We start from the raw sequence: 56,568 nt of genomic DNA on the forward strand, positions 1-56,568 counted from the left end.
GCTGGTCCGGCGTCTGGCAGAGGGAGTAACCGCGCGTACTAGCCTCGGCGTACATGACGCGACTTCACCTCTTCGATCTCGACGGAACGCTGATGCGAGGCTCGGCGGCGGCTGTCGAGATCTCCCGTCAGCTGGGTGTGAGCACCGAGATCGCCGAGCTGGAACGGGATTTTCTGCTGTACGGCCTGGCACCCGACGAGTTCGCCGTACGGGCCAGAGAGCTGTGGGCGCAGCTCACGCAGGCGCAGGTGACGGCGGCCTTCGAGGGTGCGCCGTGGCTGTCGGGCATCGAGGAGGTGTGGGCGGACATCCGCTCGCGTGGTGAGTACTGCGCCGTCATCTCCCTTTCGCCGGACTTCTTCGTGGAGCGGCTGCTGGCCTGGGGCGCGCATGCCGCGCACGGTTCCCGCTGGCCCGCGGTGCCCTTTCTGGAGCCGGTGGAACGGGCGGGCATCCTGAACGCGTCTGCGAAGGTGAACATCGCAGACCGGCTCTGCGAAAAATTCGGGCTGGGGCGGAGTGACTGTGTCGCTTACGGGGATTCGATGTCGGACGCGGAGATCTTCGCGGCGGTTCCGCTTTCCGTGGCCGTCAACGCGGATCACCACGTTTCGGATCTTGCCGTACTCACCTACCGGGGTGGCGATCTGCGCGAGGCGTACGCACTGGTAACTGAGGCGGTCCTGCCGGTAATTCCGGAATAGCCGCGGGGACAACGCGAATTGGAGGGTACGAGCAGCAGGGCAGGGGGCTTGTGTGCCGGGCTACCGCCGGTAGGGTCGACTCCGGTTTGCTCCCTGTGCCCTGGTGTCATAAGGCATGGGGGCAAAGCAGCCTAACCGGAGAACGGGCTCGGATGCCCGGACTTCCTGGTCCTTGTCCGATGCGAGAGCGGTGCCTGCCATGCTGCAACAACGGGAACTGCGGTCAATGTCACATTTTTGCCCGACTCACCCCGAATGGTGGCAGCGGCGTGATTAATGTGGGCTGTCGACATCGGCAGAACTGAAGCACAGGCCAGTAGCAGAGCGGGGAATTGCGAGCACGTTCCGGTCCCGGAAGTGCAAAGACCGACCGAGAGATGTTCGAGGCGAGGCACATCTATGGACGCTCCGACCACCACGTCGGCCGACAGCGGCACCTCCAGTGACGACGGCGGCGGCTGGTTCAAGCCGCGCAAGAAGCCGGACGCGGGGCTTCGGCAGCCGCCCGGCCAGGGATCCGAGACCGGCCAGGACCGGATACCGGGCCCCAGCCGTCCGGTGTCCGCGATACGCCCGGTGGGCACCGGCGCATCGCGCCCCCAGCCCGCCCACGTCTCCGCCCCGGCCTCCGACGCCCCGGCCGCGGCGCCGGTAGCCTCCGCGGCGGCGGCCCCCGAAGCGCCCACCGCGCCCACCGTGCCCGCGGCGCCCGCCGCCCCCGTTTCTCCCGACGCCGCCCTCATCCGCCGCACCCTCGCCGACATCGGCCCCGACGCCGGCAAGGTCACGTCGTACTTCTACGCACTCCTCTTCACCCGCCACCCCGATCTGCGCGTGCTCTTCCCCGCCGCCATGGACACCCAGCGCGACCGCCTCCTCAAGGCGCTGCTCACCGCCGCCGAGCACATCGACAACAAGCCCGTGCTCACCGAGTACCTCAGCAACCTGGGACGCGGTCACCGCAAGTACGGCACCCAGGCCACCCATTACCCGGCGGTCGGCGAGGCCCTCCTCGGCGCGCTGGCCCGTTACGCGACGACCACCTGGGACGACGAGTCCGAGGCCGCGTGGATCCGTACGTACACGGCGATCTCCCAGATCATGATCGACGCGGCCGCCGAGAACGAGCTCCGCGCGCCCGCCTGGTGGCAGGCCGAAGTCGTCTCGCACGATCTGCGCACCCCCGACATAGCGGTCATCACCCTGCGTCCCGACCAGCCCTACCCGTTCCTGGCCGGCCAGTACACGAGCCTGGAGACCCCCTGGTGGCCGCGGATCTGGCGGAACTACTCCTTCGCCGCGGCCCCCCGCCCCGACGGCCTGCTGTCCTTCCACGTCAAGGCGGTCCCGGCCGGCTGGGTCTCCAACGCCCTGGTCCACCGCGCCCGCCCCGGTGACACCGTGCGCCTCGGCCCCCCGGCCGGTTCGATGACCGTCGACCACACCACCGACAACGGTCTGCTCTGCCTCGGCGGAGGCACCGGCATCGCGCCCATCAAGGCGCTCGTCGAGGACGTGGCCGAGCACGGTGCGCGCCGCCCCGTCGACGTCTTCTACGGTGCGCGCAGCGACGACGACCTGTACGACATCGACACCATGCTGCGTCTCCAGCAGTCGCACCCGTGGCTGTCCGTGCGCCCGGTGGTCGACGGCAGGACGCAGTTCCCGGACGCGGTGATCGAGCACGGCCCGTGGAACTCCTACGACGCCTACCTCTCCGGCCCGCCCGGCATGATCCGCAGCGGCATCGACGCCCTCAGGAACCTCGGGATCCCCGGCGACCGCATCCGCCACGACTCCCTCGAAGAGCTGGTGGCGGCGGGCGACTAGCCCGGACCCGGACCGGGCTCTCAAGCCCCCGGGTCCTCAAGCCCCGGGGTCCTCAAGCCCCGGGCCCGTCACCCCAGGTCGTGGGCGTGCATCGCCCGTACGCCCTCGATGTTGCCGTCCAGGTAGTGCCGCAGCGACAGCGGTACGAGGTGCACCGCCGCGATCCCGACCCGGCTGAAGGGCACCCGCACGATCTCGTACTCTCCGCGCGGTTCGTCGACTTCGGGCCCGTGTCTGCGCGCGGGGTCCATGGACTCCAGCCGGCAGACGAAGAAGTGCTGCACTTTCACACCCGTCACCCCGCCGTCCGCGATGTGCTCGACGGTGTCGACGAAGCAGGGCACCACGTCGGAGATCTTCGCGCCGAGCTCCTCGTCGACCTCGCGGTGCAGGGCGTCGACGACAGTGGCGTCCTCCGGTTCGACGCCGCCGCCCGGCGTGAGCCAGTACGGGTCGACGCCTGGCTTGGTGCGCTTGATGAGGATCAGGTCGTCACCGTCGAGCAGGATGGCGCGTGCGGTGCGCTTGACCACGGGCCTCGGCGGCGCGGGGGTGGTTCCCTCGGGAAAAGAGGTGCCGGTCATGGCAGTACAGTGGCCCGCTCCGCCTGTTCTGAAACTCCCGCACCGCTGTTGTCCGCCGGGTACGGGCCGGCTCAGCACCAGTCGGTGGCGGCGCGCAGCAGCCACTCGTGCGCCCGCGCGATGTGCGCAAGGGTGAGCGTGCCGGTGCGTACGGCCAGGAAGTAGGTCCGCAGCGGCGGCACAGGCGGGTCGAGGAGCGCCACCACTTCTCCCCGCTCCAGGGCCTCCTCGCACAGATACCTCGGCAGTACGGCGAGCCCGGCGCCCGCGGCCGTGGCGTGCAGCACCGCCCGCAGGTCCGGCGCGATGACGGTGCCCGCCGCGGCCGGCCGGGTGTCGAAGACGGTGGTCCAGTAGCGGGTGACCAGCGGCAGCGACTCGTGGACCTCCACCACCGGCAGGTGCTCCAGCACCTGCGGCCCCTTGCGGCGCAGCAGCCCCGGGCCGATCCTTCCGGCCCAGCGCGGAGCGGCCACCAGGACGTGCTCCTCGTCGCAGAGCGGGCTTCCGGTGAGCAGGGTGCCGCGCGGCCGGTCCGTCGAGATGGCCAGGTCGTGGTGGCCGGCGGCGAGGCCCTCCAGGGTCTCCTGGGCGTTGCCGAAGGAGATGCGCAGCGTGAGGCCCTGGGCGATGAGCGGGGAGAGCGTGGGCAGGACGCGTACGGACGTGAACTCCGGCGGCCCCGCGAGGTGCAGGGTCCGTACGCCGGACTGTTCGTCGAGTCCGGCCTCGGTGATCTCGACGAGCGCGTCCAGGTGCGGCGCCGCCCGGTGCGCCAGCTCGTCGCCGACGGTCGTGGGCGTGACGCCGCGGGCCTGGCGCAGGAACAGCGGACGTCCCAACTGGCGTTCCAGGGTGCGTATCTGGCTGGTCACCGCGGGCTGCGACAGCCCGAGGAGGGCGGCGGCGCGGGTGAAGGAGCCGGCCCGGTGCACCGTGACGAACGTGCGGAGCAGAGCCAGGTCCACGGCGTGCCCTCCCGTCCCGGCGAAGTCGCCGACGGTCACAACTATAAATATGTCGATAGGTCTCTGTCGCTACAGTGATTGGACACTGACGCAGAGTCAACTAGCCTTTATTGCGCGGTTCTTCACGTATGGAACCGGGACGGTCCGAGTCATGAGGGGGGAGACTCGGACCGTCCGCCGTACGCAGGGGACGCGTCAGGGGGCGGCCGCGTCGAGTGCGCGCAGTACGTCCGCCACCAGGTCCTCGGGGTCCTCGGCCCCGACGGAGAACCGGACGAAGCCCTCCGGCACGGCGTCGCCGCCCCACCGTGCGCGCCGCTCGGCGGTGGACCGTACCCCGCCGAAGCTGGTCGCGTCCTCGGCCAGCCGCAGCCCGTCCAGGAAGCGCTCCGCGTACCCGCGGTCGGGCAGCGTGAAGGACACGACGGAGCCGAAGCGGCGCATCTGGCGCGAGGCGACGGTGTACGACGGGTCGCCGGGCAGCCCGGGATGGCGCAGCCCGCTCACGGCGGGGTGCTCGCGCAGCGCCTCGGCGAGGGCCAGCGCGTTCGCGCCCTGCTTGTCGGCGCGCAGCTGGAGGGTGGCCAGGGAACGGTGCGCCAGCCAGGCCTCCATCGGCCCGGGGATCGCCCCGACGACCTTGCGCCAGCGCCGTACCCGCGCCGCGAGTTCCGCGTCGCGGCAGGTCACGTAGCCGAGCAGGACATCGCCGTGGCCGGTGAGGCCCTTGGTGCCGCTGGCCACGGAGAAGTCCGCGCCGAGCTCCAGGGGGCGCTGGCCGAGCGGGGTGGCGAGGGTGTTGTCGACGGCGACCAGGGCCCCTGCGGCGTGCGCCGCGTCCGCGAGTCTGCGGACGTCGCACACGTCGAGCCCGGGGTTGGACGGCGTCTCGATCCACAGCAGCCGGGCCCCGTCGAGTACGCCGAGCTGCGCGTCACCGCCGGTCGGCGCGGTGCGCACCCGCACGTCGTACGCCTCCAGCTGTTCGCGTACGAGCGCGAGTGCCTGGTAGCCGTCGGAGGGCAGGACCACCGTGTCGCCGGCCCGCGTCTGCGAGAGGAGCACCGCGGAGACGGCGGCCATGCCGGAGGCGAAGACGACCGTCTCGACGCCCGTCTCCTCCGGTGCCTCCAGCTCGCCGATGGCCCGTTCCAGGTGCGTCCAGGTGGGGTTCTCGTCGCGTCCGTAGGTGTACGGTCCGGTCGGCTCGCCGGGCAGGTGGTAGTGCGCGGCGAAGACCGGCCCCGGGAGGGTCGGTTCGTACGCGACGGGGGCGGGCAGTCCGGCCCGTACCGCACGGGTGCCGTCGCCGGTGGGGCTGTTCATGGTGCTCATGGTTCAGTCCTTGTCGGGCAGGATGACGTTCATCGCCCACGAGACGACGCTGATGACGAGGGCGCCGAGCAGAGCCGTCCAGAACCCCTCGACGCGGAAGGCGAGGTCGAACGTGTCGGCCAGCCAGGAGGTCAGCAGCAGCATCAGCGCGTTGACCACCAGCGTGATCAGGCCGAGCGTGAGGATGAAGAGCGGCAGTGTCAGCAGCTCCACGACGGGCTTGACGAGGAAGTTCACCAGGCCGAAGAGGAGCGCGACGACGATCAGCGTCAGCACCTTGTCGCCGGTGCTGTCGCCGGTCAGCGTGATGTCCTGGAAGAGCCAGACGGCTACCGCCAGGGCCGCCGCGTTGGCGATCGTCTTGACTACGAAATTCATCATGTGTCTGATCGTGGCAGACATGATCGGCGCCGGGCACCGGCGTACGAAGGGCCGAGGGGCGGACGGACGATGAAGGCATTCCGGCTGGACGAACTGGAGGCGGAGCGCGCCGCCAACGAGGGTGCGTATCTGCAGTTCCTGAGGGAAAGGAACATGTCGGTCGGGCTGTACGCCCTGGACGCGGGCGAGAGCGACCCGCAGCAGCCGCACCGTGAGGACGAGGTCTACTTCGTCGTCAGCGGGCGCGCGTCGATCACCGTCGGCATGGAGACGACGCAGGTGGGGCGGGGCAGTGTGGTGTACGTGCCGGCCGGGGTACCGCACAAGTTCCACCACGTCAGCGAGGACCTGCGGGTGATGGTCGTCTTCTCCCCGCCCGAGAGCTGATCCGGAAGTCGGGGTTCCCTAGGGGGCCGGTCAGGGGTCTTCAAGGGCTCCGGAGCCTCCGTGGGCCGTCCTTCCGCCCCTAGCATCGAGGTCAGGAAGAAAGCTTCGAGGGAGAAGAGGCAGGACGATGGCCGTGCGGGAGATATTCGCGGGGATGCCGTGGTGGGTGAAGTGGGTCGCGGTGCCCGTCATCGCTCTGGTGGTGTTCGGCGGCGCGATCCTGAGCGCGCTCGGTCTGCTGATCGGTCTTCTCTTCAAGGTGCTGGTCTTCGTCGCCCTGGTCGGCGGCCTGATCTACGTCGTGCGGAAGTTCATGGCGTCGTCCTCGTCGGGCGGCGACTGGTAGACCGAACGCGCCGTACGTACGCCTCCCGAACGTGCCGTACGTATGCCGCCCGGACGCCGTGCGTACGCCGTTCGGGCGCCCTCCACAGGGCCGTTAGCCCACTCGGGGGACCCGGATGGCAAACATCCCGCGCGCCCGGGGCGGGCGGTTAGGGTAACGATTCTCCGCCGCCCCTGGGACCCGTGGCCCGGCAACCGCGCCGGCCAAGGGCGATCCCCACTCCATCGGCCCAGGCCGGCGGCGAGCTCGCGGGGGCGGCCCCCGCAGGCGGGCGCACAGCCCGTCACCACGCCTGGGGGTGAGTCCTGTGGCCACGGCACACACCGCCGCTGCCCCGACCCTGATCGGTTCGGTGCAGCGCGCCCTTCGTCTGCTGGAGGCGGTGGGCGCCCATACCGACGGGGCCCCGGCCAAGCAGCTCGCCAGGGAGGCCGGCCTTCCCCTCCCGACCGCCTACCACCTGCTGCGCACGCTGGCGCACGAGGGCTATCTGCGCCGTCAGCAGGGAGTGTTCGTCCTCGGCGAGGCGGTCGGGCGGCTGACGTGCTCGGGCGCGCGGCAGAATCGTCGCGGCATGATCACGGACTCGCTGGAGCACTGGCGGGACGCGATCGGCGTCGCCGTCTACTTCGCCCTCTACCGCGAAGGCGAGATCGAACTCGTCGCGGTCGCGGAGGACCCGTCGTCACCCGCCGTGGAGGAGTGGGCCGACTTCCGTGCGACCTGTCACGCCCACGCGCTGGGCCAGTGCCTGCTGAGCCAGCTCGACGAGAGCTCCCGCAGGGACCACCTGGCCCGTCATCCGGTCGAGCCGCTCACACCGTATTCGGTGCGTGACCAGGAGACCCTGCTCGACCGCCTGGCAGCGACGGAACGGATGCGTCCGGTCGTGGAACGCCAGGAGTACGCGGTCGGATCCGTCTGCGCGGCCATTCCGATCACCGTCGGTTCCACCGCCGCCACGATGGCCATTTCCCTCCCCGTCGACCAGGAGCACCGGTTGCTCCCCGCGATCACACAACTACGCAGCGCGGCGGAAGTGTTGCTCGGCTCGTTCGCATTCTCTATCAGTATCTGAAATATCACTCCTTGTGATCTGCTACTGCTTCGATCACCATGGCGTCAAGAGGGCCAGGGGGAACGATTCCTGGCCAGTCTCACTAGTGCGGGGTTGAGCATGCGCGAGTCGGTTCAGGCAGACGTCATGATGAGCTTCCTTGTCTCGGAGGAGCTCTCCTTCCGGATCCCGGTGGAGCTCCGGTACGTGACCAGGGATCCGTACGCGGTGCGGATGACGTTCCACCTGCCCGGCGACGCCCCCGTCACCTGGGCGTTCGGCCGGGAGCTGCTTCTCGACGGTCTCAACATGCCGTGCGGCGAAGGCGATGTGCACATCGAGCCGACCGGTCCCGACGGGCTCATGGACGTGCACATCCGGCTCCAGGTCGCCGGGGACCGCGCGCTGTTCCGGGCGAGCGCGGCCCCGCTGGTGGCGTTCCTCGACCGTACGGACCGGCTCGTGCCGCTGGGACAGGAGTGCACCCGCGGGGATTTCGACGGGGACCTGGAGGACGCGCTCGACCGGATCCTCGCCGAGGAGCAGAGCGCCGGCTGAAGGCGCCGGCCGCAGGTTCCGGCCGCAAGGGCCGCAAGGGCCGCAGGGCTGCTTCAGCGCTTGCGGCGCCGGCCCCTGCCGCCGCCGCGTGCGGGGAGAGCCGCAGCGGCCCCGCCGGACCCCGGCCGGTCGGCCGAGACGACCAGCGCCGCGAGCACGGTGGTCACCGGAACCGACGCGACCAGGCCGATCGAGCCGATCAGTGTCCGTACGATCTCCTCCGCGACCAGCTCGCTGTTGGCGACCGTGCCGACACTGCTCTGTGCGATCGAGAAGAGCAGCAGCAGGGGCAGTGCGGCGCCCGCGTACGCCAGTACGAGCGTGTTGACGACGGACGCGATGTGGTCGCGGCCGATGCGGATGCCGGCCCGGTACAGGGCGCGCGGGCCCATCGACGGGTCCGCCTGGTGGAGTTCCCAGACCGCCGACGTCTGGGTGACCGTCACGTCGTCGAGCACACCGAGCGAGCCGATGATGACGCCCGCGAGCAGCAGGCCGCTCATGTCGATGTCCGGGTAGAGGCCGTGGATCAGCCCGGTGTTGTCGTCCGTGTTGCCGCTCAGGAACGCCCATCCGATGAAGAGCGAGCCCAGCAGTCCGATCAGCAGCAGTGAGATGAGCGTGCCGACGACGGCGACGGACGTACGGGCCGTCAGGCCGTGGCAGGCGTAGAGCGCGATGAGCATGATGGCGCTCGCCCCGACGACCGCGACGATCAGCGGATTCGACCCCTGGAGGATCGCGGGGAGGATGAACAGCGTCAGCACCGCGAAGGACACGGCGAGCGCGATCAGCGCCATCAGGCCCTTCATCCGGCCGACGACGATCACCGCGAGCGCGAAGATCCCGGCCAGCAGAGCCATCGGAATTCCGCGGTCCACATCGGTCACCGAGTACTGGAGGTCGCGGGGCGCGTCGGGCGCGTACGCCACCACCACGCCCTGACCCTCGTTCAGCTGTCTCGGCGCGTCGGGCTGGACGATCTCGGTGAACGTGCGGCCTTTGTCCTTGCCGGACGTGACCTCGATCGTGGCCCGCTCGCAGGTGCCCTGCTGGGCCTGCTGGGCCTCGCGGCCGGACGGCGTGGACGTGTCGCCGGTGGGAGGCACCTCGGCGGCGTTCACGTCCTTGCAGTCGACCTGCTGCACATCCGTCACCTTGCCCGACACGGTCTGCCGGTCGAAACCGACACCCGTGCGCTCGTGCTCGGGCGCGCCGCCCGGCCAGAGCACGACGAGGCCGACGAAGACGGCCGTGGCGAAGGGGATCAGCACGGCCGCGATGACCTTGCGCAGGTGCTGGGAGACGGGCGCGGCGGGCCCGTGGCTGTGGGTGTGGCCATGGATTTCGGGCGTTGGCTGGGGGGACGTCACCGACCGATCATCGCAAGAACGGAGGGGGCCCTCTGGCCAGCGCGCCAGAAATGACGCTAGCGTGGGGGCACCTTTGCACACGCGGGAGCTCGGAGCACCGGGCTGAGAGGGTGCTGACCTCCGTACGGACATACGTACGGAAGCCGCTGCGCCGACCGCCGAACCTGTTACCGGGTAATGCCGGCGTAGGGAGTAGGTCTCATGACCACAGCGGATGCACACACGCCTGCCACCAGCCAGGACGGCCGCAAGCCGGGCTGGCACAAGGGATACGTCACGGGCCCCGAGGGCTCGCGCACGGACCTCCGCGTGCCGGTCCGTCAGGTGCACCTCACCAACGGGAAGGACGTGACGCTGTACGACACGTCCGGCCCGTACACCGACCCCACCGTCGAGACGGACGTACGCCGCGGACTCGCGCCGCTGCGCGAGAACTGGATCATCGGCCGCGGCGACACCGAGGAGTACGCGGGCCGCCCGGTCCGCCCCGAGGACGACGGGATCAAGCACACTTCGCCGCGCGGGGGCCTGCGCAACCTCGACGCGGTCTTCCCGGGCCGTCCGCGCCAGCCCCGCCGGGGACGCGACGGCCAGGCGGTCACGCAGCTCGCGTACGCGCGCCGCGGGGACATCACGCCCGAGATGGAGTTCGTGGCGATCCGGGAGAACGTGGCGCCCGAGGTCGTACGGGAGGAGATCGCGGCGGGCCGCGCGGTCCTGCCGGCGAACGTGAACCACCCGGAGATCGAGCCGATGATCATCGGCAAGCGGTTCCTGGTGAAGGTCAACGCCAACATCGGCAACTCGGCGGTCACCTCCTCCATCGAGGAGGAGGTGGACAAGATGACCTGGGCGACCAAGTGGGGCGCCGACACGGTCATGGACCTGTCGACCGGCCGCAACATCCACACCACCCGCGAGTGGGTGCTGCGCAACTCCCCCGTGCCGATCGGCACCGTCCCGCTCTACCAGGCCCTCGAGAAGGTCGACGGCCGGGCGGAGGAGCTGACCTGGGAGATCTACAAGGACACGGTCATCGAGCAGGCCGAGCAGGGCGTCGACTACATGACGGTCCACGCCGGCGTGCGCCTGCCGTACGTCCCGCTGACCGCCCGCCGCAAGACCGGCATCGTCTCGCGCGGTGGTTCGATCATGGCCGCGTGGTGCCTGGCGCACCACAAGGAGAGCTTCCTGTACGAGAACTTCGAGGAGCTCTGCGACATCCTCGCGGCGTACGACGTGACGTACTCGCTCGGCGACGGCCTGCGGCCCGGTTCGATCGCGGACGCCAACGACGAGGCGCAGTTCGCCGAGCTGAAGACGCTCGGGGAACTCAACACGATCGCCAAGCGGCACAACGTGCAGACGATGATCGAGGGCCCGGGCCACGTCCCGATGCACAAGATCAAGGAGAACATCGACCTCCAGCAGGAGATCTGCGAGGAGGCCCCCTTCTACACGCTCGGCCCGCTCACGACGGACGTGGCCCCGGCGTACGACCACATCACGTCCGGCATCGGGGCGGCGATGATCGCGTGGTGGGGCACGGCGATGCTCTGCTACGTCACGCCCAAGGAGCACCTGGGTCTGCCCAACCGGGACGACGTGAAGACCGGTGTCATCACGTACAAGATCGCGGCCCATGCCGCGGATCTCGCCAAGGGGCACCCGGGGGCGCAGGAGTGGGACGACGCGCTGTCGGACGCCCGCTTCGAGTTCCGCTGGGAGGACCAGTTCAACCTGGCCCTGGACCCGGACACGGCGCGGGAGTTCCACGACGAGACGCTGCCCGCCGAGCCGGCGAAGACCGCGCACTTCTGCTCCATGTGCGGGCCGAAGTTCTGCTCGATGAAGATCAGCCAGGACATCCGGCGTGAGCACGGCGGCACGCAGGACGAGATCGAGGCGGGCATGGCGGAGAAGTCCAAGGAGTTCGCCGCCGCCGGCAACCGGGTGTACCTGCCGATCGCCGACTGAGCGCCCGGCGGGCCCCTGTCGGGGGGCGGGGCCCGCCGGCCGGCCGGTAACAGAACAGGCAGGAGCGTTCCGCCACTTGATCGTTTCTGCCTGCGCCCCCCGGCACGGGCGGAATCGATGTGGCCCATGGAGTGGTGGGCGCCGCCGGCCCCGGCGCTGTTCCACCTGGCGCCGGTCCACGTCCACGGCCGTGCGTCGGTGGAACGCGCGGAGGCGCAGGCGGTGCGCCGGCTGAAGGGGTCACTCGGGTGTGTGGTCCGGGCTGCCGAAGTCGGGACCGGAGAAGTCAGGGCTGGAGAAGCTCGGGCGCGGCCCCGGCGTGGTGCCGCCGTCCGGGCCCGGACTGCTGTAGTCGGGCCGTGAGTACCCCAGGTCGGGGATGCGGCCGGTGGACCGGTGCGGCCCCGGGCCGGGCGGGTCCGGCGCCGCACAGGCCAGGGCTTCGCGCAGGAACGGTACGACGCCCCGTTCCAGCAGGGCGTGCCGCCAGGCTTCCCTGGCCCGGGCGACCTCTTCCGGGAGCCCGCTTCCCCGGTCTTCGGAGAACGCCGACGAGCCGTTGCGCAGAGCTGTCAGCAGCAGTCCGGCCGCGGCGACCAGGATGCCCACCGCCGTGAGCGCTCCGAAGAGCCAGCCCACCGTCAGCAGCGTCTGGGCGAAAACGGGTTCGGGCGTGAGCAGCGTGAGCAGGTAGCCGACGATCAGGAAGATCGCCGCGGCGGTCCCCGCGAGCAGCGGCGTCAGGACGGCGACGACGGCGACGACGCCCGCGCCCGTCGTCTCGGCGCTCTCCCCCATGGTGAGGACGGGGCCGGCGCGGCCGGCCGCCGCCGGAGGTGTGCGTACCTCCTCGCGGACCTTCACGTAGTGGTCGTACTCGGCGGCCGCGGCGGCGGCGATGAGCGCGCTGGCGTCCAACGCCATGGTGCGCAGCTGTGCGGTGGTGAGCCGCTGCCCGGCAGCGGCCGGATCCGGACGGTGACGAGCGGTGCGCAGTGCCTCGTCGAGAACGCCTTCGAATGCCGGGCGGTCCTCGGCCAGCAGGTGCGGAGCGCTGCTGTTCATGTGCATCCCCCGATGCTCCGTAGGGCCGGACAGCCCGCTCCGGGCGGGCGGTTGGGCGGAAACGGAGGAGAGCCTGCTACGGATAAGCCGATGGTAGAGCGCTCAGAGCACGGGGTGACAGGGGGTTTCCGGAAATTGGCGCAGTGGTAAGTGCGGCGTGTATATGGCCGCGTCCTCCCCGGCGGGGTTCAGTCGCGCAGGGGGAGCTGGACCACCAGCAGCTTTCCGGCCATGGTCACGCCGCCGTCCATGGCGATGGCGAGCCCGTCGGCGTACACGTGAGGTCCTTCCACGATCGGCCCCGCGTTCTCGTCGCCGTTGTCCGCGCTCTCGTTGCCCACCTCTCCCAGCAGGTAGGGAATGGGGCTGTGACCGTGGACGATGCGTTCGCCGCCGTACGCGCCGAGCAGCTCGCGCACCGCCTGGGCGCCGCCCTCGTCACGGAAGGCGAAGCGCTTGGTGAGCTTGCGGAAGACGTCCCAGCACTCGTCGGCGTCGTTGCGCGTGAGGATGTCGTGGACGGTGTCGTTCACGTCCTCGATGGTGTGGCCGTAGTCGAGGTAGGCCGTCGTGTCGGAGTGCGTCAGCAGGTGCGCGTCCTCCAGTGCGACCGCGTCGAGGCGGGACATCCACTGGAGGTGTACGTCCTGGAGGCGGTCCATGTCGGACTTCTGGCCGCCGTTGAGCAGCCAGGCGGCCTGGAAGGTCGCCGTGCCCGCACCGGAGTTGACGGGGGTGTCGCCGAACCGCTTGGCACCGATGAGCAGCAGCTCGTGGTTGCCCATGAGGGCCTTGCAGTAGCCGCCGGCGGCCGCGGCCTCGGCGGACAGCCGCATCACGAGGTCGATGACGCCGATGCCGTCGGGCCCGCGGTCGGTGAAGTCGCCGAGGAACCAGAGCCGGGCGTTGCCGGCGGCCCAGCGGCCTTCTGCGTCGATGAGCCCCTGTTCCGCGAGGGCGGCGAGCAGTTCGGCGAGGTAGCCGTGCACATCGCCCACGACGAAGAGCGGCCCGAGTCCTTCGCCGGCGGCGGGCCGCGGCTCGGGCCCGGTCTGTCCGGCCACCTGGACCGTGTCGCCCGGGCCGCCGCGGCTGATCACCGGCAGGTCGCGCTGCGTGGGGGTGTACCCCTCCGGCTCCTCGTCGGGGGCGTAGGCGCTCCCGAAGGCGTGCGGGTGCGGCGTGTGCGCGGGAATGGGGGCCTGTGCGTACGGCGGTACGCGGAAGTCCCGCAATGTAGCCGTCCGCACTGCGGGTCCCTGACCGGCCCCCTGTGTCATCGACCCCTCCACCACCGTCGCGCGCCGCCGTACACCTTCCGGCCTCACCTGGTCGTGGTGGGTCCGCAGTGTCGTGCGCCCATCATAGGAATGCGGCTCGTGCTCTGTGACGCACCAGGGGTGGTGAATCCGGACGCGTACGCGGTTCGCCGGTGGTTTCGTCCGAATTGGGGAGGTCAGTCCCCGGCGGGTGAGCGCGGTGGGCTCACCTTGGTGCGGTGCGCCCGGCGCTGTGAGGACGTCCGGACGATGAGTTCGGTCGGTATGACCTGCTCGACGGGACCGTCGGTGTTGATGCCCTCGATGGCGTCGATGAGGAGCTGGACGACGGCCGTGCCGATCCTGCGCGGCTTCAGCGAGAGCGTGGTGACGGGCGGTTCGGTGGCGGCGTACACGGTGGACTCGCTGCAGCAGACGAGCAGCAGGTCCTCGGGTACGCGCAGTCCGTAGCGGCGGGCGGCGGCGAGCAGGTCGGTGCCGTTGGGGTCGAAGAGCCCGTAGACGGCGTCGGGCCGGTCCGGGCGGGCGAGCAGCCGGTCGGCGGCGACGGCGCCCGCGCACGGGTCGTGGGCCGGGTAGGACTCGTACACCGGGTCCTGGCCGACGCGCTCGCACCAGCGCAGGTACGCGTCGGTGGACAGACGGGTGTAGGTGTCGGTGGTGTTGCCGGTGAGCAGCCCGATGCGGCGGGCTCCGGCGTCGGCGAGGTGGTCGAGCAGGCCGAGGACGGCTGCTTCGTGGTCGTTGTCGACCCAGGCGGTCACGGGCAGGGTGCCGGCGGGCCGGCCGTCGGAGACGACGGGAAGGCCCTGGCGTACGAGTTCGGTGACGACCGCGTCCTGGTCGGACGGGTCGATGACGACGGTGCCGTCGAGGGCGACGTTCGACCAGACGTCGTGCCGGGAGGTGGCGGGGAGGATGACGAGGGCGTATCCGCGGGCGAGCGCGGCGGATGTCGCGGCTCTGGCCATCTCGGCGAAGTAGGCGAACTCGGTGAAGGCGAAAGGTTCATCCCCGTAGGTGGTCACGGTCAGGCCGATGAGGCCCGACTTGCCGGTACGGAGGGTCCGGGCCGCCGCGGAGGGGCGGTAGCCGAGTCTCTCGGCGACCTCGCGGACGTGGCTGCGGGTGGCGTCCGGGAGCCGGCCCTTGCCGTTGAGCGCGTCCGAGACCGTCGTGATGGAGACACCGGCTGCGGCGGCGACATCCCGAATGCCCGCTCGTCCTGGCCGGGTGCTCCGCCGGTGGGTTTCCGTCCGGCTCACCTGATGCTTCCCTGCTGCTGTCATGGCGAGCCGATAGTAGGGCTCGGGCGGGTGGTGAGGGCGGGTGCATATGCAGTCGTTGACAGGCACGTTTCTGCAAGGGCTTAACGCGTTAATCACCTTGGATTACAAGGTAATTGACAGGAAAGGCGAGCCATTGGCACTTGTCGACCGGTGCGGCCCTGCCAAGTGGCCCACGCCTCGAAGAGGTCCCAACTCACCTTCACGGGGGACGCGCGCCACGGAGTGAGCCACGGGCGCGCGCCGGGGCGGGGAGCGCTCCCCCTGTCCTGTGCGCCTGCCATTCGCACGGGGCCGCAATCCTCATAAGGTGTGCAGTATTGGTGGTACGTACGGTCGAGGAGGACCCAGAGTGAGTGAGACGAGCCCCAAGCTGCGCGCGGTGCTGGACGGCATCCCCACTTACAAGCCGGGGAAGCCTGCCGCTGCCGGGGGACCGGTGGCGTACAAGCTGTCCTCCAACGAGAACCCGTACCCGCCGCTGCCCGGTGTGCTGGAAGAGGTGGTCGCCGCGGCCGGGAGCCTCAACCGCTACCCGGACATGGCCTGCACCGGCCTGATGAACGAGCTCGCCGACCGGTTCGGGGTGCCCGTGTCGCACCTGGCGACCGGCACCGGGTCCGTCGGGATCGCGCAGTCGCTGCTCCAGGCGACCTCGGGCCCCGGTGACGAAGTGATCTACGCCTGGCGGTCCTTCGAGGCGTACCCGATCATCACGCGGATCAGCGGTGCCACGGCGGTGGAGGTGCCGCTGACCGACGGTGACGTGCACGACCTGGACGCCATGGCCGACGCGATCACCGAACGGACCCGGCTGATCTTCGTCTGCAACCCGAACAACCCGACCGGCACGGCGGTGCGCAGGGCCGAGCTGGAGCGGTTCCTGGACCGGGTGCCCTCGGACGTGCTGGTGGTGCTGGACGAGGCGTACCGGGAGTTCGTCCGGTCCGTCCCGGGCGAAGAGGACGACGTGCCCGACGGCATCGAGCTCTACCGCAGCCGCCCCAATGTGGCGGTGCTGCGCACCTTCTCCAAGGCGTACGGCCTGGCCGGGCTGCGGGTCGGCTTCGCCGTCGCGCACGAGCCGGTGGCGGCCGCGCTGCGCAAGACGGCGGTGCCCTTCGGCGTGAGCCAGCTGGCACAGGACGCGGCGGTCGCCTCGCTGCGGGCCGAGGACGAGCTGCTCGGGCGGGTCGGTTCGCTGGTCTGCGAGCGCAAGCGGGTGTACGAGACGCTGGTCAAGCAGGGCTGGACCGTGCCGGACACGCAGGCGAACTTCGTCTGGCTGCGGCTGGGGGAGCGTACGGCCGACTTCGCGGCGGCCTGCGAGAAGGCCGGCGTCGTCGTCAGGCCCTTCGCGGGCGAGGGGCTGCGGATCACGATCGGTGAGGCGGAGGCCAACGACATCCTGCTGCACACCGCGGAGGCGTTCCTCAAGGAGCTGTAAATCACACGATTTGCCCTGCCTGGGTGCCCAGCCTTGGTTGTGGTGGACGTTTCGCCGCTTCTGCCTTGCTTTCCTGTGCCCTCGTGCGCCTTTTCGGAGGTGTTCGAGGGCACAGTTGTACCCCCCGGCTGGATGCCGGGAAACACGTGTGCGCCATACTGGTGCTTGTGAATGTGAACGCGTTCACAAGCTCCACAAGCTCCGAGGCGATACGAAGGAGAAGGCGACGTGGACCTAGCTCTGGCGCCGGAGACTCTCGCGCGATGGCAGTTCGGCATCACCACCGTCTACCACTTCCTTTTTGTCCCCCTGACGATCTCGCTGGCCGCGCTCACCGCGGGGCTGGAGACGGCCTGGGTGCGTACGCAGAAGGAGAAGTACCTCAGGGCCACGAAGTTCTGGGGCAAGCTCTTCCTGATCAACATCGCGATGGGTGTCGTCACCGGCATCGTCCAGGAGTTCCAGTTCGGCATGAACTGGTCCGACTACTCGCGCTTCGTCGGTGACGTCTTCGGGGCGCCGCTGGCCTTCGAGGCGCTGATCGCCTTCTTCTTCGAGTCCACCTTCATCGGACTGTGGATCTTCGGCTGGGACAAGCTGCCCAAGAAGCTCCACGCGGCCTGCATGTGGATGGTCTCGATCGGCACCCTGCTGTCGGCGTACTTCATCCTGGCGGCCAACTCCTGGATGCAGCACCCCGTCGGCTACCGGTTCAACGAGGAGAGGGGCCGTGCCGAACTCACCGACTTCTGGCTGGTCCTGACCCAGAACACCACCCTCAACCAGGTCTTCCACAGCTTCTCGGCGGCCTTCCTGACGGGTGGCGCCTTCATGGTGGGCATCGCCGCCTTCCACCTGATGCGCAAGAAGCACGTCCCGGTGATGCGGACGTCGCTGCGGCTCGGCCTGGTCACCCTGGCGGTCGGCGGTCTGCTCACCGCGGTCAGCGGCGACACCCTCGGCAAGGTCATGTACGAGCAGCAGCCGATGAAGATGGCCGCCGCCGAGGCGCTGTGGGACGGCGAGAGCCCGGCGCCCTTCTCCGTCTTCGCGTACGGGGACGTCGACAAGGGGCACAACGAGGTCGCCCTGGAGATACCCGGCCTGCTGTCCTTCCTCGCCCACAGCGACTTCGAGTCCTACGTGCCCGGCATCAACGACACCAATGAGGCCCTGCAGGAGAAGTTCGGCCCCGGCGACTACAAGCCCATCGTCCCCGTCGCCTACTGGGGCTTCCGCTGGATGATCGGCTTCGGCATGGCGTCCTTCTCCCTGGGACTGCTGGGGCTGTGGCTCACACGGAAGAAGTTCCTGCTGCCGGCCGCCCTGCGGACCGGGGAGGACGAGGTGCCGCATCTGGTGCTGCTGAGGAAGCCGCTCGGGCCGAAGCTCACCCGGCTGTACTGGCTCCTGGCCCTGTGGACGATGGCGTTCCCGCTGATCGCCAACTCGTGGGGCTGGATCTTCACCGAGATGGGACGGCAGCCCTGGGTCGTCTACGGCGTGATGCAGACCCGCGACGCGGTCTCTCCCGGCGTGTCCCAGGCCGAGATCATCACCTCGATGGCCGCCTTCACCCTGCTGTACGCCGTCCTGGCCGTCATCGAGGTCAGGCTGCTCGTCAAGTACGTCAAGGCCGGACCGCCCGAGCTCAGCACGGCCGACCTGAACCCGCCCACGAAGATCGGCGGCGACGTGCGTGACGCCGACAAGCCGATGGCCTTCTCGTACTAGGCCGAGGGAGCTGCACCGTCATGGAACTGCACGACGTCTGGTTCGTCCTGATCGCCGTCCTGTGGATCGGCTACTTCTTCCTGGAGGGCTTCGACTTCGGGATCGGCATCCTCACCAAGCTGCTGGCCCGCGACCGGCCCGAGAAGCGGGTGCTGATCAACACGATCGGCCCCGTCTGGGACGGCAACGAGGTGTGGCTGCTGAGCGCGGGCGGCGCGACCTTCGCCGCCTTTCCCGAGTGGTACGCCACGCTCTTCTCCGGGTTCTACCTGCCGCTGCTGCTGATCCTGCTCTGCCTGATCGTGCGCGGAGTCGCGTTCGAGTACCGGGTCAAGCGCAGCGAGGAGCGCTGGCAGACCAACTGGGAGCACGCGATCTTCTGGACCTCGCTGCTGCCCGCGTTCCTGTGGGGTGTGGCCTTCGGCAACATCGTGCACGGCGTGAAGATCGACGCCGAGATGGAGTACGTCGGCACCCTCGGGGACCTGCTCAACCCGTACGCGCTGCTGGGCGGGCTCGTCACGCTGAGCCTCTTCACCTTCCACGGCGCGGTCTTCGCGGGGCTCAAGACGCTGGGTGACATCCGGGAGCGGGCGCGCAGGCTCGCGCTCGGGCTCGGGGCCGTCACCGGGGTGCTGGCGCTTGCCTTCCTGGGCTGGACGCAGGCGGACAACGGCGACGCGGCGAGCCTCGTCGCGATGGCCGTGGCGGTGCTGGCCCTGGTGGCGGCGGTCGGGTTCACGGCGGCGGGACGCGAGGGCTGGGCGTTCGGGCTGTCGGGGCTGACCGTCGTGGCCGCGGTTGCGATGCTCTTCCTGACGCTGTTCCCGAACGTCATGCCGTCCTCGCTGAACGACGCGTGGAGCCTCACGGTCACCAACGCCTCGTCCACCCCGTACACCTTGAAGATCATGACCTGGTGCGCCGGGATCGCCATGCCGGTGGTGCTGCTCTACCAGGGCTGGACGTACTGGGTGTTCCGTAAGCGGATCGGCACGCAGCACCTCGCCGATGCGCACTAGTGGGAGATGTTTCACGTGAAACCGATCGACCCGCGTCTGCTCCGGTACGCCCGTGCCACCCGCTTCTTCCTGGGGGCCGTGGTGGTCCTCGGCCTTGCCGGGGCGGGCCTGGTCATCGCCCAGGCGATGCTCATCGCCGAGGTGGTGGTGGGCGCGTTCCAGCGGGGGCTCGACGGCTCGGAGCTGCGTACCCCGCTGATGCTTCTGGCGGCGGTCGCGGTGGGACGGGCCCTGGTGGCCTGGCTGACGGAACGCGCCGCGTACCGGGCGAGCGCGGCGGTCAAGTCCGAGCTGCGGGGGCGGCTGCTGGAGCGGGCCGCCGAGCTGGGGCCCGGGTGGCTGACGGGGCAGAGGGCGGGGGCGCTGGTGGCGCTGGCGACGCGGGGCGTCGACGCGCTGGACGACTACTTCTCGCGGTACCTGCCGCAGCTCGGGCTCGCGGTCGTCGTACCCGTGGCGGTGCTCGCGCGGATCGTCACCGAGGACTGGATCTCGGCGGCGGTGATCGTGGTGACCCTGCCGCTCATTCCGCTCTTCATGATCCTCATCGGGTGGGCCACCCAGGCGCGGATGGACCGTCAGTGGCGGTTGCTCTCGCGGCTGTCCGGGCACTTCCTGGACGTCGTCGCCGGGCTGCCGACGCTCAAGGTCTTCGGGCGGGCGAAGGCGCAGGCCGAGTCGATCCGCTCGATCACGGACGAGTACCGGCAGGCCACGATGCGGACGCTGCGCATCGCGTTCCTGTCGTCGTTCGCGCTGGAGCTGCTGGCGACGCTGTCGGTGGCGCTGGTCGCGGTCGGCATCGGCATGCGGCTCGTGCACGGGGACCTCGATCTGTACACGGGTCTGGTGATCCTGGTGCTGGCGCCCGAGGCGTACCTGCCGCTGCGGCAGGTGGGGGCGCAGTACCACGCGGCGGCGGAGGGGCTGTCCGCCGCGGAGGAGATCTTCGAGGTTCTGGAGACGCAGCCGCGAGGGCCGGCGGGTGACGCGGACGCTCCCGCGGGGCCGCTGCGGGTCGAAGGGGTGACGGTCCGGCACGCGGGGCGGACCGAGGCGTCGCTGGACTCGGCGTCGCTGGTCGTGGGGGAGGGCGAGACGGTCGCCGTCGTCGGGCCGAGCGGGGTCGGCAAGAGCACGCTGCTGAACGTGCTGCTGGGGTTCGCCCCGGTGGACGAGGGACGCGTGCTGGTCGGGGACGGGCCTCAGGCGGTGGACCTGGCGGACGTGTCGATGGAGCGGTGGCGCGAGCGGATCGCGTGGGTGCCGCAGCGGCCGCACCTCTTCGCGGGAACGGTCGCCGAGAACGTACGGCTGGCGCGGCCGGACGCGGACGACGCGGCGGTGGCGACGGCGTTGCGGGACGCGGGGGCGTACGACTTCGTGGCCGGGCTCCCCCACGGCGCCGAGACGCGGCTCGGGGAGGACGGCGCCGGGCTCTCGGCCGGGCAGCGGCAACGGCTCGCCCTCGCCCGGGCGTTCCTCGCGGACCGGCCGCTGCTGCTGCTCGACGAGCCGACGGCGAATCTGGACGGCGAGACGGAAGCGGGGATCGTCGACGCGGTACGGAGGCTGGCGGCGGGGCGGACCGTGGTGCTGGTCGTGCACCGGCCGGCGCTGCTGGCTGTGGCGGACCGGGTGGTGGAACTGACCCGTCCGTGCGGGGCGGGGGCGGGTGTGCGGGACGCGCTTCCCCTCGGAGCGGAAGGGGCTCCGGCCCTCCCGCCCGCCGGAGGAGGGACCGCCGGTGCCCCGGTGACGACCGTGGCCTCCGTGGCGTCGGTGGAGCCGGTGGGGGTGGGCGGCGGCCCCGTGATGGCAGAGGGTGCGGCCGGCTCCGGCGGGCGTGGGGTGCTGGGGCGGGTCCGGAAAGCCGCCGGGGAGCTGCGGGGGCGGCTGGGGCTCGCCCTGGGGCTCGGGAGCCTCGCGCTCGGATCGGCCGTCGGGCTCATGGCCGTGTCCGGGTGGCTGATCTCGCGCGCTTCCGAGCAGCCCCCGGTGCTCTACCTGATGATGGCGGTCACCGCGACCCGGGCCTTCGGCATCGGGCGGGCCGTCTTCCGTTACGCCGAGCGGCTCGTGTCGCACGACGCCGTGCTGCGGATGCTCGCCGAGATGCGCGTCGCCGTGTACCGGCGGCTGGAGCGGATCGCGCCCGCCGGTCTGCGCGAGACCCGGCGCGGTGATCTGCTGTCCCGGCTGGTCGCGGATGTGGACGCGCTCCAGGACTACTGGCTGCGGTGGCTGCTGCCCGTCGGGACGGCGGTCGTCGTGAGCGCCGGGTCCGTCGGGTTCACCGCGTGGCTGCTGCCCGAGGCCGGGGCGGTGCTGGCCGCCGGGCTGCTCGTCGCCGGGGTGGGCGTGCCGTGGTTGAGCGGGGTGTGTGCCCGGCGGGCCGAACGGCAGCTGGCGCCCGCGCGCGGGGCGCTGGCGACGCGCGTCGCCGACCTGCTCGGCGCAGCGGCCGAACTGACCGTCGCGGGCGCGCTGAAGCGGCGCGTCCAGGGAGTCCGGGAAGCGGACGGGGTGCTGACGCGGATCGCCTCGCGGAGTGCGACCGCCACCGCCCTCGGCGGCGGGCTCTCCTCGCTGGCCTGCGGGCTGACCGTCGTGTTCGCCGCGCTCGCCGGGGTGCAGGCGGTGCAGGACGGGCGGCTGTCGGGGGTGACGCTGGCAGTGGTCGTCCTGACCCCGCTGGCCGCCTTCGAGGCCGTCACCGGGCTTCCGCTCGCCGTGCAGTACCGCCGGCGCGTCAAGCACAGCGCGGAGCGCGTGTACGAGGTGCTGGACGCGCCGGTGCCGGTGCACGAGCCGCGGACCCCCGCCGCCCGGCCCGCGTCGCCGTTCCCGCTGGAGGTACGCGGGCTGAGCGCCCGGTACGCCGGGCAGGAGCGGGACGCGCTGTCCGGCCTCGACCTCACGCTGGAAGCGGGCAGGCGCGTCGCCGTGGTCGGTCCTTCCGGCGCGGGGAAGACGACGCTCACGCAGGTCCTGCTGCGCTTCCTGGACGCGCGGGCGGGGACGTACACGCTCGGCGGGGCGGACGCCGCCGGGCTGGACGGCGACGACGTGCGAAGGCTCGTCGGCCTGTGCGCGCAGGACGCGCACATCTTCGACAGCTCGGTGCGCGAGAACCTCAGGCTGGCCCGGACCGACGCGACCGAGGAGCAGCTGAGGGACGCCCTCGCCGCCGCTCGGCTGCTGGCCTGGGTGGACGGCCTGCCCGACGGCCTCGACACGATGGCCGGCGAACACGGCGCCCGCCTCTCCGGCGGCCAGCGCCAGCGTCTCGCGCTGGCCCGCGCCCTCCTCGCCGACTTCCCCGTACTCGTGCTCGACGAGCCCGCCGAGCACCTCGACCTGGCGACGGCGGACGCGCTGACGGCCGACCTGCTCCGGGCCACCGAGGGGCGTACGACGCTGATCATCACGCACCGGCTCCGGGGGCTGGAGGCCGTGGACGAGGTGATCGTGCTGGACGACGGGCGCGTCGTCCAGCGTGGCGCGTACGCGGCGCTGGTGGAGGCCGAGGGGCCGCTGCGGCGGATGCTGGAGCGCGAACGGGAGGCCGAACCGGTCTGACCGGCCGAACCGCTGCACATCCGGCTTTTCTCTCGAAACGGTACTTACTAGGCTCGGGGGCATGCCAGTGCACGACGTGCCGGAACCGGAAGACCACCGCGAAGCCGCCGCGCAGGCGGCCCGCAGCCTTCAGGGCCTCTCCACCGAACTCACCGCGCGCGTGCCCCGGCTGCTGGAGGCCATGCGGTCCGTCGGCACGGGGCTCGAACTGCACTCCACCCTCGACCGGATCTGCGAGACCGCCGCGGAACTCGCCGACGCCCGGTACGCGGCGATCGGCGTCGTCGACCAGGAGCGCGATGGGCTGTCCGACTTCGTGACGTACGGCGTGACCCAGGCGCAGGCCCAGCGGATCGGGCGGCTGCCGGACGGCCACCAGGGGCTGCTGGGAGCCCTGGTCCGGCACCCCGAACCGGTGCTGCTCGGCGACCTGACGACCGACCCGCGCTTCGCCGGTTTTCCGGCGCACCACCCGGTGATGCGGACCTTCCTGGGCGTCCCCATCCGCGTACAGGGCGAGATCTTCGGCAACCTCTACCTCGCCGAGAAGAACGGCGGAGCCGAGTTCAGCGACTACGACCTGCACATGGTCCGGGTGCTCGCCACGGAGGCCGGCATCGCCATCGGCAACGCCCGGCTGTACGAGGCGGCCCGGCAGCGCGAGCGCTGGATCGACGGGTCCGTCGCCGTCACCACCGCGCTCCTGTCGGGCGGCGACGCCGACGACGCGCTCACCGTCGTCGCGGAACAGGCCCGCCACCTCGCCGACTCGGCCGCCGCGATGGTGCTGCTGCCCGCCGAGGAGGGCGGCCTGGAGATCGTCGCGGTCTCGGCCGACGACCCCTCCGAGTCGCTCGGCGTGGTCCTTCCGCCGGAGAGCCCGGCCGTCGCGCGGCTCCTCGACGGCGAGGCCGTGTTCATCGGCGACCCGGCCGGCGACCCCCTCATGGGCACGAGGATGGCGCGGCGGTACGGGCCGTGCATGCTGCTGCCGCTGCGCAGCGGCAGCAGGGTGCTGGGCGCCCTCGCCACCCCGCGCGAGCGTGGCGGGAAGCCGTTCACGGAGTCGGAGCGGACGCTGGCCACGCAGTTCGCCTCGCAGGCCGCGCTCGCGCTGATGATGGCGGAGACGCAGCGGGACCGGGAGCGGCTCGCGGTGTACGAGGACCGCGACCGGATCGCCCGCGATCTGCACGACCTGGTCATCCAGCGGCTGTTCGCCACGGGGCTGATGCTGGAGAGCGCTCAGCGCAGGTCCGTCGTGCCCGAGGTACGGGCCGGGGTGGGCAAGGCGGTGGACGAGCTGGACGTGACGATCCAGGAGATCCGTACGGCCATCTTCGCGCTCCAGCAGGGCCCGGCCGAGGCTCCCGTGGGGCTGCGCACACGCGTACTGCGGGAGATCAACACGGCGGCCGTGCCGCTGGGCTTCCGGCCCGCCCACCACTTCGTCGGCCCGGTCGACGCGCTGGTCGGCGAACTCACCGGCAAGAACCTCGTCGCGGCGCTGCGCGAGGCGCTGTCCAACGCCTTCCGGCACGCGCGGGCGTCCCGCATCGAAGTCGTCGTCGACGCCACCGCCGAGATGGCGGACGGCAGCCGCGGGGTGCGGCTCTCGGTCGCGGACGACGGTGTCGGCATCCCGGAGGGCGGCCGGCGCAGCGGACTGCGCAACCTCGAGCGGCGCGCCGAGTCACTGGGCGGGACGAGCCGGTGCGGGCCGGGGCTCGGGGAGGACGGCGGGGGCACGACGGTGGTGTGGGAGGCGCCGCTGTAGCGCCGTCGCAGCGCCCCGGATACGCCGTATGGCGGGACGACACCCGGTGGCGTGGCCCGGGTGCACGCAATCGCGGGACGGCCGGGACACGATCCGTGGATGCACCTCGGACCCTGCCAGCGGCTGCTCGTGCCGGTGCTGTGCGTGCTTCTGTGGCTTCCCGCGCCCGCCGCTGCCGCCACCACTGCTTTCGCCCCTGCCGCTGTCTCTCTTTTCCCCGCTTCCGCGGCGGTCGCGCCCGCCGGCGACGCCTCCCCCTCCGACGGGCCCGCCATCGGCGCCGAGGTGGCGCGGCTGTACGAGGAGGCCGCCCGGGCCGCCGAGACCTACGAGCGCGGCAGGCGCGCGGCGCGGGACCAGCGGACGAAGGCGCTGCGCCTGGAGCGGCTGATCGCGAAGGAGCAGCGCGAGATGGAGGGGCTGCGCGGGGACGTGGGCCGGATCGCGCGTGCCCAGTACCGGGCCGGTGGCGGAGGCGTCGTGTACGCGGCGAAGCTGCTTCTCGCCGACGACCCGCGGGAACTGGTGGACGGCCACCGGCTCGTCCGGCAGGCCGGGCTGGCCGTGGCCCGGACGCTGCACCGGGCCGAGCGGGCCGAGCGCAGGCTCGTCGAGGACGAGCGGCGGGCGACCGTCGCCTGGCGCGACCTCGACGTCCGTACGCTGCGGCTCGCGTCGATCAAACGGGGCATCGCGGCGAAGCTGGAGGAGGCCCGGTGGCAGCTCCAGGGCGAGGCGGACCGCAGTGTCGCGGCGGGGCGCTGCGCCGGCGCCGTACGGCTGGCGGAGCGGGAACCGCCCGCCACGCGCGCGTGGGTGACTCCCGTGGAGGAGTACGAGCTGTCCGCCGGGTTCGGCGGTACGGGGGCGCGCTGGAGGAGCCGGCACACCGGGCAGGACTTCGCCGTGGACATCGGCACACCGGTGCGGGCCGTCGGCGCGGGCCGCGTCGTCTCGGTCTCCTGCGGCGGCGCTTTCGGGATCGAGGTGGTGGTCGGGCACCCGGACGGCTACTACACGCAGTACGCGCACCTGGCCGGGGTCATGGTCGACCAGGGGGAGCGGGTGCGTACCGGACAGCGGATCGGGCAGGCCGGCACCACCGGCAACTCCTCGGGACCGCACCTGCACTTCGAGGTGCGGCTCACTCCCCACATGGGGTCGGCGATCGCTCCGGGGCCGTGGATGCGTGAGCGCGGGGCGGGTTTCTGAGGGGCGGCCCGGGAGGCTGCTGGTCCGGGGCCCCTCCCCTCGCGCGGCTACAGGCCGGCCAGGATCCGCTCGATGACCACCGCGACACCGTCGTCGTTGTTCGCGACGGTACGGCCGGACGCCGCGGCCACCACGGCCGGATGCGCGTTGCCCATCGCGTACGACGTGCCCGCCCAGGACAGCATCTCCACGTCGTTCGGCATGTCGCCGAAGGCCACGACCTCCGCGGGCGAGATGCCGCGCTCGGCGCAGCACTGGGCCAGGGTGCTGGCCTTGGAGACGCCGTAACCGCTGATCTCCAGGAGGGCGGTCGGGCTGGAGCGGGTGACGGACGCGCGCTCGTCCGCCGTGGCGCGGGCCAGGGCGAGGAAGTCGTCGGGGGACAGCTCGGCGTGGTGGGCGAGCAGTTTGATCACCGGGGCCCCGGAGCCGGGAGTCGTCTCGTGGAGGAGCTTCTCGGCGACGGCCACGGTCGCGCCCGGGTCGAGGTGGAACGGCGGGTACTCGGGTTCGTAGTGGATGCCGGTGGAGAGCTCGACCGCGAAGGAGGTGCCGGGGGCGGCGGCCCGCAGTGCGAGCACGACGGCGAGGGCGTCCTCGCGGGCCAGCGGGCGGACCTGGATCAGCTTGCCGCCGGCGTGCAGGTCGACGACGGCGGCGCCGTTGGCGCAGATCGCCAGGCCGTGGCCGTGGACGTGGTCGCTGACCACGTCCATCCAGCGGGCCGGGCGGCCGGTGACGAAGAAGACCTCGATGCCGGCCCGCTCGGCGGCGGCGAGTGCGGCGACCGTACGGTCCGACACGGACTTGTCGTCGTGCAGCAGAGTGCCGTCGAGGTCGGTCGCGATCAGCCGCGGGGTGGTGGTGCCGGCCGGAGCCGGCCGGGCCTGCTGGGGGTCGGTAGCTGAGGTCACGGATCCATCTTCCCGTATGAGGTGCACGGGCGTGCGAAGGGGCGCACATGTGAGAGCCTCCCCACAGAACCGGTCCGTCACCTTCCGTTACATTCTGTTACCGGTCCGCCGTCGTCTGTCGCTGTCCGGAGCCGGCCCGCCGTCGGCCCGCCGCTGTGCGGCCAAGACCGGCCGGACGCAAACACCTTCGGTGTTGTCAGCACCCGCCTCTATGGCTGCGGTCGATTCCGCGTCCTGTGCTTGCGCCGTCCACCTCACCCGCGCCCCGATTTCCGGAACGACCCCGCCGGCGGCCGGGGCGGGCGGCGTAGGGTCGGGGAATGCGTCTGAGTACCGTGATCCTTCCCATCCGCCGTTGGTCAGAGGGCGGGCGTGACGCCTGGCAGCGGGCCGAGCAGCTCGGCTTCCACACCGCGTACACCTACGACCACCTGTCCTGGCGGACCTTCCGCGACGGCCCGTGGTTCGGCGCCGTGCCGACCCTGACCGCCGCGGCCGGCGCGACCTCGCGCATGCGTCTGGGCACCCTCGTCACCTCGCCGAACTTCCGCCACCCCGTGACGCTCGCCAAGGACCTGATCACGCTGGACGACGTGTCCGGCGGACGCGTCACACTCGGCATAGGCGCCGGCGGCAGTGGATTCGACGCCACCGCGCTCGGCCAGGAGCCGTGGACCCCGCGCGAGCGCGCCGACCGCTTCGGCGAGTTCGTGCCGCTCCTGGACCGGCTGCTCACCGAGCCCGCCGTCACCCGGGCGGGCACGCACTACTCCGCCGTCGAGGCCCGTAACATCCCCGGATGTGTTCAGGGCCCCCGGCTCCCCTTCGCCGTCGCCGCGACCGGCCCGCGCGGGCTGAAGCTCGCCGCCCGGTACGGCCAGGCCTGGGTGACCACGGGCGACCCGAAGCTCTTCGAGTCCGGTACGCCCGCCCAGTCGGAGGAGGCCGTCCGCGGCCAGATCGCCAAACTGGGCACCGCCTGCGCCGAGACCGGCCGGGACGCCGCCGAGCTCGACAAGATCCTGCTCACCGGCTTCACCCCGGAGAGGAACGGTCCGCTGGAGTCCCTCGACGCCTTCGTCGACTTCGCGGGCAGGTACTTCGCACTCGGCTTCACCGAGATCGTGCTCCACGCCCCGATTCCCGACTCGGACTTCGCGGCCGACGAGAAGGTCTTCGAGCGGATCGCGACGGAGGCACTCTCCCAGCTCGGCTCCTGACCGTCAGGCCGGGGCACCGGCCGGGACACCGGTCGGGACACTGGTCGAGACGCCGGCTGAGACGCCACCCCGGTGGGAAAGTTCCGGTGCCCCATGCCGGTGTTCCATGCCGGAGATCACGCGGCGTGCCTAGGCTGGCCCGTATGGACGGGGAAACGGTTTTGGCGGCCCTCAGGGCCGAATCGCAGCGCCTGTACGAGAAGGTCTGCGGGATCCCGGAAAGGGAGTGGGACCGGCCGAGCCCGTGCGGCCCCTGGACCGTGCGCGAGGTGTTCGCCCACCTGACGATCACCGTCGGCCGGACCGGCGACATGCTGGCCGGGCCCGAGCCCGAGCCGTCGGGTGTTCTGGTGACGGCCGCCGGTTACTACGCGCCGGACGAGCGCTTCTCGCCGCGGAGCAACGACCTGCGGGTCGAGGCGGCCCAGGAGTCCGCCGCCGTGTACGCCGACGGCCGGGCCCTCGCCGAGCACTTCGACGCCGTCTGGCGCTCCGTGACCGCTGCCTGCGCCAAGGAGCCGCCGGAGCGCCAGGTCCGTACCCGGCACGGCGACCCGATGCTGCTGTCCGACTTCCTCGTCACGCGGGTCGTCGAGGTGTGCGTGCACGGTTTCGACGTCGCGGCGGGGCTCGGCCACCAGCCGTGGCCGACCGGGGAGGCGGCGGACGTGGTGGCGCGGCTGCTGCTGGACGGACGCCCGTACGACCGGCCGGTCACGGTGTCGGGGGCGGGCTGGGACCGTACGAAGTTCCTGCGCAAGGCGACCGGCCGGCTGCCGATGTCCGCGGCCGAACGCACCGCGGCCGAACGCCACGGGCTGCGCCGGCTGACGCTGGGCTGAGGCCGGGGCCGGGGCCGGGCCTCAGCGCGGAAAGCGCAGGAACCGCGGCGGTACGGACGCGGTGAGCCATACGCCGTTGTCGCTCACCCGGAACACATGGCCGGCGCGGTGCATGGCCCCGGCGTCGACGCTGATGACGACCGGGCGGCCGCGCCGGGCGCCGACGCGGGTGGCGGTCTCGCGGTCGGGCGAGAGGTGGACGTCGTGGCGGGCCATGGCGCGCAGGCCCTCGGCCCGGATCGCGTCGAGGCTGCGGGCGACGGTGCCGTGGTAGAGGTACGCCGGAGGCTCGGCCTCCGGAAGCCCCAGGTCGATCTCCACCGTGTGTCCCTGGACAGCACGGATCAGTGGGCCGTCGACCGCGAAACGCTGTTTGTCGTTGACGGCGACGACATGGTCGAGCTCGGCCCGGGTGAAGGGGAAGCCGTGCCCGGCGGCGGCCCGGAGCAGGGCCTCGATCTCCACCCAGCCGTGCTCGTCGAGCACGATCCCGATCCGGTCGGGCCGGTGCCGGAGATGGGCCGAGAGGTACTTCGACACCTTTGTGGTGCGTCTTTCATCCATCTCACCAGGGTGCACAGCGAGACGAGCATCACGCCACTTCATTGAGCAAGCAGGTTTGATCCACAGGCAAGTCGGGTTTTGCACAACGGATTTGATGCGTCTGTGGATAACTCGCAAGAGAATTCAGGGCGTTTGGCCGCCATCGGCACTCCGCGCGCCGTCTGCGGCAAGTGCATCCAATGTCCTGGCCCGCACCTCCCGCTCGGCCGCAGCGGTGATGAATGCCGCCGCGCGGGCGGGTCCGACCAGCGCGCGGACAGCGCGCACGGTCTCCACCGGAAGCGTCACCGTGACGGGATCCGGACCGGCCACGGGCGGGGCGGCCGCGCCGAGGTGCTGCTGGAGGCGGCGGGTGGCGAACAGCCGCATGGCCCGGGCCAGTTCCGCGTCGACCGTCTGCTGGGCGAGCGGCCGCAGGCGCCGCACCAGCGTCGCCGCGTCCGCCGCGTCCGCGTCCGTGGGCGGGTGGTGGCCGAGGAAGTGGGCGAACACGTGCTCGGCGGTGAACTCCAGGAAACGCTCGGCGATGTGCTCCACCTGCCCGCGAAGTTCCCTCAGGTGACCGGAGATCGCGGGCAGCGGCACCCCCGCCGCGTGCAATTCGGCCGCTACGGCCAGCTCTTGGGGTGACGGGACCAGGAACTCGTCGTCCCGCCCCGGTACGCGCTCCAGCACCCCCAGCTCCACCGCCTCGCCGATCGCCTCGTCGACCGCCTTCTCCACCGCTTCGCCGACGGCCTCACCGGCCGCCGCGGCGCCGGGCTTCCCGCCGAACCGATCGCCCAGCTCGGACCGCGAGATCCGGCCCGCCTCCTCGTCCGTCCACGGCCCGCCGACCTCGGTGACGAGCCCGAGCACCCCGCCGAGCCCCTTGCCCGCGTCCCACGCCTCCAGCAGCTCCTTGATGCTCGTCAGCGTGTAACCGCGTTCGAGGAGGCCGGCGATCTGGCGGAGCCTGGCCAGATGTGTGTCCCCGTACACATTGGACCGGCCGCGCCGCTCCGGTCTGGGCAGCAGCCCGCGGTCCTGGTAGGCGCGGATCGTGCGGACCGTGGCTCCGCTCAGATGCGCGAGGTCCTCGATCCGGTACTCCCGGTGTTCCTGGTACTCCTGGTGATCCAGGTGCTCCTCCGTACTCACAGCGGCGGATTCACCCGGGCGATCGCGCGCAGGGCCCTCGGCGCGAACCGCGACAGGAAGCGGAAAGCGCGGGCCTCGGGCGTCACCGGCACGAGTGCCTGGTTGCGTACGACGGCCTTCAGCACCGCTTCCGCGACCTTCTCCGGCGGGTAGTTGCGCCGCCCGTACAGCCGCGCGGCCTTCTGCTGCCGGCGCTTCTCCTCCTCCGCCGAGGCCCCGGCGAACCGCGCGGTCGAGGTGATGCCGGTGTTCACGAACCCGGGGCAGACCGCGCTGACCCCGATGTCCCGGCCCGCGAACTCGGCCCGCAGGCACTCGCTCAGCATCAGCACCGCCGCCTTCGACGTGCAGTACGCGGGCAGTGTCCTCGACGGCTGGTACGCCGCCGCGGAAGCGGTGTTGACGATGTGGCCGCCCTGGCCGCGCTCGGCCATCTGCCTGCCGAAGAGCCGGCAGCCGTGGACGACACCCCACAGGTTCACGTCGAGGACCTCTTTCCAGTCCTCGGAGGTGGTGTCCAGGAAGGAGCCGGAGAGACCGATTCCGGCATTGTTCACCAGGACGTCGACGACGCCGTACTCCGCGGCGACCTTCTCGGCCAGCTTCTCCATCGCCCGCTCGTCGCTGACGTCCACCGTCTCGGCCCACGCCTCGGGGGCCCCGATCAGCCGGGCCGTCTCCGCGGTACGGGCCGCGCCCTCCGCGTCCCGGTCGACGGCCACGATCCGCGCTCCCGCCTCGGCGAACGCGTGGGCGGTGGCCCGCCCGATGCCGCCGGCCGCGCCCGTCACCAGGACGAGCTGCCCGCCGAACCGGTCGGCGTACGGGCCGCTCGCCACCGTGGTCCCGGGAGCCGTCCCCGCCGCGGTCTCCGCGCTCGCGGTCTTCCCGTTCACGGTGCCCTCGTTCGCCGTGACGAACTCGCCGACCCAGGCCGCCAGCCGATCGGGCCGGGTGCGCGGCACCCAGTGCTTCGCGGGCAGTGTGCGCCGCACCAGACGCGGCACCCAACGCTCCAGACCGTCGTACAGCCGCTCGGAGAGGAACATGTCGCCGGTCGGCGTGATCAGCTGGACGGGCGCGTGGGCGTACGCGTCGGCGCGCGGCCGGCGCAGCCGGGCACGGACGTTGTCCCGGTAGAGCCAGGCGCCGTGCGCCGCGTCCCGCGGCAGTGACGCCGTCGGGTAGTCACCGGTCTCCACCTTCTCCATGCGCCGGAGGATCCCGGGCCACCACTTGCCGAGCGGGCCGCGCCAGGCCAGTTCCGGCAGGACGGGGGTGTGCAGCATGTACACGTACCAGGACTTGGCGCCCTGCCCGAGCAGCTGGGCCGTCCCGCGCGGGGTCGGCCGCGTCGTCCGCTTCCTGATCCAGTGGCCGAAGTGGTCCAGGGACGGGCCGGACATCGAGGTGAAGGAGGCGATCCTGCCCTCGGTGCGCCCGACCGTCACGAACTCCCAGGCCTGCACGGACCCCCAGTCGTGCCCGACCAGGTGCACCGGCCGGTCCGGGCTCACCGCGTCCGCGACCGCCAGGAAGTCGTCCGTCAGCTTCTCCAGCGTGAAACCGCCGCGCAGCGGCACGGGCGCCGTCGACCTGCCGTGCCCGCGCACGTCGTACAGCACCACATGGAAGTGCTCGGCGAGCCGCGCGGCGACCCGCGCCCACACCTCCTTGCTGTCCGGATAGCCGTGCACCAGCACTACGGTCGGCCGCGCCGCGTCGCCCAGTTCGGCGACACACAGCTCGATCCCGCCCGTGCGCACCCACCGCTCGGTGGCTCCCTCGATGCTCACGCCGGCTTCTCCCCCGCCCAGTGCCGCACGTGCGGCAGATCGTCGTCGAACCGGAAACCTGACACTGATGAATGTGACCATGCCCGGAGGCGAGGTCAAGGGGCCGGCCGTACCTGTGGAAAACCAAGGCGGAAACGGGCCTTCGAAAGGATCTCCAAACGGCCCTCCGGACCGGCCTCCGGACCGGCCTCCGGACCGGCCTCCGGACCGGCCTCCCCTACGGGGCCGTACGCCTGGAGGCGGACACCGATCCAGCCTCCAGGTCTGACGCATCCTGTGGTGTGCGCCACTACCTTCGAGAACGTGACTGTGATCGCGACCGAAAGCCTGAGCAAGCGGTTCCCGAGGGTGACCGCTCTTGACCGGCTCTCCCTGGACATCGGACCCGGTGTGACCGGCCTGGTGGGCGCCAACGGAGCCGGCAAGTCCACCTTGATCAAGATCCTGCTGGGTCTGTCCCCCGCCACGGAAGGCACGGCCGCCGTGCTCGGCCTGGACGTCGCCACCAGCGGCGGCGCCATCCGCGAGCAGGTCGGCTACATGCCCGAGCACGACGCGCTGCCACCCGACGTCTCGGCCACCGAGTTCGTCGTCCACATGGCACGCATGTCGGGGCTCCCGCCGACCGCCGCCCGCGAGCGCACCGCCGACACGCTGCGCCACGTCGGCCTGTACGAGGAGCGCTACCGCCCCATCGGCGGCTACTCGACCGGCATGAAACAGCGCGTGAAACTGGCCCAGGCCCTGGTCCACGACCCGAAGCTGGTGCTTCTCGACGAGCCGACCAACGGTCTCGACCCGGTCGGCCGCGACGAGATGCTCGGTCTCATCCGCCGCGTCTACACCGACTTCGGCATCTCGGTGCTGGTCACCTCGCACCTCCTCGGTGAGCTGGAGCGCACCTGCGACCACGTCGTCGTCGTCGACGGCGGCAAGCTGCTCCGCTCCAGCTCCACCAGCGACTTCACGCAGACCACCACCACCCTCGCCGTCGAAGTGACCGACAGCGACGCCCACCCGGACGGCACCCGCGCCCTGCGCGAGGCGCTGACCGCCGCGGGAGCGACGCTCCACGCGCGCGGGGAGGACGGTCTGCCGGGCGCGGGCCACATCCTGCTCGTCGAAGCGACCGGTGAGGAGACGTACGACCTGGTGCGGGACGCCGTCGCCGGCCTCGGCATCGGGCTCGTACGGATGGAACAGCGCCGCCACCGCATCGCGGAGGTCTTCCGCGCAGGCGCAGGCACAGACGCTCACGCCGCATCGGACGCCGAGGCCGCCCGCGAGCCCTTCGCCGCCGTACAGCAGAAGGGAGGCGGCCGCGATGGCGTCTGACCTCACGACACCGCCGGGCACCGACCCGACCCGTATCCACAACATCGGCTACCGGTCGTACGACGGCCCGCGCCTGGGCCGGGCGTACGCACGCCGCTCGCTCTTCTCGCAGTCCCTGCGCGGCGCGTACGGACTGGGCCGCAGCGCCAAGTCCAAGGTGCTGCCGATGATCCTCTTCGCGGTGATGTGCCTGGTCGCGGCGATCATCGTCGCGGTCGCCGTCGCCACCCCCGGCATGACGGACCTGCCGCTGGAGTACACGCGGTACGCGATCGTCATGCAGGCCGTCATCGGCCTCTACCTGGCCTCCCAGGCCCCGCAGTCCGTCTCGCGCGACCTGCGCTTCAAAACGGTCCCGCTGTACTTCTCGCGGCCCATCGAACGCGTCGACTACGTCCTCGCCAAGTACGCCGCGATGGCGTCGGCCCTCTTCATCCTCACGGCGACCCCCCTGGTGATCCTGTACGCCGGTGCGCTGCTCGCCGAATTCGACTTCGCGGACCAGACGAAGGCGTTCGCACAGGGGCTGGTCTCCGTGGCACTGCTCTCCGTCCTCTTCGCCGGCCTCGGCCTGGTGATGGCCGCCCTCACCCCGCGCCGCGGCTTCGGCGTGGCCGCCGTCATCGCCGTACTGACCATCTCGTACGGCGCGGTGTCCACGGTCCAGGTGATCGCCTGGGAGCAGGGTTCCACCGGAGCGGTCGAATGGCTCGGCCTCTTCTCGCCCCTCACGCTGATCGACGGCGTACAGACCGCCTTCCTCGGCGCCACCTCCGCCTTCCCCGGAGGGGAGGGCCCCTCGGCCGGCAGCGGCGTGGTCTACCTGCTCGCCGTCCTCGCGCTCGTCCTCGGCTCGTACGCCGTGCTGATGCGCCGCTACCGAAAGGTCGGGCTGTGACCACCATCGACATCGACCACACCTCGCGCTGGTTCGGCAACGTGGTGGCCGTCAACGACGTCACCATGCGCGTCGGCCCGGGTGTGACCGGACTGCTCGGCCCCAACGGTGCCGGCAAGTCCACCCTGATCAACATGATGGGCGGCTTCCTCGCCCCCTCGACCGGCACCGTCACCCTCGACGGAAAGCCGATCTGGCGCAACGAAGCCGTCTACAAGGAGATCGGCATCGTGCCCGAGCGGGAGGCGATGTACGACTTCCTCACGGGGCGCGAGTTCGTCGTCGCCAACGCCGAACTGCACGGCCTGACCGCCGGGGCGGCCCAGCAGGCGCTCGCGACCGTCGAGATGGAGTACGCGCAGGACCGCAAGATCGCGACGTACAGCAAGGGCATGCGCCAGCGCGTGAAGATGGCCTCCGCCCTCGTCCACGACCCGTCGGTGCTGCTCCTGGACGAGCCGTTCAACGGGATGGACCCGCGCCAGCGCATGCAGCTGATGGACCTGCTGCGGCGGATGGGCGCGGAGGGCCGTACGGTCCTCTTCTCCTCCCACATCCTGGAGGAGGTCGAGCAGCTCGCCTCGCACATCGAGGTGATCGTGGCCGGACGGCACGCCGCCTCCGGCGACTTCCGCAAGATCCGCCGCCTGATGACGGACCGCCCGCACCGCTATCTCGTACGGTCCAGCGACGACCGGGCACTCGCCGCCGCGCTGATCGCGGACCCGTCGACGGCGGGCATCGAAGTGGACGTCACGGAGGGCGCCCTGCGTATCCAGGCCGTCGACTTCGGCCGGTTCACGGCGCTGCTCCCGCAGGTCGCCCGCGCGCACGGCATCCGGCTGCTGACGGTCTCGCCCTCCGACGAGTCGCTCGAATCGGTCTTCTCCTACCTCGTAGCGGCCTGAAAGGAGCTTGCAGCGATGATCTACGAACCCACAGTCGCCCGGCTCACCTACCGGGCCCTCCTCGGCCGCCGCCGGGCCGCCGTCCTCTTCGTCCTGCCGGCCCTGCTGATCGCCATCGCGGTCGCGGTACGGCTGCTCACGGGAGCGGACGACCAGATCGCGTCGGACGTCCTGGGCGGCTTCGCGATCGCCACGATGATCCCGCTGATCGGCGTGATCGCGGGCACCGGCGCCATCGGACCGGAGATCGACGACGGCTCGATCGTCTACCTGCTCGCCAAGCCGGTGAAGCGGCCCACGATCATCTTCACCAAGCTCATCGTCGCGATCGCCGTGACGATGGCCTTCTCCGCGATCCCCACGTTCGTCGCGGGAATGATCCTCAACGGCAACGGCGGCCAGATCGCCATCGCCTACACGGTCGCGGCGCTGGTCGCCTCGGTCGCGTACAGCGCGATCTTCCTGCTGCTCGGTACGGTCACCCGGCACGCGGTGGTCTTCGGCCTCGTCTACGCGCTGGTGTGGGAGACCCTCTTCGGCAGCCTCGTCCCGGGCGCGCGCACGCTCAGTGTCCAGCAGTGGGCGCTGTCCCTGGCCGAACGGATCGGAGAGAACGGCGCGATCACCTCGGACGTCGCCCTGCCGACGGCGGTGGTGCTGCTGGTGGCGGTCACGGCGGCCGCGACCTGGTACGCGGGCCAGAAGCTCCGCACGCTGACCCTGGCCGGCGAGGAGTAAGCGGAACACTGGCCGCCGTCAACCCCCGTTCAATGAGCGGGGGTTGACGCATTTCCGCGTAACTGTACGTTTATCGGCTCGTTGTTCTCTGTGCGTGGAGGCAACTGGGATCTGAGACGTCGAGCGTTCGTGAATGCGGGGATTGCCGGTGCCGGAGCGGATCCGGGCCGGTCACCGGAGTGAGTAGCCACCTTGAGCGTCCTCCGCCCTCAGAAGCCCGGGGACAGGGCTGTCCATCACCGGCTTTCACGACGGAAGGCATCCTCATGCCATCAGAAGTCACCCTGCTCGAATCGCGCACGATGCGCGACGAGCACCTGGGGCGCGTCGACGTCCTCGACAAGGTCAAGGCGCTTGTCATGCTCCCGGACGGAATTTACGTCCGCACAGAGGACGTGGCCCGGTACTTCGAAGTATCCACAGAGGTGCTGAAGAAGGTGGTCCAGCGCCATCGGGCCGAACTCAACGAGAACGGGTTGCAAGTACTGCGAGGGGATGACCTGCGCGTCTTCCAGAGGGACATCTTGTCCCTCTGGAACGACGACCTGGGGACAAGTTATCCACAGGCGGCCACGAATCTCACCCTCTTCACCCGCCGGGCCGTCCTCAACGTCGCGATGCTTCTTCGCGACAGCGACATCGCCCGGTGCGTCCGTACGTACCTCCTCGACGCCGAGGAGAACGGCTGGAGGGCGGGTTACGCCTCGCTCGACCAGCGCGTCACCAAGGTGGAGACCCACCTCGACACGGTGGGCCGCGCGCTCCAGGAACTGGGCCCGGTCATCAACGGGATCTCCGTACGGCTGGACCGGCTCGACCGGCGCCTCGACGCCACGAACCAGGTGGTCGGTGCCATGAGCAACCGGCTGTGCGACCTCTCCGACCACATGCGCCGCATGGAGGACCGCATCGACCGCAGGCTGGACGACGTGTCCCACCGGCTGAGCGCCCTGGAGCGCGGTCAGCGCGGTCAGCGCGGTCAGCGCGACAAGCAGGGCAAGCGCCGCTGATCCATCGCCGCCGCCGAGGATTTCAGGCCAGCAGCAGCCGCAGCAGTACGGCGGTGTGGCTGTGCCCGGGGTCCTTGGCGGCGGTGAGCAGGGTGACCCGGCCGCCCGTCTTCGCGAGCTCACGCAGGTCGCGAAGGGCCAGCCTGCTACACCTTCCGGTCGCGCGCCGCGAACAGCCCCACCACCAGGGCCGCCGCGCACACCCCCAGCATCAGGGCGATCGGCAGCGTCCAGTTTCCCGTCGCCTCGTACACCGCGCCGGCCGCCAGCGGGCCCGCCGCGGCCAGCAGGTAGCCCACCGTCTGTGCCATCCCGGACAGCCGGGCCGCCGTCACCGCGTCCCCCGAGCGCAGCACGATCAGCGTCAGCGCCAGGCCGACCGCGCCGCCCTGGCCGACACCGAGCACCGCGGACCAGATCCAGGCGCCGGACACCGGGGCGGTCATCAGACCGGCGTAACCGGCCGCGACCATGGTCGTGACCACGACGACCAGCGGGCGCTGACTGCGCATCCGGCCGGCCAGCAGCGGTACGCCGAACGCGCCCGCGATCTGGATGAGGTTGTTGAAGGCGAAGACCACACCGGCGGTGGAGCGGCTCATTCCGTGGTCTGTGAAGATCGTCGGCATCCAGGCGATCAGGACGTACGACCAGAGCGACTGCAACCCCATGAAGAGCGTGACCTGCCACGCCAGCGCGGACCGCCACACGCTGCGGGCGCGGTCGCCGCGCGCCGGCGCCGCGACCCGTACCTCATGTCCCGTACGGCCGCGGGCGATCAGCACCTGCGGCAGCCACGCCACGGCGGCGACCACGGCGAGCAGCGACCAGAACGCCAGCGACGCCTCCCAGCTGTTCCCGAACGCCTTCTCCAGCGGCACCGAAGCGGCCGCCGCGACCGTCGCGCCCGCGATCATCGCGCCGGTGTAGACCGATGTCATCGGGGCGGCCCGGTCGGGGAAGTCACGCTTGATCAGGCCCGGCATCAGGACGTTGAGCAGGGAGATCGCCAGACCGATCAGCAGGCTGCCGCCGTACAGCGCCGGCACCTGGGGAACGACGCGCACCACGATGCCCGCGCCGAGCAGGAGCAGCGCGCAGAACAGCACCAGTTCGGTGCCGAACCGCCGCCCCAGCCACGGCGCGACCAGCGCGCCCACACCGAGGAAGAGCACCGGCACCGAGGTCACCAGGCTGGTCGCCGTCGACGACAGCCCGAACGTCTCGCTGATCTCGCTCACCAGCGGCGACGCACTCGCCAGCGCCGCCCGCATGTTGACGGACGCGAGCACGATCCCGATCAGCAGCATCACCGGACGGGCGAGCAACGCCCTTCTCGCGGCGACCCCTTGAGGCGACGGCCGTACGTCGGCCTCGGTGTCCAGGAGGAGTTGATCAGAATCCGGGCGTGACAAAACGAGCACCTTTCACAGGGAGAAGAGGGGAGAAGGGGGAGAAGACAGAAGGGAAGAAGGGAGAAGGAGGGAGGGCCGAGGCGGAGGTCAGGTGCCGATCAGGGCGGTGACGACATCGATCGGCACCTGGAGGACTGCCCGGGCGGCCCGTTCCGCCGCCGCCGGGTCGCCGCTCTCGATCGCGTCGACCAGCGCCGCGTGCGCGGCGAGGTCGATCGGCGGCATCTCGTGGTCGCCGAGCGAGGTGACCAGCGTCTCGTGCACCTGGGTGGAGAAGAACCGGTAGACCTCGGTGAACGCGGCGTTGTGCGTCGCCTCGACGATGCCGAGGTGGAAGGCGAGGTCGGCGTCGGCGGCCCGGTCGCCCTGTTCGTGCAGCTCGGCGAGGACGTGGCGCAGCGTGCGCAGATCCGCCTCGTCGCGCCGTACGGCCGCCAGCCTCGCCGCCTCGGCCTCCAGCGCGACCCGCAGTTCCAGTACGTCCAGTACGCCCGCGTGCCGCATGCCGCGCAGCACCGCCGCCGGATCCGCGGCCGAGCGTACGAAGGTGCCGTTGCCCTGCCGCGATTCCAGGAGCCCGGCGTGCACGAGCACGCGCACCGCCTCACGCACCGTGTTGCGGCCGACGCCGAGCTGTTCGGCGAGCTCGTGCTCGGTCGGGATCCGGTCGCCGACGGCCCACTCGCCCTCCGCCAGCTGGGCCCGCAACTGCTCCACGACGGTGTCCACCAGGGACTTCCGCCCCGCCGCCCGCAGCGCCATGCCCGCCTCCGATTCGCCGGCCGCCCACTGACCGGCCGCTCACTGATCACCGGACAATTCGCCCGGTTGCCCAGTCATCCTACAACTCGGCATATGGGTGGCGCCGTCCCGCGGGCCCGGGCACAGTGGTGACGTACACCTCACGGGGGAAGGGTGTTGGCCGGTGACGTACCCACCCGGCCAACACTCGCCATGCGCCTCCGTCACCGGCCTCAGCCGGACAGCAACTGCTCCAGCACCACCGCGATGCCGTCGTGGTCGTTCGACGCCGTGATCTCGTGCGCCACGGCCTTGAGTTCGTCGTGCGCGTTGGCCATCGCCACGCCGTGCGCCGCCCAGCCGAACATCGGGATGTCGTTCGGCATGTCGCCGAAGGCGATCGTGTCCGAGGCCCTGAGCTTCAGCCGCCGCGCCGCCAGCGACAGGCCCGTCGCCTTGCTCAGGCCCAGCGGGAGGAGTTCGACCACGCCGGGGCCCGCCATGACCACGTCGACCAGGCTGCCGACGGTCTGGCGCGCGACCCGCGCCAGCTCGTCGTCGTCCAGGTCCGGGTGCTGGATGTAGACCTTGTTCAGCGGCGCCGACCACAGTTCGGCCGGGTCCTCGAAGGCGACGTACGGAAGCGGGCCTTCCTGCACCCGGTAGCCCGCCCCGACCAGTACTTCGCCGTCCAGGCCGTCGCGGCTCGCGGCGAGCGCCAGCGGGCCGGTCTCCGCCTCGATCTTGGCGAGCGCCAGCCCGGCCAGCTGCCGGTCCAGTGTCACCGAGGTCAGCAGCCGGTGTTCACCGGCGTGGTAGACCTGCGCGCCCTGGCCGCAGACCGCGAGACCCCCGTAGCCCAGATCGTCCAGGATGTGACGGGTCCACGGGACCGCGCGCCCGGTGACGACGATGTGGGCCGCGCCCGCCGCCGTGACGGCGGCGAGCGCTTCGCGCGTACGGGCCGAGACGGTGTCGTCGGAGCGCAGCAGCGTCCCGTCGAGGTCGGTCGCGACGAGTCTGTACGGGAAAGGCCGGGAAGCGGTGCTCACTTGGAGAGGGGCTCCAGGATCTCTCGTCCCCCGAGGTACGGGCGCAGCACTTCCGGCACCCGCACCGAGCCGTCGGCCTGCTGGTGGTTCTCCAGGATCGCCACGATCGTGCGCGGTACGGCGCACAGCGTGCCGTTCAGCGTCGCGAGCGGCTGCACCTTCTTGCCCTCGCGCATCCGGATCGCCAGCCGGCGCGACTGGAACTCCAGGCAGTTCGACGCGGACGTCAGCTCGCGGTACTTGCCCTGCGTCGGGATCCACGCCTCGCAGTCGTACTTGCGGGAGGCCGAGGCGCCCAGGTCACCACTGGCCACGTCGATCACCTGGAACGGCAGCTCCAGCGACGACAGCCACTGCTTCTCCCAGGCCAGCAGCCGCTCCAGCTCCGCCTCGGAGTCCGCCGGGTCGACGTACGAGAACATCTCGACCTTGTCGAACTGGTGCACCCGGAAGATGCCCCGGGTGTCCTTCCCGTACGTACCGGCCTCGCGGCGGAAGCACGGCGAGAAGCCGGCGTACCGCAGCGGCAGCTTGTCGGCGTCGATGATCTCGTCCATGTGGTACGCCGCGAGGGGGACCTCGGAGGTGCCGACCAGGTAGTAGTCGTCCTTCTCCAGGTGGTAGACGTTCTCGGCGGCCTGGCCGAGGAAGCCCGTGCCCTCCATGGCGCGGGGCCGGACCAGCGCGGGCGTCAGCATCGGGACCAGGCCGGCCTCGGTGGCCTGCGCGATCGCCGCGTTGACGAGGGCGAGTTCGAGGAGCGCGCCGATGCCGGTCAGGTAGTAGAAGCGCGAGCCGGACACCTTGGCGCCGCGCTCGACGTCGATCGCGCCGAGCGCCTCGCCGAGCTCCAGGTGGTCCTTGGGCTCGAAGCCCTCGGCCGCGAAGTCGCGCGGGGTGCCGACGGTCTCCCGTACGACGAAGTCCTCCTCGCCGCCCACGGGGACGTCGGGGTGGACGATGTTGCCGAGCTGGAGCAGCAGCCGCCTGGACTCCTCGGCCGCCTCGTCCTGCTCGGCGTCGGCGGCCTTGACGGCGGCGGAGAGCTCGCCGGCCTTCTTCAGCAGCTCGGCCTTCTCGTCGCCGGAGGCCTTGGGGATGAGTTTGCCGAGCGACTTCTGCTCGGAGCGGAGTTCGTCGAAGCGGACGCTGGACGACCTGCGCCGCTCGTCGGCGGAGAGGAGAGCGTCGACGAGGGCGACGTCTTCTCCACGGGCGCGCTGGGAGGCGCGAACACGGTCGGGGTCCTCACGGAGCAGGCGAAGGTCAATCACCCCACCAGGCTACCCGCGACCGCTTCCGCCGATCGACCTGATATCGCATTGCATGGCGCTTTGCCCGTATTGCCCAAATATCACCGATGGCGAGGGAGGCGCTTCGGCCGCCTGCCGCCGCGTGTCAATAAAACGTGCCCTATTCCCCGAAACGGGGCGCTTCTCTCCACTCGCCTTGACGCTTCTCCCTTGCGCGGAGCGGGAGTTGGTGAACGGGTTGTCCACAGGAATGTGCGACTCCCACAACTTATCCACAGGCTGTGTGGAAGGTCTGTGGATACCGGAAGAGATCGTTCCGAAAGGTGGGGAGGGCGAAGGATTCCTTGCTCAAACCCACTTCACACACTCATTCGGGTGGGAATTACTCGCTCTAAAGTGTTGATCAATGGAATTGAGGTGACAGAACCCTCCCTGCCCGTACTGCCGCACTGTGGAAGGAAGGGAGTCGTCCGAGCTGCTTTGTCGACGATGTCGGGATGTGTTGTCGACTTGTCCCCAGGATGGAAACCGGCCCTGTGGATAACTTCTGTGGGTAACGCGGGCCTCCTGCGACGGGACGGACGCACTGCCGGTCAGACCCGCCCGTCCTGGCTCCGCGCCAGCCAGTCCGACGCCGCCACGAACTCCGCGTCCGAGGTGCCCGGCCGCAGCGCCCGTACGTCCTCGGCCGCCACACCGGCCCGCGGGTACGACCCGAGGAACCGCACCTTCGGGCAGATCCGCTTGAGCCCCATCAGCGCCTCGCCCACCCGCCGGTCCGAGATGTGGCCCTCGGCGTCCACGGCGAAGCAGTAGTTGCCGATCCCCGCACCCGTCGGCCGCGACTGGATCAGCATCAGGTTGACCCCGCGCACCGCGAATTCCTGGAGCAGTTCGAGCAGCGCGCCCGGGTGGTCGTCGCCCAGCCAGATGACCACGGACGTCTTGTCCGCCCCGGTCGGCGCCGCCGGCCGCGCGGGCCGCCCCACCAGCACGAAGCGGGTCTGCGCGTTGACCGCGTCGTGGATCTCGGTGACGAGCGGTACGAGACCGTACGTCGCCGCGGCGAACTCGCCCGCGAAGGCCGCGTCGTACCGGCCCTCCTGCACCAGCCGGGCCCCGTCCGCGTTCGACGCCGCCGACTCCCACAGCGCGTCCGGCAGGTTCGCCGCCATCCAGTTGCGGACCTGGGGCTGGGCGGCGGGGTGCGCGGTGACCGTCTTGATGTCGGAGAGCCGGGTGCCGGGGCGGACCAGCAGCGCGAAGGTGATCGACAGCAGCACCTCGCGGTAGATCATCAGCGGTTCGCCGGACGTCAGCTCGTCGAGGGTGGCGCTGATCCCGCCCTCGACGGAGTTCTCGATCGGTACGAGCGCCGCCGCCGCCTTCCCGCTCCGCACCGCGTCGAGGGCGGCCGGTACGGACACCATCGGGACGAGCTCCCGGGTGGCGGCTTCCGGGAGGGTACGGAGGGCGACCTCGGTGAAGGTGCCTTCGGGACCGAGATAGGCATAGCGCGTGGCCGACATACGGTCACCCTAATGCGCCGTGCGGGACGCGTGCCGCGTCCTCACGACTCCAGCAGCCGCTGTCCCACGTACTCCCCGTCCCGCGCCCCGCCCGGCACCGCGAACAGCCCGCTCGCCTCGTGCCGGATGAACGGCGACAGCGCGTCCCCCCGGTCGAGCTTGCGCTGCACCGGAACGAAGCCGCGCAGCGGATCCGCCTGCCAGCAGACGAAGAGCAGTCCCGCGTCCGGCGTACCGTCGGCGGCGATCCCGTCGTGGTAGGAGAACGGCCGCCGCAGCATCGCCGCGCCGCCGTTCTGCTCGGGCGCGGAGATACGGGCGTGCGCGTTGGAGGCGATGACGAGCTTGCCGTCGGGCCCGGTCTTCTCCAGGTCGGGCTCGGTGGTCTCGCTCCCGCCGGTCAGCGGGGCGCCGTCGCTCTTCCTGCGCCCGATGACCTTCTCCTGCTCGCCGCGCGCCAGCTTCTCCCAGTCGTCGAGGAGCATCCGGATGCGGCGTACGACGGCGTACGAACCGCCCGCCATCCACCCGGGCCCCTCGCCGCTCCCGTCCGCCGGTACGAAGATCCGCCGGTCGAAGTCGGCCTCGGACGGCTTCGGGTTGCCCGTTCCGTCGACCTGTCCCATCAGGTTGCGGGCGGTCATCGGCTGCGCGGTCGCGCCCGGGGAACGGTTGAAACCGTTCATCTGCCACCGCACCCGGGCGGCTTCACCCGCCTCCCGCTGGATCGCGCGCAGCGCGTGGAAGGCGACCAGCGCGTCGTCGGAGCCGATCTGCACCCACAGGTCGCCGTTGCTGCGCCGCGCGTCGAGGTGGTCGGAGGAGAAGTCGGGCAGCGGGTCGAGCGCGGCAGGGCGCTGTCCGTCCAGGCCCGTACGGCCGAAGAAGGTGCGGCCGAAGCCGAAGGTGACGGTCAGCGAGGAGGGACCCGCGTCCAGCGCCACCCCGGTGTCGGCGTCCCCGAACGGCTCGCCCGCCGTCATCCTCCGCGCCGCCGCCGACCAGCGCCGCAGCAGGGCAGCGGCCTCCTTGCGCCCGGCGCCCGGCGCCAGGTCGAAGGCGACGAGGTGGCCGCGGGCCTGGAGGGGCGTGGTGATGCCGGCCTGGTGCTCGCCGTGGAAGGGGACGGCGGTGGAGCCGACGGACGCCAGCGCCTTCGCGTCCCCGTCGTCCCCGCCGGAGCCCGAGACCGCGGCGTACCCGGCCGCTCCGCCCCCGGCGCCGAGCACGAGGCCCGCGGCGCCGGCCGCGCCCGCCGCCCCGAGCAGCCGCCTCCTCGGGATGCCGTTGTCGATGTCGCTGTCACTCACGCCGGTCAGCCGATCTTCACGTTCTTCTTCACGGTCACTTGGTCGATGTCGGAGGTGCGTACGGTCACTTCGAGCTCCCAGGTCCCCGGCATGGGGATCTGCACTCCGTCGGCACTCCAGTGTCCGGTGGCGATGCGGTCGGGGACGACGGGCAGCGGCCCGATCTCCTTGGCGTTGTTCGTGAACGCGACCTTCAGCTCGGGTGCGTCCATGGCCCGCCCGTTGGGCCGCTCCAGCCACACGTGCAGGGCGTTGCCCCCCGAGCGCCCCGGGTCGAGCTCGACCCGGGCGGTGCCCCTGCCGTCCTCGCCGCCCGTGTCGAAGGGGATGCGGACGTCGACCGGGCGGTCGGGGACGGCGGCGGTGGCGGCCCCGCTCCGGCCCGCCTCCTTCTCCTCGGTACGTCCGGGCTCGGTGCTCGTCAGTACGGTCGTCACGGCCAGGACCACCACGGCGACCGCGGCCTCCGTCAGTACGGAGCGCCGCAGTCCGAGCCGCCCGGGGTCGGCGTCCCGTACCCGCTTCACGCGCGCGGTGGTCATCGCGGCCTTCTGCCGGGCGAGCTGCGCGGCCCGCGCGGGGTCCTCGGGCACGGTGACCGGCTCGGCCTCCGCCTCCGGCGCTTCCCGCTCCCCGGCCCGTTCCCCGGACGTCGCGGCGGCCTCCGCCTCCGGCACGAGCCGCTCCCCGAGCCGCCCCGTCCAGCGCCGTGAGAACCACGCGGTCCCGACGAGGACGGTGACCAGTCCGATCTTGACGAGCAGGAGCCGTCCGTACGCCGTCCCGGTCAGCGCCGACCAGGAACCGACCTGCCGCCAGGACTGGTAGAGCCCGGTCGCGGCCAGCACGGCGACGCCCGCGAAGGCTACGCGGGAGAAGTTCCGTACGGCGCCGCGTTCGATGTCCGGCACCCGGTAGAGCGCGACCAGCAGCGCGGCCAGACCGCCCAGCCAGGTCGCGACGGCCAGCAGGTGCAGTATGTCGACGGGCATCGCGAGGCCGGTCTGGATGCCGGTCGACGCGTGCTCGGAGAGCGCCCAGGTCGCCGCGATCCCGGCGGCCAGTACGCCGCCGCCCAGGGCGAGTCCGAAGGTGAGGTCCTTCTTCTCCTGGGGGTCCTCCCGCTTCGCGTACGCCCCGAACAGCACGGCGACGAAGAGCGCGGCCGCGCCGAGCAGCAGCAGCCGCGAGACGAGCGAGGCGCCGGTCTTCGTGTCCAGCACGGCCTTGAGCCCGCTGAGGTCGAAGGCGTCGGCGAGTTTCCCGGAGCCGGTGTAGGGCGCCCGGAGCAACAGCATGACCAGCGTCGACGCGGTCAGCGTGATCCAGCCCCGCACGACGAGGCGTTGCAGCGGCCGCTCGCCCGCGCCGCGCTGCCAGCAGGCCAGGACGAAGGCGCCGCCGCCGACGAGGAGGACGAAGCCGGCGTACGCGGTGTAGCGGGCGATGCCGTAGAGCGCGCCGACGATGCCGCCGCCCGCGGACTGCTCGGGCAGGGCGACGGTGGTCTTGGAGGGGGCGCCGACGGAGAAGGTGAAGGCCCCGGAGATGGGGTGGCTGTCGGCGGAGACGGCCTGCCAGGCGACGGTGTACGTGCCGTCCGGCAGCCCGGCGTGCAGGGAGACGCCGTACTTGACGACGCCCCCGGCGCTCATGTCGCGCACTTCGCCGGTGTCGGAGCGCTTGCCGCTCGGCTCCAGTACGCGGATCGAGTCGTCCCCGAGAGCGATCTTCTCGGAGAAGGTGAGGGTGACCTGCTCGGGCGCGGTGGCGACCACCGCCCCGTCCTTCGGGTCGCTCCCGGTCAGCGCGGCGTGCGCGGACGCGGGAGCGGCTCCTGCGAGGAGTGTGCCGAGGAGCGCTGCGGTGACGAGCAGCAGCCTGATCACTGCGGTTCCGAAGGGCGGGGCGGTTGCGGGCATGGCGGGTCAGTCCCTCACTGCTTCTTCGGGTTGTGGGTGGTCTCCTTCACGGGAAGCTCGGCCCTGACCGGGCCGGCCTTCTCGAAGTGCAGTTCCACGGACACCTTGTCGCCCTGCTCGGGCTTCTTCCTGAGCTTCATGAACATCAGGTGGTTCCCGCCGCGTTCGAGGTCCAGCTCACCGTCCGCGGGGACGTCGAAGGACTCGACCTCCTGCATCTTCTGGCCCGTGGTCCGGTGGATCGTGACCTCGTCCGCGATGTCACTGGTGACGGAGGTGAGCCTGTCCGCCGTGTCGCTGTCGTTCCTCACGGTCAGGAAGCCGGCGGCCATGTCGTCCATGACCGGCTCCGGCATGAAGGCTCCTTCGATCTTCAGCTCGGGTCCGCCGCTCCCGGACCCGGTGGAGCAGCCCGCCAGTACGAGGCCCGCGGTGAGGGCCACGGCCGTGGCGAGGGTGGTGCGGCGGCTCACGGGTTCTCCCCCTCGACCAGCTCGGGGAGGTCCTCGGTGTACTCGTCGGCGGTGGTGTCGTCTCCGTACAGCACGTACCCGGCGTCGGTCTTCGGGGAGAACGCGATGACCTGGGCGCCGTGCATGGAGACGACCGAGCCGTCCTTCTCCTTCTTCGGCGGGTCGATGCCGATGCCCATCTGGCGGGCCCCGGCCTGGATGGCCGGGAAGTCGCCGGTGAGTCCGGTGAAGGCGGGGTCGCCCGCGCCCTTGAGCCACTTGCCGAGCGCCTCGGGGGTGTCCCGTTCGGGGTCGGTGGTGACGAAGACGACCTGGAGCTTGTCCCGGTCGGCCGGGGGGAGCTTCTTGTACGCGATGGCGATGTTGCTCATCGTCAGCGGACAGACGTCGGGGCAGTTGGTGTAGCCGAAGTAGATGAGCGTCGGCTTGCCCTTGGTCCGCTCACGCAGGTCGTACTTCTTGCCGTGGGTGTCGGTGAGGACGAGGTCCGGCTTCTTGAAGGGCCGGTCGAGTACGGTCGCGGCCTTCTCGTCCGTACTGGTGGAGACGTCGGAGACGGGGCTGGAGCCGCTGTCGGCCTTGTCGCCGGCGCAGGAGGACAGGGTGAGCGCGGCCGTGGCGACGAGCGCCACGGCCAGCGCGTTCTTCTTGAGCATGGAGGGGGGTCCCGGTGTTTCGGTGAGGGTGCGGGGTGTGGGGAGACGTCAGGAGGTGCGGCGGCGGCCGGCGAGGATGCCGAAGGCCACACCCGCGACACCCACGACGATGCCGACGACGCCGAGGACGCGGGCGGTCGTGTCGCTGCCGGCGGTGTCGCCGGCGGCGGCCGTCCCGCTCTCGTGGCCGTCGTCGGCCTTGGCGGTCTCCTCGTTCTCGCTCTTGGCCGCATCGGCGGAGCCGCCGTGGTGGTCGTCGCCGGCGGGCTCGCTCAGCTTGAGGACGGCGGCGGGGTGCTCCGGCTCCTCCTCGCCCTCCTTGGGCTCCTCGATCCAGCGGACGACTTCCTTGTTGTCGTACGTCTGGACTGCCTTGAGGACCAGCTGGTCGGCGTCCTCCGGCAGCTGTCCGAGGGAGAGCGGGAACTGCTGGAACTCGCCGGGACCGATCTTGCCGCCGCTCCAGGTGACCTTGGAGACGGCCTCGTCGATCTCCCTGCCGTGGACCTTCAGCGGCTTGTCCAGCTTCGTCTTGGTGACGTCGGCCTTCCAGCCGGGCACGGGCTGCGGCATCACGGAGGACAGCGGGTGGTCGGCGGGGAAGGAGACCTCGAGCTTGACGGTCGAGGCGTTGTCCCGCTCGTTGGGCACCTTGACGTTGACGGTGGCGTAGCCGCCCTTCTCGGCGGAACCGACGGGCTGTACGCCGACGTGCGCGAAGGCCGTTCCCGCGAAGAGCAGGACGGTGGAGGCGGCGGCGGCAGCGGCGACGGAGACACGGTTGATGTTCATGTGGTGAGCACTCCACGGAGCAGGGAAGGGTGTTCCGGCGCGCGGGTGCGCACCGGCATCACGACGCCGCTCCCGTGACGTGGTGTGTGCTGTGCCGGGGAGTGCGCCGTGTCAGGCTGCGAGTACGAGCGCCGCGGCGGGCGGTCCGCGCCTGATCACCGTGTGCTGGAGGGCTTCCCCGGCCGGCCGCAGGGGCGTGACGAAGGGGGTGCGCAGGGCGCGCGGCCCGTGCGCGGGCGCCCCGGGGAGCAGGCCGGCGCGCAGCGACCGTACGAGCGCCAGGGCGGCGCGCAGCGACCGTACGAGCGCGCCTTCCGCGACCCCGTGGGCCGACAGCAGGACCAGCCGGGACAGTGCGCTCTCCCCGCGCCGCAGGAGCCATCCGGTCGCGACGGCTGCCAGCAGGTGGCCGAGCAGCATGGGGAGAGTGGGCAGCAGCCCGGCGGCCGTATCCGGGTGCGTGGCGTGCGCGGTGTGCGCGAGGTGCTGCTGCGCCGTGTGTACGGACGCGGGGTCGATGCCCGCCTCGGTGATGATCCGCCGCGCTTCGGCCGTGCTGAGCGGCAGTGCGCCCGCGCCGCACACGAGCTTCGCGGCGAAGGCGCGCAGCGAGGTGTCGGTGGCCGCGCTTTCGAGGGCCGGGCTGTGCTGGCCGAGCCCGAAGAGGGCGTGCAGGGCGAGCTGCCCGCAGGCCAGTGCGGCGGCGATGGCGGGCATCGAACGCGCGCGTCCGGCGAGCGGGGCGACCAGGCCGAACACGGCGGCGGCGCCGAGCGCCAGCGTCCACCAGGGAACGGTGGCGCAGGACGCCATGACGTGTCCTGTCGCGGACAGCACGACGCAGACCGCGGTGAACACCGCGGTCCTCAGCAGCCGCAGACCGGCTCCGGCGTGTGCGACGGACGTAGACATGGCTTCGACATCATCGCACTGCGCCCCCGGTACGCCTACGGCAGGTCCAGGAGCGCATACACCGGCGTAAGGAGTGCTCGCGTCGGCCGAACGAGCGCAAACACCTTGACTCCACGCTTATGGAGCGTTGCTCACGGCAATACGTAACCGTATGTCGAGCCGCAGCCAGGAGGCTGGAGCATGAGCATCTGGTGGTCTCTCCACTTGCGGCGCGAAGCCGCGAGCGTTCCGCTCGCCCGCCGCCTTCTGCTCGGCACCATGGAGACGGCGGGGGTTGATCCGGACGTCTCCTACGACCTGTCGGTCGCGCTCAGCGAAGCCTGTGCGAACGCGGTCGAGCACGGCGGGGACGAGCGGTCCGGAGCCCTCTGCGCGGAGTACCGCGTGACCGCTTACCTGGACGGCGAGAAATGCCGTATCGAGGTCGCCGACTCCGGGCCGGGCTTCCCCCCCTCGCGGCGGGACCGCCCTGCCGCACCACGTCCCGCGCCCGCCACGGCGGAGAGCGGCAGAGGTCTGTGCCTGATCGAGCAGCTCGCCGATCACGTGCATTTCGGGAACAGGCCGGGGCACGGCGCGGTGGTCAGCTTCGACAAGATCCTGAAATGGCGCGAGGGCGCACTGCTCAAGGTGTCCTGAAGGCCCTGAGCGGCACGCCCTCGCGGCGGTCCTGCGGGTACGTCAGCCCTGCTTGACCTGCGCCATCCAGGTCTCGACCTCGTCGGAGCGGCGCGGCAGCGCCGCCGACAGGTTCAGGTTGCCGTCCTCGGTGACGAGGATGTCGTCCTCGATGCGCACGCCGATGCCGCGGTACTCCTCGGGCACGGTCAGGTCGTCGGCCTGGAAGTACAGGCCGGGCTCGACGGTCAGGCACATGCCCGGCTCCAGCGTGCCGTCGGCGTACGCCTCGCGGCGGGCGGCGGCGCAGTCGTGGACGTCCATGCCGAGCATGTGGCCGGTGCCGTGCAGGGTCCAGCGGCGCTGGAGGCCGAGCTCCAGGACCTTCTCCACCGGGCCTTCGACGAGGCCCCACTCGACGAGCTTCTCGGCGAGCACGCGCTGCGAGGCGTCGTGGAAGTCGCGGTACTTGGCGCCGGGCCTCACGGCGGCGATCCCGGCTTCCTGGGCCTCGTACACCGCGTCGTAGATCTTGCGCTGGAGGTCGGTGAAGGTGCCGTTGATCGGCAGCGTGCGCGTGATGTCGGCGGTGTAGAGGGTGTGGGTCTCCACGCCGGCGTCGAGCAGCAGCAGGTCGCCGGAGCGCACGTCGCCGTCGTTGCGCACCCAGTGGAGGGTGGTGGCGTGCGGTCCGGCGGCGCAGATGGAGCCGTAGCCGATGTCGTTGCCCTCGACGCGGGCGCGCAGGAAGAAGGTCCCCTCGATGTAGCGCTCGCTGGTCGCCTCGGCCTTGTCGAGGATCCTGACGACGTCCTCGAAGCCGCGGACGGTGGAGTCGACGGCCTTCTGGAGCTCGCCGATCTCGAACTCGTCCTTCACGGCGCGGGCCTCGGAGAGGTGGACGCGCAGTTCCTCGTCGCGCTCGGCGGTGACCTTGTCGGTCAGCGCGGCCTCGACGGCGGCGTCGTGCCCGCGGACGCACCGGACCGGTCCGGTGGCCTCCTTCAGCGCGGCGGTCAGCTCGCGGACGTCCTTGGCGGGGATCCCGAGGAGCTGCTCGGCCTCGGTGAGGGAGTGACGGCGGCCGACCCACAGCTCGCCCTGGCCGTCGAGCCAGAACTCGCCGTTCTCACGGTCGGAGCGGGGCAGCAGGTAGACCGTCGCGTCGTGGCCCCCGTCGGCTTCCGGACGGGGTTCCAGTACGAGGACGCCGTCCTGGGTCTGGTCGCCGGTGAGGTACGCGTACTCGGTGGAGGCGCGGAAGGCGTACTCGGTGTCGTTCGAGCGGGTCTTGAGGTTGCCCGCGGGGATCACGAGACGCTCGCCGGGGAAGCGCGCGGAGAGCGCGGCGCGGCGGTCGGTGGTGTGCCGGGCCTGCGCGATCGGCTCCAGGCCGTGCAGCTCGGTGTCGGCCCAGCCGGACTTCATGTTCTCGGCGAGCTCGTCGGAAACGCCCGGGTACAGGCCGTTCTTCCGCTGCTTGATCGGCTCTTCGGTCTCTTCCGGGGTCTCCGGGCTGAGCTCTTCGGACACGACTGTCTCCTTGATACGACACTGGACCGCCCTCCATCGTATGTGCGACGGGAAGACGGCCCAGGACCTTGTGGACAACTGTGAGGAATCAGTCGAACCGTGCCGCCAGCAGCACGATGTCCTCCGCCGAGTCCGCCGTGTCGCCGCCGTCCGGCAGCACGGTCCGCAGCACGTGGTCGGCGATCGCTCCCGGGTCGTCCCTGTCGGCCCTGGGCACGCTCGCGGCGGCCGCGTGCAGCCGTGCGAAGGCGCGGTCCATCGGGTCACCGGTGCGCTGGAGCAGCCCGTCGGTGTAGAGGAGGACTGTTTCACCGGGTGCGGGCGCGAGTTCCACGCTCGGAGCCTCCCAGCAGGACAGCATGCCCAGCGGTGCGGAGAGCGACGTCTCGACGTACTCGGTGCGCCGGGCGCCGATGACGAGCGGCGGGCTGTGCCCGGCCCCGGCCAGCACGATGCGGCTCCCCCGGCCTCCGGCCTGGAGGGCTCCGGCCGGTTCGCAGTAGGCGAAGAGCGCGGTGGCCGACCGGGCGGGTTCGGTGAGCCGGAGCAGCAGTTCCAGGTCGGACAGTACGGCGACGGGGTCCTCGCCCTCCATCACGGCGTACGCCCGGAGGCCGGCCCGCAGCCGCCCCATCGCGGCCAGGGCGCTGGGCCCCGACCCGGAGACCGATCCGACGGCCAGTCCCAGGGCGCCCTCGGGCAGCGGCAGCGCGTCGTACCAGTCGCCGCCGCCGTGCGGTCCGGTGCGGTGGCGGGCGGCGAGCCGCACCCCGGGGACCCGGGGCAGCCTGCTGGGCAGCAGTTCCTCGGCGACGGTCGCCACCTGCGCGCGGGCGTGCTCCAGTTCCATCAGCCGGGCCAGGTGCTCGGCGGCGTAGCGCGTGTAGAGACCGGCGAGGTGACGCCGGCGCTCCGTGGGTTCGGCCGGTTCGTCGTACAGCCAGACGGCCGCGCCGAGCCGCGGGGAGGTCTCGGCGGCCAGGGGCAGTGCGTAACTGGCGGCATAGCCGAGGCGCGCCGCGACTTCGCGGTGGCGCGGGTCGAGCCCCGGCTCGCCGAGGAGGTCGGGGTGGGCGATCTCGCCGGGGCGGGGGGACCCGGGGAGGCCGTCGAGGAGCCGGCCGTACGACGTGGCGCCGCGCGGCACGGTCTCGATGTGGCCGAGGTCGGCGTGGCCGAGGCCGAGGCCGACGGTGGTGGACGGGCCGTCGTCCTCGGCCGGGCCGAGGACGACGAAGCCGCGGCGGGCGCCCACGAGGGCGGCGCCGGCGCGGAGCAGTTCGTGCAGTGCGCCGTCGGTCGAACGGGTGCGGGTCAGCCGCTCGGTGAGTTCGTGCAGGGTGGTGAGGTCGGAGACCCAGCCCGCGAGCCGGTCCTGGAGCACCGCGCCCGCGGCGGGTGGGGCAGGGGTGGGCGGAAGGGGCGCGACATTGTGTGTGGGGGAGGGAACTGCTGGATCGATTCCAGCCACTTTCCGTACGTGTGGGGCGCTCATGATCGCAGGCTTTCCTGCTGGTGCGTTCTGCTCAATAGCATCGCAAACCCCCATGTCATTCTGCGCCGCTATCAATGCATCCACATGTACACGTACATGTGAGGCGATGTCCAGCATCGCGATCGTGGGACTCTTGGTGTCTGTGGGGATAGTCAACTTGGCCTAAAAATGCCACACACGACCGTAATTTGAGGTCGACTGAGGGCGTTCGACCGTGCGTCATATCAGCCGTGACGGGTACCTAATCGGTGATGGCCAGGGGCAGTTGGGACCGCCCTGGAACCTGGTGGCGGGACCGGGCGTCCTAACCGCCGCGGGCCGTGTCCCATCCCCGAGTGGCGGGACCGCAGCACTACGGATCTCCTACGGATCAGTTAAGCGCCATGCGTGCGCCACCCTCCGCTACGTTTCACGCTCAGCCCCGAGGGGCTGCCCGTGCCGCAGGCTGAAAGTGCGGCGATGTGCCACCAGTACGCAGCCAGTACGCGACGTGCACGACCAGTGAAGACGCGCACACACAGTGCGATATGGACCTCGGCGTTCAACGGAAAGGAACGAGCGCTCATGCGCGAGATCCTCGGAAGGCGACGCAGGCTCCTTCGGTTCCGGCGGAGTGCGGGGCCTGCCCGACTCGGTGCGGCGCTGACCTGCGCCACCGCTTGGCAGTGGCCCGTACTCCCCGGCGTGGGGCTGAAGGCGTCCGGTGGACGCGGCGGCCGTGGCAGCCGCGACGGCCTTGGGCGGGGCTGTGCCTGCCCCGATCCCGAATGCGCGGTACCCGGCGCGCACCCCTTCGACCCGGGCATCCTGGCGGCCACCACCGACGAACGCATGATCCGCTGGTGGTGGACCAACCGTCCGACGGCCCCCGTCGTGCTGGCCACCGGGGGCGCGGCTCCGTGCGCGATCAGCCTCCCCGCGGTCGCCGGCGCCGTCGCGCTGACGGCGCTCGACGGCATGGGGATGCGCCTCGGCCCGGTCGTCGCGACCCCGACCCGCTGGTCGCTGCTGGTCGCCCCGTACTCCCTGGAGCGGCTCGGTGAGCTGCTGTACGCCAAGGACTGGGTGCCCAGTTCGCTGCGGTTCCACGGAGAGGGCGGCTACCTGGTGCTGCCGCCCTCGGAGACGGGCACCGGACAGGTGCGCTGGGAGAGGGCGCCCCTGGCGGGTTCGGCCGCGCCCTGGCTGCCGGACGTCGAGGCGGTCGTGGACGCGCTGGTAGCGGCGAGCAGCGGCGCACCGGACGGCGGCAGCCGGCTCGCGTACTGAGTGCGCGTGCCGAGCGGGTGTGCGTGAGGCCGGCGGCGGCTGTTGTACGACGGCCCGCCGCCGGCTCACCCGTACGGGTGCGAGGGAGCCCGTGTTCCGGGGGATTCCGGAGGACCCGGGCGCGCGGCGGCCGTGGCGGGGGCCATCCGTCGATACCTTCGGCTCACCGCAAGAACCTCCGGGCAGCTGACAGGTGGGATCCGCCTTGAACCTCCGCATGATCGGGCTCGCGGCCGTCGTGGTGTTCACCGTCCTGCTGCCTCTGGCCGGCGCGTCGGCGGAGCCCGAGCCCGCACCCGCGCCCGACGACGCCAAGGCCGCTCCGGCGACCGTTCCCGGGAACGACCCCGCGGCCCTTCCCGGGAGCGTCTCCGTGACCGTCCCCGGGAGCGCTTCCCGGACCACCCCTTCGCCCGCGCCGCTGTCCGCCCCTCCGCCGGTCCCCCCGACCGCCCCTCCGTCCGGCCGTGACCCGGCCGCGCGGTGCGGCCCCGAACTCAGCTCTCCGGAAGGCGTCGAGGGCCAGACCTGTGTGCTGACCGACGGCGGCGACACGTGGGCGCGCACCTACTACCGCAATGCCACGGGTACGGAACTGCGTTCCGTACTCACTCTGATGGGCCCCGGCGGCCGGACCGTTCAGATGCATTGCGCGGTGAGCGCCGAGGACGAGCCGGGAGTATGCGAAACGCCGCGTGAACCGTCGCGCGGAAAGGCCACCGAATATTCGGCGGTGTCGGAGTTCGCCGCGGCGGGAGACGGCCCGCTGCTGCTGCGCTCGGGGAGCAACTCGGCTTCTCCCGCACCCCGTTGACCGTACGATTACGGAGAGTGTCGGGGCGGGGCACAGGAAGACCCGGTCGCTGGCGACGGGGGATGCACCAGCGACCGGGCTTTCAGAACCGTAACAAGATATCCACGGTTGGCAAATCTGATCCCACCTATTCGGACAGGGGTTTACCTGCCGATATGGGGAGTTGTGACCGGAGTCACCGGCCGTCCGCGGGAATGGCGGCTGTCAGCTGAGCGTCACCTGGCGGTTGGTGAGCCCGCCCCGTGCGCGGCGCTCCTCCGGGGTCAGCGGGGCGTCCGACGCGAGGGCCGCGGCGAGCCGCTCGGCGAACTCCGCGGCGGGCTTCTCGATGTCCTCCGCCTTGATCTCGCTCGGCAGGTCCCACACCGGAACCATCAGCCCGTGCGCCCGGAAGGAACCGACCAGGCGGGTCCCCTCGCCGAGCGAGGAGGTACCGGCGGCGTGCAGCCGGGCGAGCGCGTCGAGGAGCTGCTCCTCGGCGTGCGGCATGACCCAGCGCAGGTGGTTCTTGTCGGGGGTCTCGCACCAGTACGCGGCGTCGACGCCGGACAGCCTGACGGTGGGGATCGCGGCGGCGTTGGCACGCTCCAGGGAGGCGCTCACCTCGGGCGTCGCGTTCTCCGCGTCGGGCACCCAGAACTCGAAGCCGGAGTGCACGTCCGGCTCGAACGCGGCGTCCGGGTCGAGCAGGTCCTGGAGGCGCGGACCGTCCGCCGGGGCGCGTTCGGCCGTCACCGGGGAGCCGGGCTTCGCGGTCAGCGCGCGCCGCAGGGTGTCCGCGAGGTCACGGCTGAGGTCGCCGGAGGGGGTGTCGTTCTGCAGTCCGAGCAGGACGGAACCGTCGTCGCGGCGCAGGGCGGGCCAGGCCATCGGCAGTACGGTCGCCAGCGTGACGGAGGGGACGCCGTCCGGCAGCCCGCCCTTCAGCGTCAGCGCCGCGGTCGCGGCCGGCACCAGCTCGCGCAGGGCGACCCAGTCGCTCTCGCCGGCCAGGCCCTCGAAGGGGCGCTGGACCAGCTCGGTGACGGCGTGCGAGGCGGCGCGGCCGTGGCAGGCCTTGTAGCGGCGGCCGGAGCCGCACGGGCAGGGCTCGCGGGCTCCGACGACCGGCACCTCCCCGCTGCTCACCTGGGCCTGCGGCTTGGTACCCCTTGCGGGCTGGGGGCGCTTCTTGGCCATGGCTTGGCTTCTCCCGTTCACGGCAGTGCTGTGTCGGGCGCGAGCCTAGTCGCTGAGACGCCCCCGGCCGGGACAGGCGGGGTGGGTTCGGGCCCCGGTCCCGGGCCGGCCGGGCCGGTTCGGAGCCCGGCCCCGGTCAGTCGAGGTCGTCGAACGGGACCGCGAAGTCCAGTCCCGGAACCGCGACGCGCGTGGCGAAGTCGTCGCGCCGGTGCCCCTCGGTGACGTTCGCCCACACCGTGACCTCGCCGGACGCGTTGTCCCGTACGCCCCAGTCCCGTGCCAGCGCCGTGATGATGTTGAGCCCGCGGCCGCCGCGTGCGGTGACCGAGGGC

The 56,568-nt window shown here is 71.3% G+C and carries 51 protein-coding genes (1 of these 51 running past the window's edge); 23 read left to right on the forward strand and 28 right to left on the reverse strand.

Going from position 1 to position 56,568, the window contains the following annotated elements; all coding sequences use genetic code 11:
• The first annotated feature begins 53 nt into the window (after positions 1–53).
• Both ACWD0Y_RS06545 and ACWD0Y_RS06550 read left to right on the forward strand, forming a co-directional pair.
• The gene (locus ACWD0Y_RS06545; RefSeq protein WP_450259319.1) at positions 54–704 is read left to right on the forward strand and encodes an HAD family hydrolase; all 651 of its coding nucleotides are present in this window, start codon (positions 54–56) and stop codon (positions 702–704) included.
• Positions 705–1,103: 399 nt separating this feature from the next.
• Positions 1,104–2,534 carry a globin domain-containing protein gene (locus tag ACWD0Y_RS06550; RefSeq protein WP_450259320.1) on the forward strand — a complete coding sequence of 477 codons (1,431 nt, stop codon included), beginning with the start codon at positions 1,104–1,106 and terminating at the stop codon, positions 2,532–2,534.
• A gap of 68 nt (positions 2,535–2,602) precedes the next feature.
• Here the strand turns inward: ACWD0Y_RS06550 and ACWD0Y_RS06555 are convergent, their stop codons facing one another.
• From ACWD0Y_RS06555 to ACWD0Y_RS06570, 4 genes are all read right to left on the reverse strand, one after another.
• Positions 2,603–3,118 (reverse strand): NUDIX domain-containing protein, encoded by a 516-nt coding sequence (locus tag ACWD0Y_RS06555; RefSeq protein ID WP_093800080.1) that lies wholly within the window; start codon positions 3,116–3,118, stop codon positions 2,603–2,605.
• A 71-nt stretch (positions 3,119–3,189) separates the two neighbouring features.
• Complete coding sequence (locus tag ACWD0Y_RS06560) at positions 3,190–4,086, reverse strand: LysR family transcriptional regulator (protein WP_450259385.1); 897 nt, start codon at positions 4,084–4,086, stop codon at positions 3,190–3,192.
• 195 nt (positions 4,087–4,281) lie between these two features.
• Positions 4,282–5,421 carry a cystathionine gamma-lyase gene (locus ACWD0Y_RS06565; protein ID WP_450259321.1) on the reverse strand — a complete coding sequence of 380 codons (1,140 nt, stop codon included), beginning with the start codon at positions 5,419–5,421 and terminating at the stop codon, positions 4,282–4,284.
• A gap of 3 nt (positions 5,422–5,424) precedes the next feature.
• Positions 5,425–5,802: a phage holin family protein gene (locus ACWD0Y_RS06570; RefSeq protein ID WP_450259322.1), complete on the reverse strand. Its 378-nt coding sequence runs from the start codon at positions 5,800–5,802 to the stop codon at positions 5,425–5,427.
• 69 nt (positions 5,803–5,871) lie between these two features.
• Here ACWD0Y_RS06570 and ACWD0Y_RS06575 point away from each other — a divergent pair, with 69 nt between their 5' ends.
• From ACWD0Y_RS06575 to ACWD0Y_RS06590, 4 genes are all read left to right on the forward strand, one after another.
• Positions 5,872–6,189, forward strand: a complete 318-nt coding sequence (locus tag ACWD0Y_RS06575) for a cupin domain-containing protein (RefSeq protein ID WP_450259323.1) — start codon at positions 5,872–5,874, stop codon at positions 6,187–6,189.
• Positions 6,190–6,322: 133 nt separating this feature from the next.
• Positions 6,323–6,535 (forward strand): DUF5326 family protein, encoded by a 213-nt coding sequence (locus ACWD0Y_RS06580; RefSeq protein WP_450259324.1) that lies wholly within the window; start codon positions 6,323–6,325, stop codon positions 6,533–6,535.
• Positions 6,536–6,842: 307 nt separating this feature from the next.
• Positions 6,843–7,613, forward strand: coding sequence for an IclR family transcriptional regulator (locus ACWD0Y_RS06585; RefSeq protein WP_450259325.1), 771 nt, complete (start codon positions 6,843–6,845; stop codon positions 7,611–7,613).
• 99 nt (positions 7,614–7,712) lie between these two features.
• The gene (locus tag ACWD0Y_RS06590; protein ID WP_093800085.1) at positions 7,713–8,150 is read left to right on the forward strand and encodes an SsgA family sporulation/cell division regulator; all 438 of its coding nucleotides are present in this window, start codon (positions 7,713–7,715) and stop codon (positions 8,148–8,150) included.
• A gap of 53 nt (positions 8,151–8,203) precedes the next feature.
• Here the strand turns inward: ACWD0Y_RS06590 and ACWD0Y_RS06595 are convergent, their stop codons facing one another.
• Positions 8,204–9,523, reverse strand: a complete 1,320-nt coding sequence (locus tag ACWD0Y_RS06595) for a YibE/F family protein (protein WP_450259326.1) — start codon at positions 9,521–9,523, stop codon at positions 8,204–8,206.
• Positions 9,524–9,724: 201 nt separating this feature from the next.
• Between ACWD0Y_RS06595 and thiC the strand changes: the two genes are divergently transcribed.
• Positions 9,725–11,500: a phosphomethylpyrimidine synthase ThiC gene (thiC, locus tag ACWD0Y_RS06600; protein WP_450259327.1), complete on the forward strand. Its 1,776-nt coding sequence runs from the start codon at positions 9,725–9,727 to the stop codon at positions 11,498–11,500.
• A 240-nt stretch (positions 11,501–11,740) separates the two neighbouring features.
• On the opposite strand, the gene ACWD0Y_RS06605 is transcribed toward thiC, so the two are convergent.
• The 3 genes from ACWD0Y_RS06605 to ACWD0Y_RS06615 form a co-directional block, all read right to left on the reverse strand.
• Positions 11,741–12,571: a hypothetical protein gene (locus tag ACWD0Y_RS06605; RefSeq protein WP_450259328.1), complete on the reverse strand. Its 831-nt coding sequence runs from the start codon at positions 12,569–12,571 to the stop codon at positions 11,741–11,743.
• A 182-nt stretch (positions 12,572–12,753) separates the two neighbouring features.
• Positions 12,754–13,845, reverse strand: coding sequence for a metallophosphoesterase (locus ACWD0Y_RS06610; protein ID WP_450259329.1), 1,092 nt, complete (start codon positions 13,843–13,845; stop codon positions 12,754–12,756).
• A gap of 176 nt (positions 13,846–14,021) precedes the next feature.
• Positions 14,022–15,134, reverse strand: coding sequence for a LacI family DNA-binding transcriptional regulator (locus ACWD0Y_RS06615; RefSeq protein ID WP_450259330.1), 1,113 nt, complete (start codon positions 15,132–15,134; stop codon positions 14,022–14,024).
• Between the two features lie 349 nt (positions 15,135–15,483).
• Here ACWD0Y_RS06615 and hisC point away from each other — a divergent pair, with 349 nt between their 5' ends.
• From hisC to ACWD0Y_RS06645, 6 genes are all read left to right on the forward strand, one after another.
• Complete coding sequence (gene hisC, locus ACWD0Y_RS06620; RefSeq protein WP_450259331.1) at positions 15,484–16,578, forward strand: histidinol-phosphate transaminase; 1,095 nt, start codon at positions 15,484–15,486, stop codon at positions 16,576–16,578.
• Between the two features lie 228 nt (positions 16,579–16,806).
• Positions 16,807–18,312 carry a cytochrome ubiquinol oxidase subunit I gene (locus ACWD0Y_RS06625; protein WP_450259332.1) on the forward strand — a complete coding sequence of 502 codons (1,506 nt, stop codon included), beginning with the start codon at positions 16,807–16,809 and terminating at the stop codon, positions 18,310–18,312.
• Positions 18,313–18,332: 20 nt separating this feature from the next.
• Positions 18,333–19,334 (forward strand): cytochrome d ubiquinol oxidase subunit II, encoded by a 1,002-nt coding sequence (gene cydB, locus ACWD0Y_RS06630; RefSeq protein ID WP_450259333.1) that lies wholly within the window; start codon positions 18,333–18,335, stop codon positions 19,332–19,334.
• A gap of 15 nt (positions 19,335–19,349) precedes the next feature.
• The gene (gene cydD / locus ACWD0Y_RS06635; RefSeq protein WP_450259334.1) at positions 19,350–22,916 is read left to right on the forward strand and encodes a thiol reductant ABC exporter subunit CydD; all 3,567 of its coding nucleotides are present in this window, start codon (positions 19,350–19,352) and stop codon (positions 22,914–22,916) included.
• A gap of 61 nt (positions 22,917–22,977) precedes the next feature.
• Complete coding sequence (locus ACWD0Y_RS06640; RefSeq protein WP_450259335.1) at positions 22,978–24,693, forward strand: GAF domain-containing protein; 1,716 nt, start codon at positions 22,978–22,980, stop codon at positions 24,691–24,693.
• Between the two features lie 99 nt (positions 24,694–24,792).
• Complete coding sequence (locus ACWD0Y_RS06645) at positions 24,793–25,905, forward strand: M23 family metallopeptidase (RefSeq protein WP_450259336.1); 1,113 nt, start codon at positions 24,793–24,795, stop codon at positions 25,903–25,905.
• A gap of 47 nt (positions 25,906–25,952) precedes the next feature.
• Here ACWD0Y_RS06645 and ACWD0Y_RS06650 read toward each other — a convergent pair whose 3' ends face one another.
• Positions 25,953–26,819, reverse strand: a complete 867-nt coding sequence (locus ACWD0Y_RS06650; RefSeq protein WP_450259337.1) for an HAD family hydrolase — start codon at positions 26,817–26,819, stop codon at positions 25,953–25,955.
• Between the two features lie 320 nt (positions 26,820–27,139).
• On the opposite strand from ACWD0Y_RS06650, the gene ACWD0Y_RS06655 reads away from it, so the two are divergent.
• On the forward strand, positions 27,140–28,039 hold the full coding sequence (locus tag ACWD0Y_RS06655) for an LLM class flavin-dependent oxidoreductase (RefSeq protein ID WP_450259338.1): 900 nt from the start codon (positions 27,140–27,142) through the stop codon (positions 28,037–28,039).
• A 143-nt stretch (positions 28,040–28,182) separates the two neighbouring features.
• Positions 28,183–28,881: a maleylpyruvate isomerase N-terminal domain-containing protein gene (locus ACWD0Y_RS06660; protein ID WP_450259339.1), complete on the forward strand. Its 699-nt coding sequence runs from the start codon at positions 28,183–28,185 to the stop codon at positions 28,879–28,881.
• Positions 28,882–28,902: 21 nt separating this feature from the next.
• Here ACWD0Y_RS06660 and ACWD0Y_RS06665 read toward each other — a convergent pair whose 3' ends face one another.
• The 3 genes from ACWD0Y_RS06665 to ACWD0Y_RS06675 all read right to left on the reverse strand — a co-directional run bounded on the left by ACWD0Y_RS06665 (position 28,903) and on the right by ACWD0Y_RS06675 (position 32,381).
• The gene (locus ACWD0Y_RS06665; protein WP_450259340.1) at positions 28,903–29,445 is read right to left on the reverse strand and encodes an RNA 2'-phosphotransferase; all 543 of its coding nucleotides are present in this window, start codon (positions 29,443–29,445) and stop codon (positions 28,903–28,905) included.
• A 123-nt stretch (positions 29,446–29,568) separates the two neighbouring features.
• Positions 29,569–30,585, reverse strand: a complete 1,017-nt coding sequence (locus ACWD0Y_RS06670) for a MerR family transcriptional regulator (RefSeq protein ID WP_450259341.1) — start codon at positions 30,583–30,585, stop codon at positions 29,569–29,571.
• Positions 30,582–32,381 carry an SDR family oxidoreductase gene (locus ACWD0Y_RS06675; protein WP_450259342.1) on the reverse strand — a complete coding sequence of 600 codons (1,800 nt, stop codon included), beginning with the start codon at positions 32,379–32,381 and terminating at the stop codon, positions 30,582–30,584. Before ACWD0Y_RS06675 ends, ACWD0Y_RS06670 begins: the two co-directional genes overlap by 4 nt.
• A gap of 303 nt (positions 32,382–32,684) precedes the next feature.
• Between ACWD0Y_RS06675 and ACWD0Y_RS06680 the strand changes: the two genes are divergently transcribed.
• The 5 genes from ACWD0Y_RS06680 (at position 32,685) to ACWD0Y_RS06700 (ending at position 37,270) form a co-directional block, all read left to right on the forward strand.
• The gene (locus tag ACWD0Y_RS06680; RefSeq protein WP_450259343.1) at positions 32,685–33,716 is read left to right on the forward strand and encodes an ABC transporter ATP-binding protein; all 1,032 of its coding nucleotides are present in this window, start codon (positions 32,685–32,687) and stop codon (positions 33,714–33,716) included.
• Positions 33,706–34,614, forward strand: coding sequence for an ABC transporter permease (locus tag ACWD0Y_RS06685; protein WP_450259344.1), 909 nt, complete (start codon positions 33,706–33,708; stop codon positions 34,612–34,614). Before ACWD0Y_RS06680 ends, ACWD0Y_RS06685 begins: the two co-directional genes overlap by 11 nt.
• A complete protein-coding gene (locus ACWD0Y_RS06690; protein WP_450259345.1) occupies positions 34,611–35,522 on the forward strand; it encodes an ABC transporter ATP-binding protein in 912 nt (303 codons plus the stop codon). Before ACWD0Y_RS06685 ends, ACWD0Y_RS06690 begins: the two co-directional genes overlap by 4 nt.
• 18 nt (positions 35,523–35,540) lie before the next feature.
• Positions 35,541–36,260, forward strand: coding sequence for an ABC transporter permease (locus ACWD0Y_RS06695; RefSeq protein WP_450259386.1), 720 nt, complete (start codon positions 35,541–35,543; stop codon positions 36,258–36,260).
• Positions 36,261–36,526: 266 nt separating this feature from the next.
• Entirely contained in the window at positions 36,527–37,270 is a 744-nt protein-coding gene (locus ACWD0Y_RS06700) for a hypothetical protein (RefSeq protein ID WP_450259346.1), read from the forward strand.
• Positions 37,271–37,292: 22 nt separating this feature from the next.
• On the opposite strand, the gene ACWD0Y_RS06705 is transcribed toward ACWD0Y_RS06700, so the two are convergent.
• The 12 genes from ACWD0Y_RS06705 to ACWD0Y_RS06760 all read right to left on the reverse strand — a co-directional run bounded on the left by ACWD0Y_RS06705 (position 37,293) and on the right by ACWD0Y_RS06760 (position 49,325).
• Positions 37,293–37,412, reverse strand: coding sequence for a DUF488 family protein (locus ACWD0Y_RS06705; RefSeq protein ID WP_450259387.1), 120 nt, complete (start codon positions 37,410–37,412; stop codon positions 37,293–37,295).
• 4 nt (positions 37,413–37,416) lie between these two features.
• Complete coding sequence (locus tag ACWD0Y_RS06710; protein ID WP_450259347.1) at positions 37,417–38,685, reverse strand: CynX/NimT family MFS transporter; 1,269 nt, start codon at positions 38,683–38,685, stop codon at positions 37,417–37,419.
• Positions 38,686–38,772: 87 nt separating this feature from the next.
• Positions 38,773–39,447, reverse strand: a complete 675-nt coding sequence (locus ACWD0Y_RS06715) for a FadR/GntR family transcriptional regulator (protein ID WP_450259348.1) — start codon at positions 39,445–39,447, stop codon at positions 38,773–38,775.
• Between the two features lie 212 nt (positions 39,448–39,659).
• Positions 39,660–40,478, reverse strand: coding sequence for an HAD family hydrolase (locus tag ACWD0Y_RS06720; protein WP_450259349.1), 819 nt, complete (start codon positions 40,476–40,478; stop codon positions 39,660–39,662).
• The gene (gene serS / locus ACWD0Y_RS06725) at positions 40,475–41,752 is read right to left on the reverse strand and encodes a serine--tRNA ligase (RefSeq protein ID WP_450259350.1); all 1,278 of its coding nucleotides are present in this window, start codon (positions 41,750–41,752) and stop codon (positions 40,475–40,477) included. The genes ACWD0Y_RS06720 and serS overlap by 4 nt, the downstream gene beginning before the upstream one ends.
• Positions 41,753–42,324: 572 nt before the next feature.
• Positions 42,325–43,260, reverse strand: a complete 936-nt coding sequence (gene pheA / locus ACWD0Y_RS06730; RefSeq protein ID WP_450259351.1) for a prephenate dehydratase — start codon at positions 43,258–43,260, stop codon at positions 42,325–42,327.
• 41 nt (positions 43,261–43,301) lie between these two features.
• Positions 43,302–44,570 carry an iron uptake transporter deferrochelatase/peroxidase subunit gene (efeB, locus tag ACWD0Y_RS06735; protein WP_450259352.1) on the reverse strand — a complete coding sequence of 423 codons (1,269 nt, stop codon included), beginning with the start codon at positions 44,568–44,570 and terminating at the stop codon, positions 43,302–43,304.
• A 5-nt stretch (positions 44,571–44,575) separates the two neighbouring features.
• Entirely contained in the window at positions 44,576–46,492 is a 1,917-nt protein-coding gene (locus ACWD0Y_RS06740) for a copper resistance CopC/CopD family protein (protein WP_450259353.1), read from the reverse strand.
• A 14-nt stretch (positions 46,493–46,506) separates the two neighbouring features.
• Complete coding sequence (locus ACWD0Y_RS06745) at positions 46,507–46,965, reverse strand: copper chaperone PCu(A)C (protein WP_450259354.1); 459 nt, start codon at positions 46,963–46,965, stop codon at positions 46,507–46,509.
• Positions 46,962–47,621, reverse strand: coding sequence for an SCO family protein (locus tag ACWD0Y_RS06750; protein ID WP_450259355.1), 660 nt, complete (start codon positions 47,619–47,621; stop codon positions 46,962–46,964). The genes ACWD0Y_RS06745 and ACWD0Y_RS06750 overlap by 4 nt, the downstream gene beginning before the upstream one ends.
• Before the next feature lie 48 nt (positions 47,622–47,669).
• Positions 47,670–48,413 carry a YcnI family copper-binding membrane protein gene (locus tag ACWD0Y_RS06755; protein WP_450259356.1) on the reverse strand — a complete coding sequence of 248 codons (744 nt, stop codon included), beginning with the start codon at positions 48,411–48,413 and terminating at the stop codon, positions 47,670–47,672.
• A gap of 111 nt (positions 48,414–48,524) precedes the next feature.
• The gene (locus ACWD0Y_RS06760; protein ID WP_450259357.1) at positions 48,525–49,325 is read right to left on the reverse strand and encodes a hypothetical protein; all 801 of its coding nucleotides are present in this window, start codon (positions 49,323–49,325) and stop codon (positions 48,525–48,527) included.
• Between the two features lie 180 nt (positions 49,326–49,505).
• On the opposite strand from ACWD0Y_RS06760, the gene ACWD0Y_RS06765 reads away from it, so the two are divergent.
• Entirely contained in the window at positions 49,506–49,964 is a 459-nt protein-coding gene (locus ACWD0Y_RS06765; RefSeq protein ID WP_450259358.1) for an ATP-binding protein, read from the forward strand.
• Positions 49,965–50,006: 42 nt separating this feature from the next.
• Here ACWD0Y_RS06765 and ACWD0Y_RS06770 read toward each other — a convergent pair whose 3' ends face one another.
• Both ACWD0Y_RS06770 and ACWD0Y_RS06775 read right to left on the reverse strand, forming a co-directional pair.
• The gene (locus ACWD0Y_RS06770; RefSeq protein ID WP_450259359.1) at positions 50,007–51,476 is read right to left on the reverse strand and encodes an aminopeptidase P family protein; all 1,470 of its coding nucleotides are present in this window, start codon (positions 51,474–51,476) and stop codon (positions 50,007–50,009) included.
• A gap of 88 nt (positions 51,477–51,564) precedes the next feature.
• Positions 51,565–53,088: a PP2C family protein-serine/threonine phosphatase gene (locus ACWD0Y_RS06775; RefSeq protein WP_450259388.1), complete on the reverse strand. Its 1,524-nt coding sequence runs from the start codon at positions 53,086–53,088 to the stop codon at positions 51,565–51,567.
• Between the two features lie 447 nt (positions 53,089–53,535).
• Between ACWD0Y_RS06775 and ACWD0Y_RS06780 the strand changes: the two genes are divergently transcribed.
• Together ACWD0Y_RS06780 and ACWD0Y_RS06785 are read left to right on the forward strand one after the other, a co-directional pair.
• Entirely contained in the window at positions 53,536–54,240 is a 705-nt protein-coding gene (locus ACWD0Y_RS06780) for a bifunctional DNA primase/polymerase (protein WP_450259360.1), read from the forward strand.
• A 205-nt stretch (positions 54,241–54,445) separates the two neighbouring features.
• Positions 54,446–55,054: a hypothetical protein gene (locus ACWD0Y_RS06785; RefSeq protein ID WP_450259361.1), complete on the forward strand. Its 609-nt coding sequence runs from the start codon at positions 54,446–54,448 to the stop codon at positions 55,052–55,054.
• Positions 55,055–55,258: 204 nt separating this feature from the next.
• On the opposite strand, the gene ACWD0Y_RS06790 is transcribed toward ACWD0Y_RS06785, so the two are convergent.
• Together ACWD0Y_RS06790 and ACWD0Y_RS06795 are read right to left on the reverse strand one after the other, a co-directional pair.
• Complete coding sequence (locus tag ACWD0Y_RS06790; RefSeq protein ID WP_450259362.1) at positions 55,259–56,233, reverse strand: DUF5926 family protein; 975 nt, start codon at positions 56,231–56,233, stop codon at positions 55,259–55,261.
• A gap of 136 nt (positions 56,234–56,369) precedes the next feature.
• A protein-coding gene (locus tag ACWD0Y_RS06795) for an ATP-binding protein (RefSeq protein ID WP_450259363.1) crosses the window boundary here: on the reverse strand, positions 56,370–56,568 show its final stretch. 359 nt of this gene lie beyond the right edge of the window; 199 of the gene's 558 nt are visible here — the last part of the coding sequence; its start codon lies off the right edge, out of view; it ends in the stop codon at positions 56,370–56,372.

It is taken from the genome of Streptomyces altiplanensis, from assembly GCF_053591575.1.

Bases quoted from the DNA above. Each gene is read 5' to 3' on its own strand.
- ACWD0Y_RS06755 (WP_450259356.1), bottom strand. From the start codon at position 48,413: ATGAACATCAACCGTGTCTCCGTCGCCGCTGCCGCCGCCGCCTCCACC.
- ACWD0Y_RS06660 (WP_450259339.1), top strand. From the start codon at position 28,183: ATGGACGGGGAAACGGTTTTGGCGGCCCTCAGGGCCGAATCGCAGCGC.
- ACWD0Y_RS06590 (WP_093800085.1), top strand. From the start codon at position 7,713: ATGCGCGAGTCGGTTCAGGCAGACGTCATGATGAGCTTCCTTGTCTCG.
- ACWD0Y_RS06715 (WP_450259348.1), bottom strand. From the start codon at position 39,447: ATGGCGCTGCGGGCGGCGGGGCGGAAGTCCCTGGTGGACACCGTCGTG.
- ACWD0Y_RS06740 (WP_450259353.1), bottom strand. From the start codon at position 46,492: ATGCCCGCAACCGCCCCGCCCTTCGGAACCGCAGTGATCAGGCTGCTG.
- ACWD0Y_RS06760 (WP_450259357.1), bottom strand. From the start codon at position 49,325: ATGTCTACGTCCGTCGCACACGCCGGAGCCGGTCTGCGGCTGCTGAGG.
- ACWD0Y_RS06750 (WP_450259355.1), bottom strand. From the start codon at position 47,621: ATGCTCAAGAAGAACGCGCTGGCCGTGGCGCTCGTCGCCACGGCCGCG.
- ACWD0Y_RS06605 (WP_450259328.1), bottom strand. From the start codon at position 12,571: ATGCACATGAACAGCAGCGCTCCGCACCTGCTGGCCGAGGACCGCCCG.
- ACWD0Y_RS06550 (WP_450259320.1), top strand. From the start codon at position 1,104: ATGGACGCTCCGACCACCACGTCGGCCGACAGCGGCACCTCCAGTGAC.
- ACWD0Y_RS06655 (WP_450259338.1), top strand. From the start codon at position 27,140: ATGCGTCTGAGTACCGTGATCCTTCCCATCCGCCGTTGGTCAGAGGGC.
- ACWD0Y_RS06610 (WP_450259329.1), bottom strand. From the start codon at position 13,845: ATGACACAGGGGGCCGGTCAGGGACCCGCAGTGCGGACGGCTACATTG.
- ACWD0Y_RS06780 (WP_450259360.1), top strand. From the start codon at position 53,536: ATGCGCGAGATCCTCGGAAGGCGACGCAGGCTCCTTCGGTTCCGGCGG.
- ACWD0Y_RS06765 (WP_450259358.1), top strand. From the start codon at position 49,506: ATGAGCATCTGGTGGTCTCTCCACTTGCGGCGCGAAGCCGCGAGCGTT.
- ACWD0Y_RS06575 (WP_450259323.1), top strand. From the start codon at position 5,872: ATGAAGGCATTCCGGCTGGACGAACTGGAGGCGGAGCGCGCCGCCAAC.
- ACWD0Y_RS06570 (WP_450259322.1), bottom strand. From the start codon at position 5,802: ATGATGAATTTCGTAGTCAAGACGATCGCCAACGCGGCGGCCCTGGCG.
- pheA (WP_450259351.1), bottom strand. From the start codon at position 43,260: ATGTCGGCCACGCGCTATGCCTATCTCGGTCCCGAAGGCACCTTCACC.
- ACWD0Y_RS06555 (WP_093800080.1), bottom strand. From the start codon at position 3,118: ATGACCGGCACCTCTTTTCCCGAGGGAACCACCCCCGCGCCGCCGAGG.
- cydB (WP_450259333.1), top strand. From the start codon at position 18,333: ATGGAACTGCACGACGTCTGGTTCGTCCTGATCGCCGTCCTGTGGATC.
- ACWD0Y_RS06700 (WP_450259346.1), top strand. From the start codon at position 36,527: ATGCCATCAGAAGTCACCCTGCTCGAATCGCGCACGATGCGCGACGAG.
- ACWD0Y_RS06640 (WP_450259335.1), top strand. From the start codon at position 22,978: ATGCCAGTGCACGACGTGCCGGAACCGGAAGACCACCGCGAAGCCGCC.
- ACWD0Y_RS06565 (WP_450259321.1), bottom strand. From the start codon at position 5,421: ATGAGCACCATGAACAGCCCCACCGGCGACGGCACCCGTGCGGTACGG.
- ACWD0Y_RS06545 (WP_450259319.1), top strand. From the start codon at position 54: ATGACGCGACTTCACCTCTTCGATCTCGACGGAACGCTGATGCGAGGC.
- ACWD0Y_RS06645 (WP_450259336.1), top strand. From the start codon at position 24,793: ATGCACCTCGGACCCTGCCAGCGGCTGCTCGTGCCGGTGCTGTGCGTG.
- thiC (WP_450259327.1), top strand. From the start codon at position 9,725: ATGACCACAGCGGATGCACACACGCCTGCCACCAGCCAGGACGGCCGC.
- ACWD0Y_RS06615 (WP_450259330.1), bottom strand. From the start codon at position 15,134: ATGACAGCAGCAGGGAAGCATCAGGTGAGCCGGACGGAAACCCACCGG.
- ACWD0Y_RS06790 (WP_450259362.1), bottom strand. From the start codon at position 56,233: ATGGCCAAGAAGCGCCCCCAGCCCGCAAGGGGTACCAAGCCGCAGGCC.
- ACWD0Y_RS06775 (WP_450259388.1), bottom strand. From the start codon at position 53,088: ATGCTGGACATCGCCTCACATGTACGTGTACATGTGGATGCATTGATA.
- ACWD0Y_RS06685 (WP_450259344.1), top strand. From the start codon at position 33,706: ATGGCGTCTGACCTCACGACACCGCCGGGCACCGACCCGACCCGTATC.
- ACWD0Y_RS06665 (WP_450259340.1), bottom strand. From the start codon at position 29,445: ATGGATGAAAGACGCACCACAAAGGTGTCGAAGTACCTCTCGGCCCAT.